This is a genomic window from Serratia proteamaculans (assembly GCF_004684015.1).
In the GTDB taxonomy this organism is placed as follows: Bacteria; Pseudomonadota; Gammaproteobacteria; order Enterobacterales; family Enterobacteriaceae; genus Serratia; species Serratia proteamaculans_F.
In genome coordinates this window covers 56,646-114,316 of sequence record NZ_SRIA01000016.1, presented here as the reverse complement: position 1 = coordinate 114,316, position 57,671 = coordinate 56,646, and the positions used below count along the sequence as shown (strand labels likewise).

The 57,671-nt window shown below is 55.4% G+C and carries 53 protein-coding genes (2 of these 53 cut by a window edge); 34 read left to right on the top strand and 19 right to left on the bottom strand.

The features are described from left to right. The 3 genes in view from E5C26_RS11580 to E5C26_RS11570 are tightly spaced (at most 21 nt apart) and all read right to left on the bottom strand, a layout consistent with a single transcriptional unit that may run on beyond the window. Positions 1-658, bottom strand: the 5' portion of a protein-coding gene (locus E5C26_RS11580; protein WP_135316428.1) for a UxaA family hydrolase. It extends 515 nt beyond the left edge of the window; only the first 658 of its 1,173 coding nucleotides appear in the window; the start codon lies at positions 656-658; the stop codon falls past the left edge of the window. An 11-nt stretch (positions 659-669) separates the two neighbouring features. Further along, positions 670-1,011: a UxaA family hydrolase gene (locus tag E5C26_RS11575; RefSeq protein ID WP_206194262.1), complete on the bottom strand. Its 342-nt coding sequence runs from the start codon at positions 1,009-1,011 to the stop codon at positions 670-672. A 21-nt stretch (positions 1,012-1,032) separates the two neighbouring features. Further along, on the bottom strand, positions 1,033-1,989 hold the full coding sequence (locus tag E5C26_RS11570) for a 2-keto-3-deoxygluconate permease (protein WP_135316427.1): 957 nt from the start codon (positions 1,987-1,989) through the stop codon (positions 1,033-1,035). 693 nt (positions 1,990-2,682) lie between these two features. On the opposite strand from E5C26_RS11570, the gene E5C26_RS11565 reads away from it, so the two are divergent. Continuing rightward, entirely contained in the window at positions 2,683-5,970 is a 3,288-nt protein-coding gene (locus E5C26_RS11565) for a hybrid sensor histidine kinase/response regulator (protein ID WP_135316426.1), read from the top strand. 115 nt (positions 5,971-6,085) lie between these two features. Here E5C26_RS11565 and E5C26_RS11560 read toward each other — a convergent pair whose 3' ends face one another. Both E5C26_RS11560 and E5C26_RS11555 read right to left on the bottom strand, forming a co-directional pair. Then, positions 6,086-6,745, bottom strand: a complete 660-nt coding sequence (locus E5C26_RS11560; RefSeq protein ID WP_135316425.1) for a response regulator transcription factor — start codon at positions 6,743-6,745, stop codon at positions 6,086-6,088. Positions 6,746-7,070: 325 nt separating this feature from the next. Continuing rightward, positions 7,071-7,769, bottom strand: a complete 699-nt coding sequence (locus E5C26_RS11555; protein WP_135316424.1) for a fimbria/pilus chaperone family protein — start codon at positions 7,767-7,769, stop codon at positions 7,071-7,073. A 455-nt stretch (positions 7,770-8,224) separates the two neighbouring features. On the opposite strand from E5C26_RS11555, the gene E5C26_RS11550 reads away from it, so the two are divergent. The 12 genes from E5C26_RS11550 to E5C26_RS11495 all read left to right on the top strand — a co-directional run bounded on the left by E5C26_RS11550 (position 8,225) and on the right by E5C26_RS11495 (position 20,311). Continuing rightward, the gene (locus E5C26_RS11550) at positions 8,225-8,860 is read left to right on the top strand and encodes a response regulator transcription factor (protein ID WP_135316423.1); all 636 of its coding nucleotides are present in this window, start codon (positions 8,225-8,227) and stop codon (positions 8,858-8,860) included. Positions 8,861-8,928: 68 nt separating this feature from the next. After that, entirely contained in the window at positions 8,929-10,242 is a 1,314-nt protein-coding gene (locus E5C26_RS11545) for a TolC family outer membrane protein (RefSeq protein ID WP_135316422.1), read from the top strand. Between the two features lie 38 nt (positions 10,243-10,280). Then, on the top strand, positions 10,281-11,540 hold the full coding sequence (locus E5C26_RS11540; protein ID WP_135316421.1) for an HlyD family secretion protein: 1,260 nt from the start codon (positions 10,281-10,283) through the stop codon (positions 11,538-11,540). A gap of 33 nt (positions 11,541-11,573) precedes the next feature. Continuing rightward, a complete protein-coding gene (locus tag E5C26_RS11535) occupies positions 11,574-13,709 on the top strand; it encodes a peptidase domain-containing ABC transporter (protein WP_135316420.1) in 2,136 nt (711 codons plus the stop codon). Positions 13,710-13,806: 97 nt separating this feature from the next. Next, positions 13,807-14,124, top strand: coding sequence for a hypothetical protein (locus E5C26_RS11530; protein WP_135316419.1), 318 nt, complete (start codon positions 13,807-13,809; stop codon positions 14,122-14,124). Between the two features lie 59 nt (positions 14,125-14,183). After that, positions 14,184-14,399 (top strand): hypothetical protein, encoded by a 216-nt coding sequence (locus E5C26_RS11525; RefSeq protein ID WP_135316418.1) that lies wholly within the window; start codon positions 14,184-14,186, stop codon positions 14,397-14,399. A gap of 16 nt (positions 14,400-14,415) precedes the next feature. After that, entirely contained in the window at positions 14,416-14,679 is a 264-nt protein-coding gene (locus E5C26_RS11520) for a hypothetical protein (RefSeq protein ID WP_135316417.1), read from the top strand. 209 nt (positions 14,680-14,888) lie between these two features. Beyond that, positions 14,889-15,413, top strand: a complete 525-nt coding sequence (locus tag E5C26_RS11515; protein ID WP_135316416.1) for a fimbrial protein — start codon at positions 14,889-14,891, stop codon at positions 15,411-15,413. An 87-nt stretch (positions 15,414-15,500) separates the two neighbouring features. Next, positions 15,501-16,238, top strand: coding sequence for a fimbrial biogenesis chaperone (locus E5C26_RS11510; protein WP_135316415.1), 738 nt, complete (start codon positions 15,501-15,503; stop codon positions 16,236-16,238). A gap of 39 nt (positions 16,239-16,277) precedes the next feature. Continuing rightward, on the top strand, positions 16,278-18,809 hold the full coding sequence (locus tag E5C26_RS11505; RefSeq protein WP_135316414.1) for a fimbria/pilus outer membrane usher protein: 2,532 nt from the start codon (positions 16,278-16,280) through the stop codon (positions 18,807-18,809). Positions 18,810-18,835: 26 nt separating this feature from the next. Next, positions 18,836-19,864, top strand: coding sequence for a fimbrial protein (locus E5C26_RS11500; protein ID WP_167796643.1), 1,029 nt, complete (start codon positions 18,836-18,838; stop codon positions 19,862-19,864). Positions 19,865-19,984: 120 nt separating this feature from the next. Next, complete coding sequence (locus E5C26_RS11495) at positions 19,985-20,311, top strand: colicin V synthesis protein (protein ID WP_135316412.1); 327 nt, start codon at positions 19,985-19,987, stop codon at positions 20,309-20,311. Positions 20,312-20,693: 382 nt separating this feature from the next. Here E5C26_RS11495 and E5C26_RS11490 read toward each other — a convergent pair whose 3' ends face one another. Both E5C26_RS11490 and E5C26_RS11485 read right to left on the bottom strand, forming a co-directional pair. Beyond that, the gene (locus tag E5C26_RS11490) at positions 20,694-21,071 is read right to left on the bottom strand and encodes an NUDIX hydrolase (RefSeq protein WP_135316411.1); all 378 of its coding nucleotides are present in this window, start codon (positions 21,069-21,071) and stop codon (positions 20,694-20,696) included. Beyond that, the gene (locus E5C26_RS11485; RefSeq protein WP_135316410.1) at positions 21,068-21,664 is read right to left on the bottom strand and encodes an NUDIX domain-containing protein; all 597 of its coding nucleotides are present in this window, start codon (positions 21,662-21,664) and stop codon (positions 21,068-21,070) included. The genes E5C26_RS11490 and E5C26_RS11485 overlap by 4 nt, the downstream gene beginning before the upstream one ends. A gap of 100 nt (positions 21,665-21,764) precedes the next feature. Between E5C26_RS11485 and E5C26_RS11480 the strand changes: the two genes are divergently transcribed. The 9 genes from E5C26_RS11480 to add all read left to right on the top strand — a co-directional run bounded on the left by E5C26_RS11480 (position 21,765) and on the right by add (position 28,970). Further along, positions 21,765-22,520 carry a DeoR/GlpR family DNA-binding transcription regulator gene (locus tag E5C26_RS11480; RefSeq protein WP_135316409.1) on the top strand — a complete coding sequence of 252 codons (756 nt, stop codon included), beginning with the start codon at positions 21,765-21,767 and terminating at the stop codon, positions 22,518-22,520. Between the two features lie 385 nt (positions 22,521-22,905). Then, entirely contained in the window at positions 22,906-23,886 is a 981-nt protein-coding gene (locus tag E5C26_RS11475; RefSeq protein WP_135316408.1) for a 6-phosphofructokinase, read from the top strand. Positions 23,887-23,896: 10 nt separating this feature from the next. Then, positions 23,897-24,211 carry a PTS sugar transporter subunit IIB gene (locus tag E5C26_RS11470; RefSeq protein ID WP_135316407.1) on the top strand — a complete coding sequence of 105 codons (315 nt, stop codon included), beginning with the start codon at positions 23,897-23,899 and terminating at the stop codon, positions 24,209-24,211. Further along, a complete protein-coding gene (locus tag E5C26_RS11465; RefSeq protein WP_135316406.1) occupies positions 24,204-25,571 on the top strand; it encodes a PTS sugar transporter subunit IIC in 1,368 nt (455 codons plus the stop codon). The genes E5C26_RS11470 and E5C26_RS11465 overlap by 8 nt, the downstream gene beginning before the upstream one ends. Next, positions 25,558-26,400, top strand: coding sequence for a class II fructose-bisphosphate aldolase (locus E5C26_RS11460; RefSeq protein ID WP_135316405.1), 843 nt, complete (start codon positions 25,558-25,560; stop codon positions 26,398-26,400). Before E5C26_RS11465 ends, E5C26_RS11460 begins: the two co-directional genes overlap by 14 nt. A gap of 73 nt (positions 26,401-26,473) precedes the next feature. Beyond that, the gene (locus E5C26_RS11455) at positions 26,474-26,743 is read left to right on the top strand and encodes a hypothetical protein (RefSeq protein ID WP_135316404.1); all 270 of its coding nucleotides are present in this window, start codon (positions 26,474-26,476) and stop codon (positions 26,741-26,743) included. A gap of 9 nt (positions 26,744-26,752) precedes the next feature. Continuing rightward, positions 26,753-27,190, top strand: coding sequence for a PTS sugar transporter subunit IIA (locus E5C26_RS11450; RefSeq protein WP_135316403.1), 438 nt, complete (start codon positions 26,753-26,755; stop codon positions 27,188-27,190). Next, positions 27,187-27,783, top strand: a complete 597-nt coding sequence (locus tag E5C26_RS11445; protein WP_135316402.1) for an AAA family ATPase — start codon at positions 27,187-27,189, stop codon at positions 27,781-27,783. Before E5C26_RS11450 ends, E5C26_RS11445 begins: the two co-directional genes overlap by 4 nt. Before the next feature lie 188 nt (positions 27,784-27,971). Beyond that, positions 27,972-28,970 (top strand): adenosine deaminase, encoded by a 999-nt coding sequence (gene add, locus E5C26_RS11440; protein ID WP_135316401.1) that lies wholly within the window; start codon positions 27,972-27,974, stop codon positions 28,968-28,970. A gap of 153 nt (positions 28,971-29,123) precedes the next feature. Here add and E5C26_RS11435 read toward each other — a convergent pair whose 3' ends face one another. The 8 genes from E5C26_RS11435 to E5C26_RS11400 all read right to left on the bottom strand — a co-directional run bounded on the left by E5C26_RS11435 (position 29,124) and on the right by E5C26_RS11400 (position 39,045). Beyond that, positions 29,124-29,378 carry a colicin E3-like toxin immunity protein gene (locus E5C26_RS11435; protein ID WP_135316400.1) on the bottom strand — a complete coding sequence of 85 codons (255 nt, stop codon included), beginning with the start codon at positions 29,376-29,378 and terminating at the stop codon, positions 29,124-29,126. A gap of 8 nt (positions 29,379-29,386) precedes the next feature. Further along, the gene (locus E5C26_RS11430; RefSeq protein ID WP_135316399.1) at positions 29,387-31,930 is read right to left on the bottom strand and encodes a colicin-like bacteriocin tRNase domain-containing protein; all 2,544 of its coding nucleotides are present in this window, start codon (positions 31,928-31,930) and stop codon (positions 29,387-29,389) included. Positions 31,931-32,260: 330 nt separating this feature from the next. Next, positions 32,261-33,259, bottom strand: a complete 999-nt coding sequence (locus E5C26_RS11425) for a bile acid:sodium symporter family protein (RefSeq protein ID WP_135316398.1) — start codon at positions 33,257-33,259, stop codon at positions 32,261-32,263. 66 nt (positions 33,260-33,325) lie between these two features. Beyond that, positions 33,326-34,366: an oxidoreductase gene (locus tag E5C26_RS11420; protein WP_135316397.1), complete on the bottom strand. Its 1,041-nt coding sequence runs from the start codon at positions 34,364-34,366 to the stop codon at positions 33,326-33,328. Between the two features lie 81 nt (positions 34,367-34,447). Next, entirely contained in the window at positions 34,448-35,365 is a 918-nt protein-coding gene (araC, locus tag E5C26_RS11415; RefSeq protein ID WP_135316396.1) for an arabinose operon transcriptional regulator AraC, read from the bottom strand. Between the two features lie 98 nt (positions 35,366-35,463). Next, positions 35,464-36,447, bottom strand: a complete 984-nt coding sequence (gene araH, locus E5C26_RS11410; RefSeq protein WP_135316395.1) for an L-arabinose ABC transporter permease AraH — start codon at positions 36,445-36,447, stop codon at positions 35,464-35,466. Positions 36,448-36,464: 17 nt separating this feature from the next. Next, positions 36,465-38,000 (bottom strand): L-arabinose ABC transporter ATP-binding protein AraG, encoded by a 1,536-nt coding sequence (araG, locus tag E5C26_RS11405; RefSeq protein ID WP_135316394.1) that lies wholly within the window; start codon positions 37,998-38,000, stop codon positions 36,465-36,467. A 61-nt stretch (positions 38,001-38,061) separates the two neighbouring features. Then, positions 38,062-39,045, bottom strand: coding sequence for an arabinose ABC transporter substrate-binding protein (locus tag E5C26_RS11400; RefSeq protein ID WP_135316393.1), 984 nt, complete (start codon positions 39,043-39,045; stop codon positions 38,062-38,064). Between the two features lie 361 nt (positions 39,046-39,406). Between E5C26_RS11400 and E5C26_RS11395 the strand changes: the two genes are divergently transcribed. The 6 genes from E5C26_RS11395 to rsxC all read left to right on the top strand — a co-directional run bounded on the left by E5C26_RS11395 (position 39,407) and on the right by rsxC (position 46,746). Next, on the top strand, positions 39,407-41,092 hold the full coding sequence (locus E5C26_RS11395) for a ribulokinase (protein WP_135316392.1): 1,686 nt from the start codon (positions 39,407-39,409) through the stop codon (positions 41,090-41,092). 31 nt (positions 41,093-41,123) lie between these two features. After that, the gene (gene araA / locus E5C26_RS11390) at positions 41,124-42,629 is read left to right on the top strand and encodes an L-arabinose isomerase (protein ID WP_135316391.1); all 1,506 of its coding nucleotides are present in this window, start codon (positions 41,124-41,126) and stop codon (positions 42,627-42,629) included. Positions 42,630-42,788: 159 nt separating this feature from the next. After that, positions 42,789-43,229, top strand: coding sequence for a DUF2569 domain-containing protein (locus E5C26_RS11385; protein WP_135316390.1), 441 nt, complete (start codon positions 42,789-42,791; stop codon positions 43,227-43,229). Between the two features lie 145 nt (positions 43,230-43,374). Further along, on the top strand, positions 43,375-43,956 hold the full coding sequence (gene rsxA, locus E5C26_RS11380) for an electron transport complex subunit RsxA (RefSeq protein ID WP_085116624.1): 582 nt from the start codon (positions 43,375-43,377) through the stop codon (positions 43,954-43,956). Beyond that, complete coding sequence (gene rsxB / locus E5C26_RS11375; protein WP_012144971.1) at positions 43,956-44,528, top strand: electron transport complex subunit RsxB; 573 nt, start codon at positions 43,956-43,958, stop codon at positions 44,526-44,528. The genes rsxA and rsxB overlap by 1 nt, the downstream gene beginning before the upstream one ends. After that, positions 44,521-46,746: an electron transport complex subunit RsxC gene (gene rsxC, locus E5C26_RS11370; RefSeq protein WP_135316389.1), complete on the top strand. Its 2,226-nt coding sequence runs from the start codon at positions 44,521-44,523 to the stop codon at positions 46,744-46,746. The genes rsxB and rsxC overlap by 8 nt, the downstream gene beginning before the upstream one ends. A 35-nt stretch (positions 46,747-46,781) precedes the next feature. On the opposite strand, the gene E5C26_RS11365 is transcribed toward rsxC, so the two are convergent. Then, the gene (locus E5C26_RS11365) at positions 46,782-47,675 is read right to left on the bottom strand and encodes a helix-turn-helix domain-containing protein (protein WP_135316388.1); all 894 of its coding nucleotides are present in this window, start codon (positions 47,673-47,675) and stop codon (positions 46,782-46,784) included. Between the two features lie 380 nt (positions 47,676-48,055). Between E5C26_RS11365 and rsxD the strand changes: the two genes are divergently transcribed. The 5 genes from rsxD (at position 48,056) to dtpA (ending at position 53,236) form a co-directional block, all read left to right on the top strand. Beyond that, positions 48,056-49,141, top strand: coding sequence for an electron transport complex subunit RsxD (gene rsxD, locus E5C26_RS11360; protein ID WP_135316387.1), 1,086 nt, complete (start codon positions 48,056-48,058; stop codon positions 49,139-49,141). A gap of 9 nt (positions 49,142-49,150) precedes the next feature. Further along, on the top strand, positions 49,151-49,780 hold the full coding sequence (gene rsxG / locus E5C26_RS11355) for an electron transport complex subunit RsxG (protein ID WP_135316386.1): 630 nt from the start codon (positions 49,151-49,153) through the stop codon (positions 49,778-49,780). Next, positions 49,777-50,475: an electron transport complex subunit E gene (locus tag E5C26_RS11350; RefSeq protein WP_135316385.1), complete on the top strand. Its 699-nt coding sequence runs from the start codon at positions 49,777-49,779 to the stop codon at positions 50,473-50,475. The genes rsxG and E5C26_RS11350 overlap by 4 nt, the downstream gene beginning before the upstream one ends. Next, the gene (gene nth, locus E5C26_RS11345; protein WP_135316384.1) at positions 50,475-51,116 is read left to right on the top strand and encodes an endonuclease III; all 642 of its coding nucleotides are present in this window, start codon (positions 50,475-50,477) and stop codon (positions 51,114-51,116) included. Before E5C26_RS11350 ends, nth begins: the two co-directional genes overlap by 1 nt. Positions 51,117-51,715: 599 nt before the next feature. Beyond that, positions 51,716-53,236, top strand: coding sequence for a dipeptide/tripeptide permease DtpA (dtpA, locus tag E5C26_RS11340; RefSeq protein ID WP_135316383.1), 1,521 nt, complete (start codon positions 51,716-51,718; stop codon positions 53,234-53,236). A 195-nt stretch (positions 53,237-53,431) separates the two neighbouring features. Here dtpA and E5C26_RS11335 read toward each other — a convergent pair whose 3' ends face one another. Beyond that, complete coding sequence (locus E5C26_RS11335; RefSeq protein WP_135316382.1) at positions 53,432-55,522, bottom strand: prolyl oligopeptidase family serine peptidase; 2,091 nt, start codon at positions 55,520-55,522, stop codon at positions 53,432-53,434. A gap of 164 nt (positions 55,523-55,686) precedes the next feature. Next, entirely contained in the window at positions 55,687-56,250 is a 564-nt protein-coding gene (locus E5C26_RS11330; RefSeq protein WP_135316381.1) for a helix-turn-helix domain-containing protein, read from the bottom strand. 113 nt (positions 56,251-56,363) lie between these two features. Here E5C26_RS11330 and E5C26_RS11325 point away from each other — a divergent pair, with 113 nt between their 5' ends. Continuing rightward, on the top strand, positions 56,364-57,557 hold the full coding sequence (locus E5C26_RS11325) for a benzoate/H(+) symporter BenE family transporter (protein ID WP_135316380.1): 1,194 nt from the start codon (positions 56,364-56,366) through the stop codon (positions 57,555-57,557). On the opposite strand, the gene E5C26_RS11320 is transcribed toward E5C26_RS11325, so the two are convergent. Further along, positions 57,541-57,671, bottom strand: partial view of a DUF2000 domain-containing protein gene (locus tag E5C26_RS11320; protein WP_135316379.1) — the final stretch only. The gene runs 304 nt beyond the window's last position; only the last 131 of its 435 coding nucleotides appear in the window; its start codon lies beyond the right edge, outside the window; its stop codon occupies positions 57,541-57,543. The genes E5C26_RS11325 and E5C26_RS11320 overlap by 17 nt on opposite strands.

Genomic DNA, 57,671 nt, shown 5'->3' with positions numbered 1-57,671 from the left:
CCATGGCATCGACGATTTTATAAATTCGCTGCCCCACTTCCGGTGTCCGGCCGCGGCGGGCAAGAATATGTTCTGCTCCCATAAACTCAGTGGTTTCACCAAACAACACCGTGCCGCAGGCATCCACAATACGGTCCGACATCTGGCCGATCACCATGTTGGACGACAGGCCGGAGGTGGTGTCGGACGAACCGCATTTGATGCCCATCACCAGATCTTCCAGACCCGCCTCGCTGCGCTGCTGAGCGGAAATGGCAATCGCCATTTTCTGCACCAGGTCGATACCCTGCTGGATAGCCCGGCTGGTGCCCCCCAATTCCTGCATCACGATTTTTTCTACCGGGCGACCGGTAGAAGCAATCTGCGCGACGATTTCATCGGCGTTGGAACCTTCACAACCCAGGCTAATCACCAGTGCTGCACCGACGTTGGGGTGAGAGCCCAAACGGCCCAGGGTTTCGGTCACCAGGTTCAGATCCGGCATCAATTGGCAACAGCCGCAATGGTGCAGTAACGCTTTGGACATCTGAGTGTTATAAACAATGGCCTGGGCAATTTCGGTTACGCAGACGGTGGCCGGAATAATAGCCACGATATTGCGTGAGCCTACCTGACCATTTTCCCGGCGATAGCCAAACCATTTAAATTCGTTATTCATTATAATATCTCCTAATAACGGGAAGCGCGGGTGTGAATAACCTGGCCACCGTGATTAATATCACCACGACCATACTGGCTTTCTAAATTATGGGTATGCACGTAGTCACCTATAACCACTTTCTTCGTGGCCACACCCAAACTCTCCCCATATTTAAGCACTTCATCACCGACATTTAATTCACCAACGGCGATCTTGTGACCGAATGGAATATCAGCACCAGCGGTAATCTGTTGGGTATTGCCTGATTTATCTTTTACAGTAATAACATCGCCGTTATGGACATCTTCCAATACGGTGGCAACGCTATCACAAGGCATAATTTTTAATGCCAAAACCTTTGACTGTGACATTTTTAACCTCGTTTGCAATAATTACTGAAATTGTTTGGCCGTCTGGCGCGCCGAGCGTTTAGCCAGCAACGAGACCACCAGGGGACATAAAATGGCGGTGACTATCACCGCGGATGAAATTTGTGCCGCCGCTACCGCCGCCAGATGAGTAAAACCGGGGGCCACCTGGGCCACTACCGCAGGAAAGGCTACTGACAGCCCCGCCGTCGTCCCTATTGCAGCGCCAATCGCCGGTTTGGTATCACGGAAGAACCACCGATAACCGAGGAAGCCCAGTCCACCGGTAACCACCAGCGTAATCAGCCCCAAAACGATGCCTTGCATGCCCGCCGCCACCAACTGATGAAAGTTAAGGTTCATCCCCAGTGACCAGGCGAAGAACGGCACCAGGAAGTTTTGCGCTTTGGTCAGCATCTCTTTCCAGTCCTCGTCCAGGTTGCCAAGCACGAAACCGACAATCATCGGGAAGATAACGGCGAACAAGGCGCTATAGGGCACGCTGATCAAGCCGGAAGCCCCCAGCGCAATTAACGTAAAGAACGGGCTGCAACCAAGCAGTACCGGAGCTAACGCTCCCACGTCGGTGTTATCCCCGAATTCACCGGCCAGGCCGCCGAACAGCCCGCCGTTGATCGCCGTCATGGCCGGAATTAACGCCAGGGGGGAAATTCCCAGCAGGCCTTTAACGCCGTAGAAGTGCGCCACAATCAAGCCAATGACGATACCGGACACCACTTTAGCCACAAAAAGCACCGCCCCTTTCTCCAGCGGCCGCCCCACCTTGCGCACATTGATGCCAGCGGCAGCGCACAGCAAATACAAGGCGATCAGCGGGGAAGATCCGAACACGAACAGTTGCTCGGTAAACCCGCCAATCCGTAGTGCATGCGGAAAGAAAGTGTTCAGCAGCGCCGCCAGCAATAATGGGATCACCATCATGCCGCCGGGAAAACGCTGCATGGTCTTCATAATTTTCATTGGAACCTCGTAGTGTCAGCCTGCTGATTCAAGAGTTATAGAGGCTGGTGATACGGCGCGATGCGTTTTGCTTGCCTCATGGAATTCCATGGTATACCAAGTTATACCAACAACCTTGATCTACATCATGGTTAGGCTGCAAAAGGCTCAAAGAGGGATGACGGCAGGCATCAGGGGGTAAAGAGGAAACGGCGAGACACAGAAAATCAGCACAAAAAAAACCGCCAATAGCGGCGGTAAGTGGAAGGAAAACGGGCAATATCAAAAAAACCGGACTGAGCTTTACGACAGATAAATAATATATTGCACCATACTGGTAACGGTGATCATCCCCAGCATGACTGCGGCAATAACGATAAACATGTCTAATTTTTTCATTGTATTAATCGCTTTATCATCCTGACTGATCATTTCACACTGAAAATATGGCTTCCGGGTGGCTAAGGACAACGATAACCATCGCCCAGAATAAACTGCAGAAAACAAAAATAAGTTTAAACACATTAAATCTCAGTATTTTTGTTATTAACCTTTCTTTATAATCATTCCACATTACATCCTCCTTGGCGGTAACGGCACCGTCCCTTATTGCTCTGGAGGTAGACTATCACTGATTTTATTCTATAATATATAGTATTTCTCTTTTTTGCAGTGTAAGATTATTCTTACTCGCAGTCGTATTTAAGGTATGCAATGAAACCCAATAGTATGGAAAACTCTTACAATTATTATAAAAGAGTATTACTCCTGAGTGCGACACTATTATCCATCAGTTTGATATTTGCTACCACATTGGGCAGCTACAACCATTTTGAATCATTTATTGCCAAACAGGCCAACCGGCTGCAGACCGAACGTGACTATGTAGAGATCAGAACCGACCAATTCACCACCCGACTCAAAATGTTCGCCAATCTGCATGAAGAAACCGAAGCCATGCATTTTCACGATCGCAGCCAATACAGCCAGTTCTTAGCCGAACTGCGCCGCCATAACGGCGTGTTGCTCGGTTCATCGCTGACGGCTAACCTGCCCTATATCTTTTTGCAGGCACCTGCGGCCAATGGCCACCTCGAGGCAATGTACCCTGACACCCTGAGCCTGCTGCAAGATTTTACCCCGGCGGTGGCCATCCGTACCCGCGAGTTAGGCAGAACGCTCGATAATTTCATTTATACCCGCGACGGCCAGTTTTTGGCATTTCTATCCCGGGATGACAATGAAATCAGACACGTACTGCAATCCTACCCGATCGCCGAGATTATCCAGTCGCAGATCCAACCCACCGAAGCGGCACTGGAAAAATATGATCTCGGCTACTTAAAAAAACACCGCGTCTTTTGGGTCGCACCGCACCGCGAAGCCCTGACCGGCAAATTGGCCACCTACTATGCGGTGCCCATATTTACCGATGGCAAAATCAACGAAGTGATTGTAGTGCGGGTGACCTCAGCCAACTTTAACTATTTCTTCACCGCCGCCGACCGGCCGAAAGGGTTTTTCGTTGCCTCAAAAGATCGCAAAATTATCTTCGGTATGGATGACGGCAGTTTCAAGAATGCAGAACTGGACTGGATTAACCATTTCAAGGCGGCGGACAATTTCCAGCTGCCCGGCCGTGGCGAAGTCAAACTGGGCCGCAACGGTGGCGTGTTTTATCTCTCGCAGCTGGTAAATAACGCCGAATGGCTGGCGGTCTATACCTTCGACTGGCGGATCGTCGCCAAAGCGCTCTACCCGAACTGTATCCCCCTGTTCCTGCTTACGCTGTTTATCATCAGCCTGATTTGGTGGTCGATCACCTTCTTCGATAAAAAAGTGCTGATCCCCTTTTACCGCAAATCCACCGCGCTGTATGAAAGCGAAGTCTTCAACCGTACCGTGGTTTCCACCGCACCGGTCGGCCTGTCGGTCATCGGTCTGCAGGACCGACGCATTATATTCGAGAATGACATTGCCGCCGAACTCCTGGATCAGGCACAGATTGACCACCTGAAATTTTATCAGGAAGTGCTGGAGGAACATGCTGGCCCCCTTTCTCAGCATGAGCCTGTCACCTTCGAAAAGGCGATCGCACGTCAACCGGGCACCCCGCCTCTGGAGCTTGACCTGACGGTGGCGCAAACCCGCTATCTCAACCACGATGTTCTGTTGTTCTCATTGCTGGACATCAGTAAGCGCAAAGAAACCGAACGGCTGCTGATTGACGCCAAAACCGCGGCCAATCAGGCCAACAACGCTAAAACCATGTTTGTGGCTAACGTCAGCCACGAAATTCGTACCCCATTGCACGGCGCGCTGGGCAATCTGGAACTCCTGGGGCTGGAGGTCACCGATGCCCCGGCCAGGGCACGCATCAGCACCATCAATCGTTCGTTAAACTCCCTGCTAAACATCGTTAACAAAATTCTGGATTTGACGCGTATCGAAGCCGAAGAACTCCATGTGCATCACCAGCCGTTCGACCTGATTGAAACCCTCGAGCAATGTGCGCAAACCTACGCTCCGTTGATCGCCAAAAAAGGCGTGCGCTTTTACTTTATTCTCGAGTTCGTGCCGGAAACACTGATGTACGGCGACAGCCAGCGCATCAGCCAGATAGTGATCAATCTGCTGAGTAACGCCTATAAGTTCACCGAGCGTGGTGTGATCATTGTGCGTATTAAACGGCCGGATGAAGGCCAGATTTGCATCGAAGTGGCCGACTCAGGCTGCGGCATTCCGCCAGCACTGCAAAAAGATATTTATCAGCCATTTGTACAAAATCTGGCCGGAGACAGCCTGTATACCGAAGGAACCGGCCTGGGACTGTCGTTGTGCAAACATCTGACCGAGTTGTTGGGCGGCAGCATTGAACTGGAAAGCGAGATGGAGGTAGGCTCCATTTTCTCTGTCCATATTCCACTGCAAAATACCGATACCCCGGTGCCCAGACTGGCGATGTTCACCCAACTGCAAGACCAGGCCATTACTCTGTATTGCGATAACCTCGACTGGCAAAAGACCCTCTGTCTGTTGATGGAGCGTTATGGCATGCATATCCAGACGATTGATTCCCTGTCTGCTCTGGAAAACGGCGACAAGCCACGGGTTCTGGTTTGCGCGACCAGTTTCCCAGGATTCACATTGCCGTCCGACATCGTTGACGGTTGCCGACAGGTAGTCAATATCTCCCCTGACGGCCCGCTGTCGCTACAGCGAGAAGGTCGCCTGGTCAGCGTAGGCGCTTTCTCGGTGTTTGAAATTCTCAACGCCCTGGCCTCTTGCTTTGGCATCACGCCGGACATCAGCCCGGTACACGAACAGGAAATGCTGAGCGATTATCAGGCGCTGGCGATCCTGGTCGCCGAGGACGACCCGGTTAACCGTATGCTCATTCGCCAACAACTTTCTGTGCTTGGGCTGAACAACACCCGCTACGTGGATAACGGCCAGGAGGCCTATGCCCTGTGCCGACATCAGGCATTTGACCTGCTGATTACCGATCTTCATATGCCATTGATGGGCGGTGAAGAGTTGCTGGCCCGGCTGCGTGCCGACGGCCAGAAGATGCCGGTGGTGGTCACCACCGCGACCCTGATCAAACAGGGTGATTTTGACGCCGTGTTACATAAACCCGTGGGGCTGGAACAATTGAAAAGCGCCCTGACCTCACTGCTGAGTAACCTGTCACTGCCCACTGAGCCGCAGCAAAAAACGCTGTCCATTACTGATGAGATGATCCGCGCCGAGTTTCTCAAAAGCTGGGATGAAGACCGACAACAGATTGCGCAGGCCATCATCACCAGAGACCTCACCGCGCTGCGCGATACGCTACACCGGCTGAAAGGCGCATTACTGATCCTCAACCTGAATGCTCAGGCAGAGCAATGCCAGCGACTGCATCATGATTGTCATGCGCTCAGCAGTGCGCAAATGCAAAAAATCTGGCTACCGCTGGATGCGGAGATCGAGCGTCGGGCCGCACCGTGGCGCGGTTAACGCGTCACCTTTGCTCAATGAAATAGTGTTGATTTTGTCATGGCCGCCTGACCGCGTTATTACACCGCGGTCGGGGACCATGAAGGAAATGCTTATTTGTTGCGCGGTATGTTGTCTAGCGGTTATTGAGGTCCAGATAAACCTCGGTTAATTCGCTGTCGCTTCTGACTCCCAGCTTATCCATGGCTTTTTTCTTCTGGGTGCTGATAGTTTTCAAACTGCGACGGGTATATTGCGCAATCTCGGTCACGGTCATGCCACGAATAAACAGCCGTACCACTTCCATTTCACGTGGCGAAAGCTTCTGCATCCCTGACTTGCTGCTCGAAGGGGCTTCCAGCATATACCTGATCAGTTCTTGCGAGGTTTTATGGTCTACGCACTGTTCGCCGTTCATCACCCGGCGAATGATATCCGGTAGCCGGGCCAGGTCCTGGCTGGACTTGCTGATAAAGGCCTTGACGCCGATCTGCAATACTTCACGCACAATCACCACACTGTCATAAGAACTGAGCAGAATGACGTTAATCTCGGGGTGGTAACGGCGTATTTTTTCCAACAATGCCATGCCGTCCGGTTCCGGATCCTTGTGAAATGAATAGTCGCAAATCAAGACTTCGCAGGGGGTACTTTTCAACATTTTCAGTAACCCCTCGACGGTGCCGGTCACCCCGACCACCTGCAAATCCGACTCCGCTTCCAGCAGCTTGGCAACACCCAATTGCACGACGGTATGATCGTCGGCAATAATCACCCGCACATCAGTGTTAAGCATAATTATTCACCAGTAGTGTGGCCGTTATCCGAGATTCCGCAGAAAAATCGGCCAATTGTTTCAATATCGCGTCCGCAATAGGTAATAATAATCCGATCTCTGATAAACATAGCGGGTATTTGGCTATTTTACTGAGTATTCAGTGGGTTCTGTACCTTATTCCCCATCACGAGCTTTTCTGCATCCGGGTCATCTCGGTATCAGACTGTACGTGCCAGCTCAGATTGCCGCTGTCGCGGCCTATTTGCAAACAGCATCGGAATTTTCATAATATTGCGATTCGCGTGCTCTCCTGTACCTGATACCTCAACCGCGGCTGCGTATTTTATTTGCCAACGTCAGCGGTATAGCTACCCACCACGTCACCGTAAATGTCGGCCGGGTAAAAGGTTATCTTGCTGAGATCCGCCAGCGCGGCTTGATGGCTTGCCTGTAACGACAACTGCTCCCCCGGCAGTACATAGTCACGTGGCAGCAACAACTTTTGTTTATCCGGCAAAACGACGACGGCTTGCGCCAGGCACACCACATAAGGGCTGAGGTTGTTCACCACCAGTTGGTGATTAATCACCCGCCACTGCAACAGCGTCCAGGGATCTCGCTTTTTCGCCAGTCCCTTCGGATTGATAATCACCGGTAAGCTTTGACGTTCCCCCTCCTCGAAAGTGTTACCAACCACGGCCCTGATTGGCAGCCCGGCAAAATAAACACGTTGCAGGCGCTGAACGCGAAAGTCGCGATCACCGGTCAAAACAAAACGCACCTGTTTGGTTGCATTAGCCTCAACACGTGCCAGTGGTGGCATAATAGTCAGTAAATTGGCTTTATCTTCGTCAATATGCCCTATCTTGGTTAACAACATGACAGGTGCAGGGTCAACGTTTTTAATATTAATGGTGGCCTCGCCGTCGTCGGCATTCACAATCAACACCGAAACCTCGGGCCGCAGGCCGGCAATACAAACCGGGCCCAGGCTCAACAGCCCCACCAACATTAATCCGTTGGCAACAGGGTGATACTTCATGGTTAATTCCCTTTATCAGAAAAATACGCCTGGGTTCTGGAGGTAACGACTTTAATTATCCGAGAAACGCCCATGGGAATATCCGCGCAGGCAGCGAAAGCCGCCCATCGACGGAACAGCCTTGACGGGAATCAATCCAGGAAGGTAACGCTAAAAAAGAAAATATAACCGATTCCTTTTCCTGTAGTTATAAGACGACAGGGTTAATTAAGATAGGACGATTCTTATTCAATGAATTTTACTAAAAAATCAAGTACCAAACCAAATGCAGGTGAAATGTTACTTATTTTTATTAGTTCCAATTAGGATGTATCCTAATTGTAATGAACGTGTGTCTTATTTTATTCCCCACCCTGCGCCCTTATTATCTACGCCATCAACCACGGCCCTTCTTCATTAAATGAATCCGGCCGCTGCGATGAGATACCGGCTTGGCTGTTCAAGGGATATGAATAATGGAAAAAACGCTGGCGATTGCCGACCGTCACCCGCTGATAGTGCATGCGCTGACACAACTGCTGCAACAGCAACCCGGCATACGGGTGGTACACAGCAGCCGTTGCGCTCAACAACTGGCACAACAGCTCACTGCCGAGCCGGTCGATATGGTGATTGCCGACGAGCAATTCTTGCTGCAGGAAAAACTCAGCGGCCCTGGCCACTTATTGCTGCGCCGCTATTTGCAGCAGGGCAAGTTGGTGGTGCTGACGGATGGCACTCCGCAGCATGCATTTGGCAAATTGCTGGAGCTGGGCGCGCGGGTGTTGGTCAGCAAACAGGACTCGCCGGAGGTAAACCTGCAGGCCTTGCACCACGCACTGGCTCATCCGGGCGAGAGCTATTTCTCGCCGTCGGTACATGCGACGCTGGAACAGGCAACGCTAAATAAAATAAATGGCCATGAGTTAACCGGCAAAGAGCTGGAGGTGATCCGATTATTGGCCTCGGGTATTTCTTTGGTACAAATTGCCAAAATGAAAAATCGCTCGGTAAGCACGGTAGCCACCCACAAATATAATGCGATGCGAAAATTGGACATTCATTCTAATGCCGAACTGATCCGCTATGCGGTAGACAGCCATATTTCATAGCGCCGTACAGAATTAATGTATTGGGCGGTTTATTTCCGCGCCAGGGATACAGTAACAGGATGTTAATAATGAAAAAGCTCCACACGTTTATTTGCGCACTGCTGGTGTGCCAACCGGCTGCGGCCGCCACCCTGCTGGAGGCCATTAATGCCGCCGGCGAATGGAATAGCGAATATCAGGCCCAAAAGAATGCGCGCCTGGCAGGACAGGAAAAATGGGACCAGGGATTGGCCGGGTTATTGCCGTCAGTGCAACTTGAGGGGAACTATACCCAACAGGATCAGCCCAAGGCCGCCTATGCTGCCAAAGTCACTCGCCATAACTACAGCGTCAATCTGAATCAGCCCTTGTTTGATGTCAGCAAATACGCCGATTTTATGCGCGGCCAGGCACTGGCAAAAATGGCCGATGTCGAGTTCGCCCGCGCTCAGCAAAAGCTGATCGGTGATGTTTCCTCCGCCTATTTTGAGGTGCTGTATCAACGCGAAGTGCTGCAGGCGACCCGTGCCGCATTGCAGGTTTACGGTCGTCAACTGGCGCAGGCAAAAGCGGCACTGGATCTTGGCGAAGGACTGCGTATGGATGTGGACGAAGCACAGGCCAACTACGATCGCGCCGCCTCTGACCAAATCACCGCCACCAATGCACTGGACGTGGCCGGCGTCAGTTTTCAGCGCCTGACCGGGCTGAATGCCGACCGCATCGACGCCATTAGCGAAAGCTGCGCTACCCGCGCCCCCACCAACGATTTGAAGACGCTGTTGACGCGCAGCGACGTCGACAATCTGGATATCCGCCGGGCGATATTCCAACTGGCGCAAACCCAGGCCGATGTCACCGCCGCGTATGGCAGCCAACTGCCGGTGGTTAACCTGCAGGCCGGCTATGGCGGTAACTGGAGCCGTGGCGAAAATGAAAATGGCTGGGACGAGATATTCGGCACCACCTCCAAAACCCGCAACTCCACCGTCGGCGTGGTGGTCTCGGTACCGCTATTTAGCGGCGGTGGGCAGATGTCTCGCGCCCGTGAGGCGGTTTACAACCGCATGCAGGCGAAAGACCTGTTGAACGACGCCCGGCGCAAAGCGCAGCAGGACACTCGCTCGGCCTGGCTGGACATCACCAATGGCATCGCACTGCTGAAGGCCCTGCACCAGGCGGTGACATCGGCCGACAGCAAGGTGAAATCGACCGAGTACGGTCGCGAGATGGGGCTGCGCAGCGGTATCGATGAATTGAACGCCCGCCAGCGATATTACGATGCAGTGCGTGAACTGGCCGACGCACGTTACAACCTGTTGAAAAACCGCATCAAGCTGTTGGCGGTTTCCGGGCAGCTCGGTTTTTCTTCGATTAACACCCTGACCTGCCGCGCGGTTTAAACCGACGGTTAAACCCCATAACACAGTAATGGATTGCTATGAGTGAGTCTCTGTTTCGTCAGGAAGTGATGGACGCGGAAAAAAACAAAATGGCCGGCAGCGTGGCGGTGTATTGCCCGCCCTGGCGTTGGCTGATGATTAGCGCCGTGGTGCTGATTACCTTCGCGGTACTGATGTTTCTGTGCTTTGGCAGCTACACCAAACGCGAGACGGCCATGGGTGCGCTGCAACCGCGTGATGGCGTGGTCGGCGTGACCCCCACCGTCGCGGGAGTGATAACCGAGGTGCAGGTTACGGAAGGAGCATGGGTTAAGGCCAACGCTCCGCTGATCACCATCTCCTCAGAGGTGACCACCGCCATGGGGCAAACCCGTGAACGGGTCGCGGAACAGTTACTGCTGCAGCGCAGCAAGCTGGAGGCCGATCTGACCGGGCTGACCCTGCTGGAACAGGAAACCGTGCAAGGCTTGCAACAGCGGCGGCAGATGCTGCAACAGCAATTGAGCTTCGCCTCGGCAATGCGCAGCAGCCGGTTACGGCAGGCCGAACTGGCCAACCGCCAGCTCGGCAAGGTGCAGCAAATGCAAGAACGCGGCTATGCCACTCGTCAGCAGGTATCCGAACAGGAAAACCTGGTGCTGGACGCGCAAGCCCGGTTGCAGGACGTCGAACGCCAGCGTATCGAACTGCGCCAGCAAATTGAACAAACGCAACAGCAACTGCGCGAAGCACCGCTCAACAGCAAAAATCAGCGCAATGATCTGGAGCGCAAACGTGCCGATATCGAACAGGCCATGGCGGAAAACGAATCACGCCGCCGGGTGATATTGCGGGCACCACGCGACAGCCTGGTCGGTCCGCTGCTGGTCAAGCCGGGCCAAGTAGTCAGCCCTGGGCAGTCGGTGCTGTCCCTGTTGCCACAGCACAGTCCATTGCAGGCAGTGATGATGGTCAGCAGCCGGGCGATTGGCTTTATTCAGCCAGGTCAACGGGTGGTACTACGCTATACCGCCTACCCGTACCAGAAGTTCGGCCAGCAATACGGACAGGTGCGCGATGTTTCCCGCACCTCACTCAGCCCGCAGGAAGTGGCGCTGCTGACCGGCAAGCCCAACGTGCAGGAGCAGTTTTTCCGGGTCACGGTGACGCTGGATAACCAGCAGATCATGGCTTACGGCAAGCCCGAAGCCCTGCGCTCCGGCAGCGCACTGGAAGCCGACTTCCTGATCGACAAGCGCCGCTTGATCGAATGGGTGCTGGAACCGCTGTATGCCCTCGGGCGTCGCGCAGCAAGTTAATCACCGCGGGTCATCCGCGCAAAGGGAACAACGATGTCTTTTTTACAGGGATTACATTTCGGCTGGCGACGTCGTCTGCCGGTGATTCAACAGTCGCAAGCCGCTGAATGCGGGCTGGCCTGTGTGAACATGGTTGCCAACTACTACGGCTACCACATTGACATGATCACCATGCGCCAGCGTTTCAGCTCATCGCTGAAAGGGGCCACCCTGGCCGACGTGATGCTGGTGGCGCATCGGATGGGGCTGGTTGGGCGTGCTCTGCGGCTGGATATCGAAGAGTTGGGGCAGTTGCGCCGCCCCTGCATTCTGCACTGGTCGCTGAACCACTTTGTGGTGCTCAAGCGCGTCACCCGCAAAGGGATCGTGATCCACGATCCGGCCCGTGGGTTGTGTGAAGTGCCGATGGATGAAGTTTCGCGCTGTTTTACCGGCGTCGCGCTGGAACTGCTGCCCAGCGCCAACTTTAAAAAGCGCGAAGAGAAGCAAAGCATCTCGATGATGAAACTGATCGGCAGCGTGCAAGGCGCCCTGCCGACCTTTTTCCAGATCCTGGCGTTGTCGATAGCGCTGGAACTGTTTGGCGTGCTGTCGCCGTTCTATATGCAGTGGGTGATGGATCAGGTGTTGGTCTCCGCCGACTGGGATCTGCTCAGTATGCTCGGCTGCGGTTTCATCATGGTGGTGCTGATGCAAAACATCATCAGCGCCCTGCGTTCCTGGGTAATGGCCTGGTTCTCCAGCCTGCTGGGGGTGCAATGGACTGTCAACGTCTGCGCCCATCTGTTGCGCCTGCCGATGGCCTATTTCGAGTCGCGCCATATTGGCGACGTCTTGTCGCGTTTTGGCTCGATTGAAACCATCCAGAGCACGCTGACCAACCGTTTTATCAGTACGGTGCTGGACGGCATCATGGCCGTGGTCACGCTAAGCATGCTGTTTATCTATAACGGCACCCTGGCCTGGCTGACCATCGGCTTGTTTGTGGCTTATGTGGTGGTGCGCCTGGTGTCTTACCGCCCTTTCCGGCAGGCCAACGAGGACCACATTATCACTGCCGCGCGGGCACAGAGCATCCTGCTGGAGTCGGTGCGCGGTGTGCAGGCGTTGAAGATTAACAATAAGCAGGAACTGCGCGTGACCGCTTATGCCAACGCGTTGGTGGACACCACCAACAAAGGCATCGTCATCCAAAAGCTGTCGATCGGCTTTAGCACCCTGCAGGGCGTTATCTCCGGCGTAGGCCGTGTGGTGTTGATTTGGCTGGCGGCACGCCAGGTACTGGAGGGCAACTTTTCTGCCGGGATGCTGGTCGCCTTTATCTCCTTCTCCGATCAGTTTATCGGCCGCGCCTCGGGCCTGATTGATGCGGTGATCGACTTTCGCATGCTGCGCCTGCACGGCGAGCGTCTGGCGGATATCGTGCTGACCGAAGATGAAAAACACGTGGACCGCGGCCTGTTGTCAACCTCGGGCGACAGCAATGATGCCCCTGCGGTATTGAGCGTCGATGGTTTGAGTTTCCGTTATGCCGAAACCGAACCCTGGGTGTTGGAAGAGGCTTCATTCAGTGTGAGCGCCGGTGAGTCGGTGGCGGTGGTTGGCCCATCCGGCCAGGGAAAAACTACGCTGGTGAAACTGCTGCTGGGGTTGTTGGAGCCGGAAATCGGACGGGTCGCACTCGACGGTATCGACATTCGCCAGGGCGGCTTGCATCGCTACCGCGAACGTATCGGTTGCGTGATGCAAGACGACATCCTGTTTGCCGGCTCGCTAAACGACAACATCAGTTTCTTCGACCCGGCGGCCGATCTGGCGGCGGTGGAGCGTGCAGCACGGCTGGCGCAGATCCATGACGACATTATGGCGATGCCGATGGGCTATCAGAGTCTGGTGGGTGATATGGGTTCTTCCCTCTCCGGTGGCCAGGCGCAACGGGTGTTGTTGGCGCGGGCACTGTACCGCAACCCGTCGATTTTGATCCTCGACGAAGCCTCGAGCCATCTGGACGTAGAGCGTGAGCGATTAATTAACGAAGCAGTTAAAGCCATGGCCATTACGCGGATCATTATTGCCCACCGGCCGGAAACCATCGCCAGTGCCGACCGTATTTTGGTGGTCAACAACGGCAAGATTGCCCCCTGGCAGGCACCGTTGTTGATTGAATAGCACCGCAAAACAGAATTTTATTTTTGCCTGCAAAGGTAATAACGCCTAACGCGGATGGGCGTGGTACATCCGCAAATTAAAAAATGGAGTAATACAAATGCGCGAATTAAGCATCATGGAAATCGAACACGTATCTGGCGCAGGTTTCTTTGACCGTATCGGCGCGGCCTTCCTGGGTGCATTGGCCTTTACAGGCATCGGGGCAGCAAAAGGTGGGGTATCCGGCGGCAGCACCGGCGGCATCCTGGGAGTGGGTGTCATCGGCGCCGCATTTACAGCTATCTACGGCGGCCTACATGGCATGCTCCAGGGGGCAGTCTACGGCTTCGTTAACGGCTGGGATAAAACTCTGAGCGTTTTCAACGGCATTACCGAACAATGGGGCGATCAAACTGTCCCTACGCCAAAAGTCTGATAATCAGTGCGTTTTTTGCCGGGTGGCCTTTGCCGCCCGGCATCTTCGGGAGTGGAAAAATGAAAGAACTGACACCACAGCAAATTGCCTGCGTCAGCGGCGGCGCCAGTGCCAGCGAACAGGCAAACAAGCTGTTCAAAGATCTTTTCGGTTGGTTGTCCAGTGACGCTAACCCCCTCAACGGCCTGGCGCTGGGTAAAAGCATCGGTCATGCCATCGGCGGCTTCGTTATGTCGTTCGCCCAATTAATCTCCAACGCCTTTAAGGCTAAATGATCCTTCAGGAGGTCATATGCGTCAATTAACCCCTCAAGAATTGCAACAAACCAGCGGTGGGCTGTCCAGCTCGGATATCATGAACTTCCTGCGCGGGTTGTTCGGCTCTAAAGATACCCCGTCCACCCCATGGGCACCGCCAGTCACCCCACCCTCTACCGGTTCCGGTATGGGGGGCGTGATCGGTGCCCTGGCCGTCGGCGCGGTCGTTGCCGTGACGACCGCCGCAGTCGCTTTCGGCGCTGGGCTGGGTAAATGGCTGGACTCCGCGACAAAATAAATAAGAGTCGGCCTATATAGCACGCTGAATAATGCTATTTAATTTTCATCATGGGTTATTTAATAAATAACCCATTAAAATAACAATATTACGAGTTATTTCCCCACACCAACACAGTAGAATTTAATTATCGATTAATCGAATGGGGAAGTTACGCCATCATTATATCGATAGGGATTTTTAAATTATATTTATGGAGAGTTTTAATTATGAAAAATAATATTCTGGCTGGTTTGATTGCCGTAGCTGTTGCTTCCCCACTGCTGGCTAACGCCTCTGACGGTACCATCACTTTCGCCGGTTCAGTGACTGCCAACACCTGTACCATCAAGGTGAATGACGGTACGGCGACCAACACCGTGACTCTGCCAACCGTGGCTTCCAGCCAACTGACCGCCAAGGGCAACACCGCGGGCCAGACTGAAGTCCGAATCGGCCTGAGCGCCTGTAGCGATACTGTGAAAACGGCCCGCGCCTTCTTTGAGTCAGGCCCGAACGTTTCTGCCGACCATAACCTGACCAACAAAGGCACCGCAAGCAACGTGGAAGTCCAGCTGTTGACCCCGACCAGTACCGTTATTGCTATCGGTGATACCGCACAGCGTGCAGCTGCTGCGACTACCCTGACCAGCGGTGCAGCCGTGATGACCTACAAGGCGCAATACTACGCCACCGCAGCAGCCACTGCCGGTTCGGTTGACACTTCTGTCACCTATTCCATCGATTACCTTTAATACCTGAATCGTTATCAGCCGGGGGCCCGTCAAGGGCTCCTTTTTTCCCGGAGATGACCGGTTTATCCGCGTTACGGAACCGCATAGATGATCAACAAACACTTACCGCTACAGTTCAGCGCCCTATTGCTGGCCCTGCCGCTGTTCACCCCAGCATCGCACGCTAACGTGGTGATTGCCGGCACCCGGGTGATTTACCCGGCAGACCAGCGTGAAGTCACCCTGCGTCTGGATAACCGCGGCGAATTGCCGGCCCTGGTACAAGTGTGGGTGGATGATGGCAATAAGGACACGCCGATCGGCCAACTCAAAGTCCCTTTTGTCATCACACCGGTAATTTCACGCATTGAAGCGCGCAACGGCCAGACCCTGCGCCTGAGCTACACCGGCGATGCAAAACTGCCCACCGACAAAGAGTCGGTGTATTGGCTGAACCTGCTGGATATTCCCCCGCAGTCAACCAAAAAAGCAGATGCCAATCTGCTGCAAATGGCCCTGCGCACCCGCATCAAGATTTTCTACCGCCCTGTCGCACTCAATGCTGACGGCGCTGCAACGGCGATAGATACGCTGCGCTGGACGCCAACCCAGGACGGCTTGAAGGCGGAAAATAATAGCGCTTATTTCGTCAATATTGCCTCAGTCACCTACAACAATGGTGGCCGCAAGTTCAGCAGCATTGATGGCGGCATGGTAGCACCGGGCCAGACGCAGTTATTTAAATTCAATGCGACGGGCGGCAATATTCCGCACGGCGTTCAAATCAATTACACCGCTATTAATGATTTCGGCGGTGAAACGAAGCAACAAGCCAAGGTTAATTAATCGGCGTCAGCGCTTCCCGGCAGGGAGTTTTGGGAAACTATGAAAATAAAATCTATTACGCGGCGCTGGCATTTTTCTGCCATCACCACAGCCTGCTGCTGCCTGTTTTCCGGCATTGCTTTGCCGGCGATAGCAAATAGCGATACCGAACGCCACGGCATGGCACTGGCCGCAACCTTTAACCCCGACTTTCTCAACGACGTTCTGGGCAGCAATGTGGATCTGAGCCGCTATGAGCGTGGCAACCCGCTACTGCCGGGTGCCTACCGGGTAGACGTCTACCTCAATGGGCAGGTGATCGCCCGTGAGACCGTAACGGTGAAACAAGTTAACGGTACGCCGGCAGTGTGCCTGAATAACACGCTGCTGAGCCAACTGGCGTTTAACACCAGCGCTCCGGGCGTTAACACCCAGACGTTGCAACAACTGAAAGACCCCGCTGACTGCATCACCATGGACGCACTGACCGATCGCGGTAGCCTGCGTCTTAACACCAATGACCTGAGGTTGGATATCGCGCTACCGCAGGAAATGATTACACGCCATGCACGCGGTTACGTCGATCCTGCGCTGTGGGACGACGGTGAACCTGCCATGCTGCTGGGTTATAACGCCAACTACTACCAGTCTGAACGCGCTGGGCAAACGCAGAAAACCGGCTATGTCGGCCTGAATGGCGGCCTGAATCTGGCCGGCTGGATGTTCCGCCATACCGGCAACCTCAACTGGGATGACCAACAGGGTTCTCGTTACAAATCCACCCGCAATTATCTGCAGCACGATATCACGCCATGGCGCGCCCGTTTGACGCTGGGTGACAGCTTCACCTCCGGCGAATTGTTCGACAGTTTTGCCTTCCGCGGTGTGCAAGTCGCCACCGACGATCGCATGCTGCCGGACTCACTGCGCGCCTATGCACCAACGGTGCGCGGCGTGGCGCAGACCAACGCCCACGTCACCATCAAACAAAACGGCGTGCTGCTGTATGACACCACGGTGCCGCCCGGCCCGTTCGTGATAAACGATCTCTACCCGACCGGCTACGGCGGTGACCTTGACGTTCAGGTGGAAGAGGCTGACGGCCGCACCAGCAGTTTCAAAGTGGCCTACTCTTCCGTTGCCCAACTGCTGCGTCCGGGGATGTCACGCTACAACCTGGTGGCCGGTACTATCCAAAATCAGAACCTTAGCTATACGCCAAAGGTGATGCAGGCCACGCTGCAGCATGGTCTGAGCAACCTGCTGACCGGTTATGGCGGCGTGCTGGGCAGCGACCATTATGGATCTGCACTGCTCGGTGCAGCCTTCAACACCCCGGTCGGCGCACTGGCGCTGGACGTGACCGGTGCCAAAGCCTCGGCCGATGGCCGCAGCAGCCAGGGCACCAGTTGGCGTGCGACCTATAACAAAATGTTCAGCGCCACCGACAGTAACCTGTCGCTCGCCGCCTATCGTTTTTCCTCTTCCGGTTATCTGGATCTGAACAATGCCCTGATGTTTACCGATGAAGCACGCGAAGGCCGCGACAACAACGACCTGTGGCGGCCACGCAACCGTTACTCGTTAACCTTGAATCAGGGCTTGGCAGAGGGCTGGGGGCAACTCTTTTTCTCCGGCTATAGCCAGAACTACTGGCAACGCAACACCAGTGACCGCCAATACCAGTTTGGCTACAGCAACTACTTCAAACGCCTGTCTTATACGCTGAGCGCAGGCCGCGCCCGCAATACCGACGGCAATGAAGAAACCCAGTATCTGTTGAGCATGACCCTGCCATTGGGCAGCGGCGCTCACTCGCCAAACCTCAACCTCAGCCTGGGTCATGACGGTAATGGCTTTAACAACCAAACCAACCTCAACGGCCTGCTCGGCGAAGACAACCAGTACAGCTACAACCTGGGTGCCGCCTACGATCGTCAAAACCGCACCAGCGCCAACCTGTCAGGCGGTTACCGTTCGCCCTACAGCAACCTGAGCGGCAGCTACAGCCAGGGCAGTGATTATCACTCTGCCTCGGCCGGATTGAGCGGCGCACTGATAGCACACGGCGGTGGTATCACCTTGAGCCCGTACAACAGTAACACCCTGGCGGTTATCCATGCCCCGGATGCGGGAGGGGCACGGGTGCTCGGTTATTCGGGCATTCGTCTGGACGATCGTGGTTACGCCATCGTGCCTTACCTGAATACCTATCAGGTCAATGATATTGGTATTGATACCAAGGGCCTGCCTGCGGACGTCGAGCTGCAAACCACCAGCCAGCAGGTGGTACCGCGTGACGGCGCCATAGTACAGCTGAACTATCCGACCGTGAGCGGCCGGGCGGTGTTGATCTATCTGGCCACTCAGAACCTGCCCTTCGGTGCCGAGGTGCTGGATGAGCAGGGACGCTTTGTCGGTACCGTCGGCCAGGGCGGCATGATTTACGCCCGCCTGCCCACTGAACGCTCGCGTTTGACCATCAAACGCCAGGGAGGCGACTGCCGCTTTAACGTCAGTTTGCCGCAACAAAAACCGGCCGGTGCCCTTGCCTTCGAGCGCATTACCGCCCGATGCGAGGCGTCACAATGACCGTGCCGACACAAGGATCCTCAGTTATGAATATCTTCAGGCTAACCGCCAACACCATGATCGCCTGCGGCGCACTGTGGCTGGCAACGTCTCCGGCGCAGGCGGCGTTGAAATGCGCCAATGGCGATGGTTCGGCGACGCTGGTCGATTTGGCCTCTGCAGTTAAGGTCACGCCGAGCACCCCGCTCGGGACTACGCTGTTCAGCCAAACCTTTACCGGCATCAAGGCCAGATGCAGCCTGACCACCGCGACCGGCTCCGGTGAGACCGCCTATTTCGTGCGCCCTAACCTGAGCGCCGCACTGGGCGGCGGCTTGACGCTGTTCGTCACTTATAATGGCAAGCGTGATTCGGCCGCCGCCAATATCTCCACCGGCATTATCGTTACCGATCGCTCAGCTTTCCTGGGGTTGGTGCCTTCATTCTGGCAAGAGGTGTCGCTGGCCCCGATCACCATCGAGATCGTCAAAACTGCCGCCACCGGCACCGCCGCACCGGGTTCGGTCAGCGCCAACCTGACCATCGGCAGCGTCGGCTCCACGCTGCAAACCAGCGATAAAGCCCTCTATTACCTGCGTGGTGCCAACACCATCGGCTATGTCGCGGAAACCTGCAAAGTCCCCACCCCGGCGTCGTTTGAAGTGCCATTGGGCAATGTGGCTACCAGCACCAGTAGCGGTTTCGGCTCCGGCGTTGGCAGCACCTCAACGGCCAAAGACTTCGCCATCGCCCTGAGCTGCGATACCGCCGTTTCCGGCGCGTTTAAAGTCATGATGCAACTGGACGGTACCCCGGCGACCGGCCTGGCTACCCAGGGCGTATTGGCCTTGAAAGACGCCGGAGGCAAAGGTGTGGCCGGCGGTGTGGGCGTACAGGTTCTTAACCGCACCACCAGCAGCCCGGTAACTTTCGCCACGCCGTGGCTGGTGGGGAACTTCCCAATGAGCAGCAGCCTGATTAACGTGCCCTTCTCTGCCCGCTATTACCAGACGGCGGCCAGTGTCACCCCCGGCACGGCGAACAGTTCGATGACCTACACCCTTTCATACCAATAGACTTGGCCCACCGGATGGCGGGCGAGGAAGGTTATTGGTTGGCCGATTGGGCGAGCCAATATCTCAGCAGTGTCGGTCTCTTCGGGGGCCAACACATTTTCACTAAAAAGGAGTTTTACTATGCGTGAATTAGCTATCTATGAAGTTGAGCAGGTATCCGGCGGTTACGGCAACGGCATCTTCGCCGACCTGGCTGAAGCAGTGACCAGTTCAGTGATCGGTGCTATTGGGGCCGGTTGGGTTGGCGCTTATATCGGCGGTACCCAAGGTGGCACCGGCGGTGGTTGGGGCTTCGGTGCGCTGGGCCAGCTCGTCGGTATGCTCGGTGCCGGAGCCATCGGCATGATCGGCGGTGCCGTGGGCGCGCCTATTCTTGGTATAAACACTACCCTGAGTATAGCGATGTCCGCATTTAGCAATTACCTCAACGGCACCTTCAAGCCGTAAGCTGAAATAAGCTGCTGGGCGGCGAATGTTCATGCCTTGCGCCGCCCACGCACTCCTATTTTCCATCAGGAAAAATCCTATTTAATAACTGGATGTATCCTATCTATTTAATTGTTTCAACCGGTTACCATTCAATCTCTGTTTAGCGCCACTACCGCGAAAATGAGAAAAAGTCCCTATGGCCAGAAAATCTTCGGGTGATTGCATCATTCTGCTGATGATGTTTTTTTTGTCTTTAATTATGTTTATTGTTTATACCCTGAGCGAACCTCATATCATTGAGTTGAGCACATTGCTTAATTAGTCCCAGAGTCTTACCGCACTGCGTGAATACCCGCCAACTTTCAGGGGCGTTAGTTGCACGGTTTCGCGCAGTGCCCTGTTAATCAGCGACTAGCGCTACCTGAGGGATCGCCTCCAACTGGTGATAAACCTTCAACCCCCACTCATTCGCCAGCAACACATCTTTATCTGCACCGGCAGAGACCCCCTCAATACGATAAACCGCCTGGCACTGGGCAATGAGCCGGTGGGCCACCGGATACAGATACTCCTGACAAATAGTGTCACCAGGCTGGGTTGAACCGGCCGCCGCCGCCAGCGGTAATGCCAGCCATTCGCCAATCACCGGCACATGACCGCGCCGGTACACCTCAAGTGCCGCCTGCTCCAGCCGCTGCAAGTTAGCGGCAATACGCTGCGGGTCGCCATCGGTGCCGCTCCGATAAGGGCCGGCAATCAAAATCAGTTGGGCCTTCATAATGCCTTCTCCAGGGTGTGATTAAGGGCGACAAACTGCAACAGCATGATGGTCTTGGCATCAACGATGGTCCCTTGCGCTATGGCGCTCAGCGCCTGCGCCAACGGCAGTTCAATCACTTCAAGATCTTCGCCCTCCGCTTCCACGCCCCCTCCATCACTGACTCGCGCAGCCGTATGGTATTCACCGACAAAAAAATGCAGTTTCTCGGTGACCGAGCCGGGGCTCATATAAGCTTCGAATACCTTTTGCACGTTTTGCACGATATAGCCGGTTTCCTCCTCCGCTTCGGCACGAATCCGCTCCTCCGGCGAGGCGTTGTCAAGCAACCCAGCGGCAGCCTCAATCAACATGCCGTCGTGGCCGTTGACGAACACCGGGAAGCGGAATTGACGCGTCAGCACCACCGTCTGCGCCTGCCGGTTAAACAGCAAAATGGTCGCACCATCGCCACGATCGTAGGTCTCACGACTTTGCCGCTGCCAGACGCCATCGCGCCGTAAAAAGTCGAAGGTGGTTTTTTTCAGCAGATACCAGTCATCGGATAGCACGCGGGTTTCGATAATTCGAACCCGATCTTTAGTGGCGAACATGGTGGCCAACTCCACAGTCAGGGAAGGAAATTGATACTATCGTGCAATTTCGTGTATGATCAAGATATTTCGTGCAGAGAAAATTCAACGGGAAAACGCCATGCTCACCAGCCAACGTAAAAAAATCATTCTGGAAAAATTAGCCCAGGACGGACAGGTTCTGGCCAAACAGCTCAGCGAAATGTTTGGTTTGTCCGAAGACACATTGCGGCGTGACTTACGCGAATTGGACAGTGAGGGATTACTGCAACGAGTACACGGTGGCGCGCTACCGGTCTCCCCGGCCATTGCCACCTTTGCCGAAAGAAATGGCCAGGAATCCGCCGCCAAACGCGCGATTGCCAAAGCGGCGGCGGCGATGATCGCCCCCGGCCAGGTGGTGATCATCGATGGCGGCACCACCTCCGCAGAATTGGTGAAACAGCTCCCCGCCACCCTGGAGGCCACCATCGTCACCCACAGCCCCAGCGTAGCGGTCGGGCTGGTTGATCACCCCAAAGTGGAAGTGATCCTGATTGGCGGACGGTTGTATAAGCACTCGATTGTCAGCGTGGGTGCGGCAGCCGTTGAGGCGATGTCGCACATTCGTGCCGACATCTACTTTATGGGTGTTACCGGCGTGCACCCGACCGCCGGTCTGAGTACCGGCGATTTGGAAGAGGCCTATATCAAACGCGCACTGGCGGCCCGTGCAGCCGAAACCGTGGTGTTAGCCTCTGCCGCCAAGCTGAATGCCGCATCGCAATTTGCCATTGGCGATATCACCCTGGCCCAAAGCATTATTGTCGAACGTTCAACCGACACCACACTGATTACCCCGCTGGAACAAGCCGGGGTGACGGTTATCAAGGCTTGAGTGAAACCCTCAGTTAAATAACTTAATAAATACGGGGTTATTAACCCTGATCGCGTATTTATTACTGTTCATCTCCGCGCATCGGATAAAAATGCGAGAGCAATCACACTTCATTAAACTTATTTTTTCCCGAAGAGTCATTTCCCCCTTGGCAAATACTTCTATAGCGATTCAGAGGTAACATGATGATTATTAATAAATAGTATTTAAAACCCCGTGATACCCCCTAAATAAAAACGAGATCTATCTCTCAAAAACATTACCACCCAGCAGCATGTCAAGGTTATTCGCGAAAATATTTGTGATTGTTTTGTGATATCGCCTGCAAATTTTAGCGATACCAAAAATGACAATGAGCTCCACGGAACAGTTTGGGAGCAGGCATATGAAAATCGGCGTAGTAATAAGCGGTGGCGACGTTACCGGCATCAATAACTTTATTTTCCAGGTCGCCAGGCTGGCGCAAGCCGATATCGTTCTGTTTAATGGCGGAATACCCGGACTATTGACTAACCAGCATCAGCCTATCAGTCAGCGTGACCTGGTTGATTATTCAATTTCATCAATGCCGATAATGTCTTCCGGCCGCACGGCCAAAAAACTGGTGGCCAGTGAATATGAAACCATCAGCAAACAACTAAAGGCTTTGCACATTGATGTGCTTATTATGGCTGGCGGTGACGGCTCGCTACAGTTTTTAAATACCCTCAGCGAATTTGGCGTTAACTGTTTTGGTGTGGGAATGACCATCGACAATGATGTGTTTGGCAGCCATTACAGCATTGGCTTTTCCACCGCCTGCGAACAAGTGATCAAAGAGGTTTCCAAATTGCGCAACACCGGGCGCGCTCTGCCCGGACGCGTGTTTATGATTGAGCTGCTGGGCGGCTACTGCGGTGAGCTGACGCTACAATCGGCAATCAAATCCAATGCGGATTTTGCCCTGATCCCGGAATGCCAATATGTCTTAAGTCAACTGGCGGAGAAAATAACCCAGCGGCTGACACAACAAAACAGCGTCATTATTTTATGTTCAGAGGGATATACCAAAGAATATTCGCCGGGATTTCAAGGTGCCATCGACACCATGATAAAACAACTGGAACCCAGGATTGGTGTACGCATTCGTAAAACCATTATCGGTTATGGCCTGCGTAATGGCGACCCTACCTGCGAAGAGATTTATCAGGGAACCATTATGGCCAGCGAAGTGGTTCGCTGTATTCACTCCGGCATGAAAAACAAGGCAATCATTATTAATGCCGGCAACCAACCCATCCCCATTGATTTAATCAGCATGCAAAAACGTTTGGTAGATACCGAAGGACACCATTACAAACTCGCCAGGCAATTAAATATAATCTGAGGAGATACCCATGCTTAAAATACTGTGCGTATGTGGCTGTGGCCTCGGCTCCAGCTTTGCTATCGAAATGAGCGCAAGAGCGGTGCTGAAAAAATTAGAGATTGAGGCCGATATTGACCACACCACCATCTCTGAGGCCAGTGCCTTTAAATCGGACATTATTCTCACCCAAAAAACCTTCGCCGACATTTTAAATGCCGACGCCAGCGAAGAAGAAAAGAAACGGGTCATTATTCTTCATCGGCTCACCGATAAAGTGGAAATTGAGCAAAAGATTGTGGCCTTTTTAAAAGAGCGCGATATGAAGGAAGCTCACCATGAATAGCCTGGTTAACTTTATCGTCAAGGACCTGCTCGGTCAGGCTTCGATCCTGATCGCTTTTATCGCCATGCTCGGGCTGATACTGCAGAAAAAATCCACCGGTAAAGTGGCCGAAGGCACCTTTAAAACCCTGCTGGGCTTTCTGATCATGATGGCGGGCATCAACATTATTGTCGGCGCCCTGACCTATCTGAACAGTATCTTCACTCACGGCTTCGGCATGACCGGTTACATCACCGATGTCGCCGCCATTGCCGGTCTGGCCAACCGCGAACTCGGCTCGGAAGTGGCGATGACGCTGATGGTGATTTTCGCGGTGAATATCATCATCGCGCGTATCACTCCATTCAAATACATCTTCCTGACCGGGCAGGCATTGCTGTGGATGGCCACCATCGGGGCGGTGATCGGCTATAAAGCGGGGTTAACCGGCCTGCCGCTGATCCTGACCGGCGGCATATTTGGCGGCGTAATGGCGGTGTTAATGCCGGCGTTAGCCCAGCCGGTGGTGCGTAAAATCACCGGTTCGGATGACGTAGCTTTGGGGCATTTCTGCACCATCGGTTATCTGGTACAGGCTGCCGTCGCCAAGGTGGTCGGCAAAGGCTCGCGCTCAACCGAAGATCTGGAGCTGCCCGACAACTTCAAGTTCCTCCAGGACACCTACCTGTCGATGGCGGTGGTGATGATCCCGATGTACCTGATCCCCGCACTGGCAGCCGGCCCACAGTACATCGCCCAGTATGCCGGTGGCATGAATTACCTGATGTACTCCTTTATGCAGGCCATCCAGTTTGTCGCCGGGGTCTTTATCCTCTACAGCGGCGTGCGTCTGTTGCTCAATGAGCTGGTCCCGGCCTTTCGTGGTATCGCCATGCGCATCGTGCCGGATGCCAAACCGGCACTGGACTGCCCGGTGTTGTTCCCCTACGCCCCTAACGCGGTGATCGTTGGCTTCCTGGCCACCACCCTGGGTTCCATCATCGGCATGATTGTTTTCCCGATGTTCGGACTGGCGATGATCCTGCCCGGCCTGTTGACCAACTTCTTTGCCGGTGGCACGGCGGGTATCTTCGGCAACGCACTTGGCGGCCGACGCGGTGCCATGATCGGCGGCGTGGTCCACGGTCTGTTTATCACCTTCCTGCCCGCCATTCTGGTACCGATGCTGGAAAGCTACGGTTTTGTTGGCGTGACCTTCAGCGACTCCGACGTCATCAGTAGCGGCCTGGTGATGGGGCATGCCTTCCAGGGCAACTGGCTGTTCATCGCTCTGTTCATCATCTTCGTCACGCTGATTGCGTGGTTTGTTAACGGTAAATCAACCAAGCACCATGAGGAAAAAGTCCATGAAACTCTATAACTTCAACGAGCTATTGTCGGTGGCTAAAGCCCGTGATTTCAAGGCAATAGGTTCATTCAACCTCCACTGTCTGGAGATGCTGCCGGCCTTTTTCAAAGCGGCCAAGGACACCCACAGCCCGCTGATGATCCAGATTTCGACCGGCACCGCCGAGTATCTGGGCTACAAACTGCTGGTTGATTCGGTACGCTCACTGGCAGAGAGCGAAGATGTCCCCACCTGCCTGCATCTGGATCACTGCTCGGATATCGCCTCCATCGTGACCGCGATCGATGCCGGTTTCAGTTCGGTGATGTACGACGGTTCGCACCTGGAAATGGACGAGAACATCGCCAATACCCGCAAGGTGATCGACATTGCACGCCAGCGCAATGTTTCGGTTGAGGCCGAATTGGGCGCTATCGGCGGCTCGGAGGACGGCAAGGCGGTGGCGGAAGAAGACATCACCTTTACCACGGTGGAAGACGCCAAACGCTTTGTCGATGAAACTGGGGTCGACATGTTGGCCGTTTCGGTCGGTACCGTGCACGGCATGTATACCGGCAAGGCACATATCCAGCATCAGCGGCTGGCGGAAATCACCGCGGCCACCCGTACCCCACTGGTGCTGCACGGCGGCACCGGGGTCAGCGATGAGGACATGCGACGAGCAGTGGCAGGCGGCATTGAAAAGGTCAATGTCGGTACCGAAATGAACGTGCAATGGGTCGGCCGCTGCATGCAGACATTTGAAAAGGGCAAGGTGAATGACAGCGTGCGCAAATTCCTGATCCCGGCCAATAATGCCGTCACTCAGGTATTAACGGAAAAAATCGGCCTGTTTAGATAAAGACGACTCTAATTTCATTTTAATATAACCCACAACCCTGGTGCCCTGGCACCCGTCAGGGCTGGAGACAATCATGCTTAACTTCATCAAACGTCTGCGCGAAAAACAATCGGCACCCGACGGGCACAATGATGCTGAAGCCAATGATATATCAGCCGAAATAACTTTATTGGAGCAGCAATTGGCCACCACGCCGGCAAATGGCGAAATTCATAAAACATTAATGCTGGCCTATAATCGGGCATTAAAGATTTATGCCAAAAATAAAAATCACCATCAGGATATCGATAGGGTTTTTATCAAGATGGACGAGCTGCGCAATATTATCAGGAAGTCTCTTTGAGGGAACATAATGACCATTAAACAACTGTTGATCGAGGCCGGCGCAATACAGGTCGGCGTACAGGAAACGGACTGGCAAAAGGTAATTGAGTTGGCGGCAAGGCCTTTGGTCGATAACGGCTATATTCACCCTTCCTATCACCAGGCGGTGATCAACAATACGCTGGCCAATGGCGCTTATTATGTGTTTGACGAGGGGATTGCCATCCCCCATGCCCGGCCCGAGTGTGGCGTGATCAAAAATTGTTTCAGCATGGTGTTGCTGGATCAGGCCATCGCCTTTCAAGGCAGTGAAAAGGCCGATATCGTCATCCTGTTCGGCGCGACGGACAGCAACCGGCATATTGAAGAAGGCATCCGGGCAATTGTCGAGTTGCTGGACAACAAACAGCGGCTCGATAAACTGCGCGCCGCCAAACTGTGGCAAGAGGTGGTAGCAATCTTATGACTGCGCTAACTGACAACGGCGGTAAAACCGTTATTTTGGTCAATGGCATTCCGGCTTCTGGCAAGAGCACCCTCGCCCGTGCGCTGGCGCAGCACTTTGGCCTGCCTTATTTGAGCCTCGACGGCATCAAGGAACCCTTTATGGCGCGGCTGGACAACGTGGATCGCGAGTTTAACCGTCGGCTAGGTTACGCCGCCTATCAGGCCATTTGGTCCATGGTGGCACAGGCGCCGCAGCGCTGTATCTATGTGATTGACGCCTGGTACGGTTTTCAGCCCAGAGAGCTGTTGCGTCAATATCTGCGCGAGGCGGGTGTGACGCAAGCTCTGGAGGTGTGGAACCAGATTTCCGCAGAACTGGCGACAGAGCGCTATGCTGCCCGCCTCGGCCAACGCTCTGCCGGCCACCCCGGCGCAGAATATTTGCCGGAGTTGCGGGCGCTGGCCGAGCGTGCCATGCCGATGGCTATCGGCCCGGTGATCCGCGTTGATCAAGCGCTACCGCTGGAGATCGACAGGCTGGTAGATTGGCTGATACAACATGGCGTGGGTGCCAAGGCCGATGGAAATGTCGTCAAACTGAAGGTAGGTTGAGGTGTTCAGGGCGCCTTGGCCAACCAGGACGCGGGAGTATTTTTCTCCCGCCTATCGCTTAAAAATGCGGCATCGGTCGCAATTAATGTGATTACAGTCACTTTTTTATGCAACAACATGGCAATTTTCATCATTTTGTTTTTATACTGATCTGCACTTTACCTACAACAAAATAACGAGTGCACATCATGATTGACTCCCGCCTTCCGCTGACCGACATCCACCGTCACCTCGACGGCAACATCCGTGCGCAAACCATCCTCGACCTGGGCCGTCAGTTTAACCTTGCCCTGCCGGCCGACGAACTGGAAGCCCTGCGTCCACACGTGCAAATTACCCATGCCGAACCGGATCTGGTCAGCTTTTTGCAAAAGCTCGACTGGGGTGTGGCGGTGCTGGGCGATTTGGAAGCCTGCCGCCGGGTCGCTTACGAAAACGTTGAGGATGCCGCCAACGCCGGTCTGCACTATGCCGAACTGCGTTTCTCGCCGTATTACATGGCGATGAAGCACCAGTTGCCGGTAGCGGGAGTGGTAGAATCAGTGATTGATGGCATTCGTTCCGGTTCTCGCGATTTGGGCATTGATGTGCGCCTGATCGGCATCATGAGCCGTACCTTCGGCGAGGCCGCCTGTTTGCAAGAACTTGAAGGCCTGCTGGCCCACCGTGATGGTATTACCGCGCTGGACCTGGCCGGTGACGAACTCGGCTTCCCAGGCGGCCTGTTCCTCAACCATTTTAATCGCGCCCGTGACGCCGGTTTGCGCATTACCGTACATGCCGGTGAAGCTGCCGGCCCGGAAAGCATCTGGCAGGCGATCCGCGAGCTGGGTGCCGAGCGCATCGGTCACGGGGTGAAAGCCGTTGAAGATCCTGCATTGATGGACTTCCTGGCGGAACACGGCATTGGCGTTGAGTCCTGCCTGACCTCCAACATTCAGACCAGCACCGTGCCGTCACTGGCGCAGCATCCGCTGGCGAAGTTCCTGCGCCACGGCGTCACGGCGTCGATCAACACCGACGATCCGGCGGTTCAGGGCATCGAAATTGAGCACGAATACCGGGTAGCGGCACCACAGGCCGGGCTGACAGAGGCGGAGATCCGCACCGCTCAGGAAAACGGCCTGAAAATGGCGTTCCTCAGCGAGCAGGAAAAGCAGGCGCTGCGCGATAAAGTTCGCGGCTGATTGAACAATGAGTTAATAAACGCATAGGGCCAGTCAGTCATACCTGATTGGCCTTTTTTACTTTCGTCCCATGTGTTACTGAAAATCCTCAGACATGGAAATGCCCAACAATCTAGCGACTATTGGGCATTGCACATCAATTACGGAAAACTATTACCACTTATCTCGGTAATCAAAGGAAATTTGATACCAATATTTCTCAGCTTCGATTTTGTTTTTAAAATGGGGTTGTATAAACGGTACCCATTCATTCAAGACATCAAACCCCCCATTGTTTATGTTATCTTTTAATGGCAAACCCAAATGCTCAATGATAGAACCATCATCACCAAGGTCTTTGGAGTACTCTTCACCAATGAAATTTTCCGTTTGGTTATCAAACCATTCAAGATGTAATTTTAAGCCCATAATAAACCTCACAAATATTTTTTGATGTTACGGCCTTTTGGATCGGGCCCTTTAAGTTGCTTACCTGTTTTGGGATCAAAAGAACCAATGTGCTGTCCGTCGCTGGCACGATAACCTTCGAGTTCACCATGTTGCGAATCCCATTCATAGATAGTGTTACCTTTATCTCCAACCCACCTTGCACGTTTCCCCCCGCCATTTTGTTTCGGGGTTTTCTTTGGTGCGGGCCTTAACTCACCCAATCCCTTAATCTCATCAGTTTTCGGGGACGGGTGGTAGTCATGTCCATATTCTTTAACTCCTTGCCGAGGTTTGACAAACACGGGTTTGTCATCCTTTCCGGCCTTCTTGCGTGGTTTGTTGAACATGACATAAATTGGGTCAAGGCCACTTTCTACCGGCGGTACAAGAATATAGTCATGGATATTCTGAACATCGCCCGACGGTAATGCCGTCAATGTTCCCTTCCCCGACACATCGACTTTTCCTCCAGTGGATAGCTTGCCCGCAGGGGCATCTGCCGGCGTGACGGTAATTCGATAACCGGAAACACCCTTATCATTCACTGGTGTCCAGGTCAGTGAAATCGCACCATCATCGCTAATAAAGTGTAATTCCCGTTTACCCGCATCCCATGTCAGCGGTCGCAGGGACACCGCACCTTTCAGGTTGCGTTCGTCCGGACGAACGATGTCGATGTGAACTTTCTCATCGCCCTCTGTACCCGTATGGCGGGATGCAAGGCGGAACGGCAACTGGGCAGAATTATAGCTCTCGAGTGCTTTTCTTGCATCGTCGCCAGTTAGCCCCAACCTGTCGATCCCCAGCGACGACATGACCGTCAATGCCGATACATTCAGCTTTTCGGAAAAAACAAAGGAAATCTGAGCGAATTCGGCAGCCGTTGCTTGTCCATTCGAATACAACTTATCAGGTGTCGTTTTACCTAATGTTTCCGTAGCACTGGCAAAGGCATTGCGGATGCCATTCTCCAAAGTTTCCGTGGCAGCCACCGAATTATAATTACTGAGCGCAAACCCGTTTTCCCGCCAGAAATACGCCGGTGGGTCCAGGAATAATGGGCTGGGTTTGCTGCCCATACTCGGGGGGGATTTGGGGAGGTCACCATTGCCAACAGAAAGAGCGAACTCCTTTTTTGCCTGGTTGCGCCAGAAAGCCGCCTGCGCTTGCGGGGACAAAGTGGCAATATCCGGGTCAGTGGGTTCTCTGGCCCTGATCTTTTGCACATTTTCTTTGCCAATACGCTCGAACTCTGCAATTTCTACCCGTTTGGCGGTTTCCGCCTGACGTTGTGAAGCCAGACGACCACTCTGCTCTTCCGTGCTGACATTGGTTCGGGTCAGTTCCCTATGGTACTGATCTGCAAGGGCCGCCTGACGACGAGTTCTGGCATTAGACTCCTGAATAGATTGGCGTTTGGCCGTCGCCTGTCCGAGTGCAATCTGCGCCTGCGTTTCTTCAATCTGGCGTTGAATAATCACCAGGTCTTCCGGTAACAAATAGCCGAATATTTTGGATTTTGTGTCGCGAGCCGTTTGCGTTGCCTCTCGGCGCTGCCGAGCATCCTGATAAGCCTGAAGCGCTTTACGCTCAACCTCTCGGGCATTAACCTCATTCACTGGCATGACTTCCACCACAGCGACATAAACTGGTGGGAGGTTGCTAGCAGGAGGAAACACCACAATCCCATCATGCGTATTGCCGCCAGGAGCCGATGCCGGCAACTGTTTGGCAGGAGCATCTTTGACCTCACTAAGCCCATCCGCAGGTTTTGGAGCCGTTGGTGGCGCTGGTGCATTGACACGGATATGGATGTCAGGCAAGCCCGGAACGATCCCGGCGGTAAATACATCAGGCCGTTTTGTGGGTTTGGCCTGAACCACCGGAACACTCATCGGCATTGACGGTGAACGTATGACAGCCACTTTCTGCTGACCTTCGTCGACAACATCAGAAAGACGAGCATCAACCACTGTAGCAGGTTGCGTGGGGAGTTGCCCCAGAGGCGTTTTAGTCACCAAATCCGCTGGCAATGTGGTCGTAATGTGCCGAACCATTGACATATCGTCGGGGGCAATTTTTGTTGGTGTAATACCTTCTACCACCACTCCCCATAGGCTGCCCCGCCACAGCGTGCCTACTGTTGGTACACCCAACGTTTTTACTTTGGCTAGTGCTTCTGTGATAACTGATTGCACGGTTTTGGATTTAAGAAGGCTAAATCCCCACAGGCCATCGACTAGAGAAATGTTGGTCGGTGCACCTAGAGCAATCGATGCCTGCGCTTCAGGGAACAGGCTCAGGTTGACCTCACCACTCCCGGTTGGGTGGTCTCTGTCGCCGCCATTATTACCACCGCCAGTGTTGCCACCAGTATTCTTACCCCCCCAAGGATCGTTCTCCGAGCTCCAACCGGAGTGATCCGATGCATCAACTCCACCACTCTTGTTTCCGTTGCCGCCGAGCCCTGTTGGGCCACCGTTTACTCCGCCGCCAGGGCCGCGGCTGTCTTTACCATCTCCACCACTCATAGTGTTTCTCCTTTGTGAAATAAAATAACTGTATGTGCAACCAGTAATTTAAAGAGAGGTTAAAAGATGATCAAGCCATCCGCACAATCACTTGTTGTGTGGCGGCGCAAACAAAACGAGGGGACCTATTAGAAATAACATTAAGGGAGTTGAGGTTAACGATGGGCGCACAGAGGCACCCATTCAGACAGCTGAAAAACCAGCGTAAGGGCTAAACCGGTAGGGGACGAACAAGTTCGCCGCGATTTAACTTATTGATTATGCTATTGGGCGCAGCATGCAGCGCCCCTACCATGAAACAACGGATCATTTCTTCAACGAATCCATTTTTTACTTCGCCGCCAGCACTTCTGCCCGCTGTTTGGCGGTTTTGCGCGCATAGCGCTGGGCCAGCACGGCACACACCATTAGCTGCACCTGATGGAAAATCATCAGCGGCAGCACCATTGCACCCACCGCCGCCGCCGGGAACAACACGTTCGCCATCGGGATCCCGTTCGCCAGGCTCTTTTTCGAACCGCAGAACACAATAGTGATCTCATCCGCAGTATTGAATCCCAGCCAGCGTGCGGCATAGGTGTTGATAATCAGCACCATCGTCAGCAGCACCAACGACATCACCAGGATGGTCAGCAGCGACCAGCCGTCAATCTTGTGCCAAATGCCTTCCACCACCGCGGCGCTAAAGGCGGTATATACCACCAGCAGAATCGATGACCGGTCAGTGAGATTAATCAGCTTGCGGTGGCGATCGACCCATTTGCCGATCAAAGGCCGTGCCAGATGGCCCACCACAAACGGCACCATCAGTTTCAAAATGATCGAACCGATGGCGTGTAATACGTCAGTATCACCGCCCTGGGTGTGCATCAGTGCGCCCACCAACAATGGCGAGAGGAAAACGCCGAGAATGCTGGATGCCGAAGCGCTGCAGACCGCCGCCGCCACGTTACCACCCGCCGCCGAAGTGAAAGCAATGGCCGACTGCACCGTGGCCGGCAGCGCACACAGGTAAAGAAAGCCCATATAGACCGTCGGCGTCATCAGCCCCGGCACCATCAGATTCATCGCCAGCCCCAGCAACGGGAACAGCGCAAAGGTGCTGAGGAACACCACCAGATGCAGCTTCCAGTGGCCCATACCGGCGATAATCGCCTCACGCGACAGCTTGGCGCCATGCATAAAAAACAGCAGCGCGATGGCGGCGGTGGTCAGGCGATCAAAGAAGGTTTTCCATATCCCTTCGCAGGGGAAAACCGAGGCGACTATCACCACCAGAATCAAAACCAGCAAAAATTTATCAATGCGCAGACGTTGCAACCAGGACATGGAACCGGATCCTTCGAGGAATGTGGCGGGTTCGGTCAGCCGAACCCGGATAACAAAGCGCGGCGATTAGGCTACCGGCAGCGCTCTTTGCTGTTTTGCAGACTCCAGGCCCAGCTCGATCAGTTCCATCACCTGGATGGCATCGGCAGCCGGTACCGGGTTTTCACCCTCACCGTTAATCGCATCGCGCACAGCCGCGTAATAGGCCGGGTAGTTGCCCGGAATACTCAGCAGCGGTTTTTCCGCCAGCACGCCATCACGTGACAACGTCACTACACCGTCGCGCATGTCATAACCCCAGTCTGCCTGCGGCAGGCGCTCACCGGCTTTTAGCCGGTCTTCCTGCGGATCCAGGCCAAATTTGATAAAGCTGCCCTGGGTGCCATGCACGATATAACGCGCGGTTTCCGCCGCCGCCAGCACAGTGCCGTGCAGCACCACCCGGTGTTGGCCGTAGTTGAGCACCGCGTGGAAATAGTCCACCGACTGCGCGCCCGGACGCAGTTCGGCCAGATCGACAAACAGCGTTTCCGGCTTGCCAAACAGTTGCAGCGCCTGATCGATCAGGTGTGGCCCCAAATCGTACCAGATACCGCTACCTGCACCGCCCAGCTCACGCCAGCGCTGACGCACTTCTGGTCGGAAGCGATCGAAATGAGATTCGAAATAAACCACCTCGCCGAGCGCGCCTTCTTTCAGCAGCGTCTTAAGCGTCAGAAAATCACTGTCCCAGCGACGGTTATGGAACACCGACAACAGCTTGCCGCTCTGCTCCGCCTGCTGTTTTAATTCCTGAGCCTGTGACAACGTCACGGTAAACGGCTTATCCACCACCACATGTTTACCGGCGGCCATGGCCTGCTGCGCCAGCGGGAAGTGGGTATCGTTGGGGGTAGGAATGACGATCAGATCAATAGAGGGGTCGTTGAACAGCGCCTGCGGATCGCTGACTACCGTCATCGACGGCCAGTCTGCGTGCACTTTACCGGCATCGCTGCTGGAAACGGCAGCCAGCTCAACGCCGGGCGTGCCAACGATCAGTGGCGCATGAAAGGTTTTGCTGGCATAGCCGTAACCAACCAGCCCAACCCGAATTTTTTCTGCCATGGTGTTTCCTCTTACTGGCTCGCAATAGACCCATCAGATTTGACACCATGATGCAGGCAGGAACAAGAAGTAAATTTAATGTTAATTCGTGCCCATAGCGAAAGGCTGTTCACGCTGATTTCTGGCCGGATAGTTTATCTCCAGGCTGCGGCGGCGGAAATCGCTCGGGCTAACGCCCACCCGCTTGCGAAATACCCGGGAAAAGTACAGCTGATCGTCATAGCCCACCACCCGACCTATGGTGGCGATTGACTCTTGCGTAGTCTGCAACAGCAGCTTGGCGCGGATCACTCGCTGATCTTCGCGCCAGCGCAGAATATTGATGCCCACCTGCTCGCGGAACAGATGCGCCAACCGCGATGGCGACAGGCAGACATGCCGCGCCACCTCGTCAATCCGCAACTCTCCCGCCAGGTTGCCGGTGATAAACTGGCAGGCTTCAATCACCCGTGGATCCATGATTTTCTGCGGGCTGAGCGGATCTTCCTCCATCGCGCGCAACAGCAGACGCTCCAGCAGGTTCATCCCCAGCTCTTCGGCAAAGCGGCGACCGGAGCGCTGAGTCTGTTCAATATTGGCGAACAACCGATCAAACTCCAGCAGCAGGTTATTGTTCGGTAAGGTCAGCCGCCCCACTTCATGGGTTTTGCTGTGCCATTCCAGCCAGTCGGCCCAGTAGGCGCGTGGGCGAAAATACACCCAGCGGTGATACCAGCAGTCGCTGTCCGGTGAACGGCCATAGTAATGTGCCGCCTTGGGCGGAAACAGCAACAGGTCGCCGGGGTTACAGTAAAGGGTATCTTCGCCGTCAAACACCTTGCCCTGGCCCTTGATGGTCAGGTTGAGAATGTAGCCTTTCATGCCGCCGGGGCGGTCGATAAAGAAATCCAGCGGACCGTCCGCCATAATGGGCGTCAACCCCGCCACCAGATAGGCGTTAAAGGTGTAACCCGGTAACAGCGGGTTGGGCTGAGGTTCCTGTGCCATGCGATGATACATCTGTCCTCCCGGAACGGCTTTGGTAACAATACTCTAGCTTAGCGGCCCGGCGGATAACTGCCCGGGCCGATAACAGAACTGTGAACAGGGTTGGCAATTTAAACGCTGCGCTTGGCCTGCTGCTTGTAACGGTCGAAAATCACCGCCGCCAGCAGGATCACGCCGCGCACCACATACTGCGAGAACGGCGAGATATTCAGCAGGTTCATGGCGTTCTCCACCGTGCCGAGGATCAGAATACCGGCGATCACGTAGGAAATTTTGCCGATGCCGCCTTTCAGTGACACCCCGCCCAGCACGCAGGCGGAGATCACGATCAGCTCATAGCCAATTGAGGTCATCGGCTGGCCGCTGGTCATACGCGAAGCCAAAATAATCCCGGCAGCCGCAGACACCAGCCCGGACAGCATAAAGATCACGATTTTTGTGCGCACGACCGGCACCCCAGCCAGCCGCGCGGCTTCTTCATTACCGCCAATCGCCAGCGTATTACGGCCAAAGGTGGTCTTGTTGAGTAGGAAGCCAAACAGGATCAGACAGGCGACAGTGATCCAGATCGGCGCCGGCAGCCCCAGCCAGTTGGCGTAACCCAGCGTAAAGAAGCGTTCGTCCTCAATGCCCACCGCTTTACCGTCGGAGATAATGTAGGCCAGCCCGCGGAAAATCTGCATGGTGGCCAGGGTGGTGATCAGCGCGTTGATTTTCAGCCGGGCGATAACAAAACCGTTAATCAACCCGGAGACCATGCCCAGTAACAGACCGGCAGCCACGCCAATCCACAGGCTTTCGGTCATGTTGATCACCACCGCGGTGGTGACCCCGGCGCAGGCAATCACCGAAGCGACCGACAGGTCAAAGTCACCGGAGGCCAGGCAGAACAGCATGCCGCAGGCCACCATGCCAGACATTGAAATCGCCAGCCCCAGCCCTTTCATATTGATAAAGGAGCCAAAGTTGGGCACAAACAGCGCGCAGGCTAAAAACAGCACCGCGAACACCACCAGCATGCCGTAGCTGTCCCAAATTCGCGCCAGCCCCCGGCCGCTGCGATTTTTCACAGAATGGGTCGTTATGGTCGACATCTCTTTCTCCTTCACTATCAGGCCACCGCCGCAGCGGCATCAGGGGCTATATCAGGGGTGCGCAGCATCGCCAGGCTGAGGGCTTTTTCCTCGCTGGCCTCGTCATGCAGTAATTCGCCGGACACTGCGCCTTCCCGCATCACCAGAATGCGGTCCGCCAGCCCCAGCACTTCGGGCAGGTCACTGGAGGCGAACAGCACCGCAATGCCGCGCTGCGCCAGTTGGTAGATGACGTGGTAAATTTCATGCTTGGCGCCGACGTCGATGCCGCGTGTGGGTTCATCGAGCAGAATCACTTTCATCTCTTCCGACAGCCAGCGGCCCAGAATGGCCTTCTGCTGGTTGCCGCCGGACAAATTCATAATTAACTGCTCGGCACTCGGCGTTTTGATATTCAATGCACGAATATGATGCTCGGCATTACTGGCCTCCCATCCTTTGTTGATCAGGCAACCGGCACGAAGACTGTTACGCCGTGCGCTGATGTTGATGTTGTCACGCACCGAGTGTACCGGGATGATGCCGTCCGCCTTGCGATCCTCCGGGCACAGCATGATCCCGGCGCGGATAGCATCAATCGGCGACCGAATGGCCAGCGTCTGCCCATCCAATCGCAACTGACCGGCGCTGACCCGGGTGGCACCAAAGATGCCCTTCATCAGTTCACTGCGCCCGGCCCCCACCAGGCCGAACAGCCCGACGATTTCCCCGGCCCGCACCTTAAGATCGATCGCCGTTTTGACGCCCGGCGCTTTCAGCCCCTTGAGCTCCAGTCGCACCGGCCCCAGCTCACGTGGCTGGTAGCCATAGACGTCGCCCAGATCGCGCCCGACCATCGCCTGCACCAACTGTGCGTTATCCACCTGCTGCATATCGTCAAAGGTGCGCACATAGCGACCATCTTTAAACACGGTAATGGCGTCGCTGAGGGCAAAGATTTCTTCCATACGGTGCGAGACGTACAGGATCACCCGCCCTTCGGCGCGTAGTTCCCGGATCACCCGGAACAGTTGTTCAATCTCTCTGGCCGACAGTGAACTGGTGGGTTCGTCAAAGGCGATCACCTTGGCGTTGCGCGCCAACGCCTTGGCGATTTCCACCATTTGCCACTGGCCGATCGACAGGTATTTCAGCGGCGTATCCGGATCAATATCCAGGCCGAGGTGTTCCAGCTGCAAGCGGGATTCGTAGCGCAGCAGTTTTCTGTCCACCAGCCCACGTTTGGTCGGCAACTGGCCGAGATAAATGTTCTCCGCCACCGTCATTTCCGGCACCAGATGCAGTTCCTGATAAATAATCGCTACCCCGGCATCTAACGCATCGGTGGTGTTGGCGAACTGCACCGGCCGCCCTTGCAGCTGAATTTCCCCCTGGGTCGGCGCGTAATTGCCACTGAGTATTTTCAACAGCGTGGATTTCCCGGCGCCATTTTCCCCCATCAGCGCGTGGATCTGCCCGGCCTGACAGCTAAAACTGATGTCATCCAGCGCCTTCACGCCCGGGAAGGTTTTACCTATGCCTTTAAACGCCAAATACGGCAGTGCGGCGGTCATAGTGCACTCCTCCAGCAGTTAAAAAATGCCGCCCGACAACGTGCTGTGGGCGGCTCGCTTATTACATCAGGCCTTTTTTCTGCAGTTCGGTTTTAAAGTTGTCGCGGGTGATCAGCACCACGTCGGTCACTTCGGTGAACTTTTGCGGCTCTACGCCCTTTTCGACCCAGTCATGCAGCATCTGGATACTCTTGTAACCGTGGATATCCGGGCTTGGCAGCAGTGAACCGTAGAAACCGGTGGCCTGTGCCTTGGAAAGCTCGCTGACGGCATCCACCCCGTTGATACCGATGCCGATCACGTTCGGCGCTTTGAAGCCCTGGCCTTCGGTGGCGCGCACGCCGCCCAGCACGGTGTTGTCGTTCATGCCGACAATCAGCCAGTTTTTCACTTCAGGATGCTGCACCAGCATTGAGTTGGCGGCGTCAAACGCCCCTGGGATATCGTTGGATTTGGTCGGCACCCGATAAATTTGTTTGTCCGGGAAGCCGGCCGCCTTCAGCGCGTCAATCGACCCGCCAGTGCGACGACGGGCGGTGTCCAGCTCATCGGCGGTGATCGCCATCACTGCGGTGTCGGCTAATTTCCAACCGCGCTTGTTCTGCTCTTTCCACAATTCCTGACCCTGTCGCTCACCGATTTTGGTGGCGGCCATCATCACTAACGGCACGCTGTCCATAGGTTTGCCCTTGGCGGTGACAAACTGGTCATCCACCGCAATCACTTTCAGGTTGTAACTGCGCGCCTTGGCGACAATCGCCGAGCCGAGTTTCGGATCTGGCGTGCAGATAACAAAGCCCTTGGCCCCGCTGGCCGCCAGGCTGTCGATGGCATTGAGGGTTTTCTCTCCGTCCGGCACGGCGATTTTTATCACTTCAAAACCGAGATCCTTACCGGCCTTGTCGGCAAACTTCCATTCGGTCTGGAACCAGGGTTCCTCCGGCTGCTTGACCAAAAAGCCCAGCTTCATGGTCTCGGCGATAGCTGAATGTGACATAACAGCCGCCAGACTCAGTGTCACCAGCGCCTTAGTGAATTTATGCATGATGCTCTCCGCTATTTTGTTCTCTGTGGCGAAGAAAGCCGCTCGCCGTGAAAACGTTATCATTAGGGTGTTTGCTGTCGGCACATCGCTTATATCGCGACATTCACCCACAACATGAGTAAGACGGCTTAAGTTTTAGCGGGTATTTGTTACTGAAATGTAGAGCGCTATCACATCCGTGGAATACAGCAGATATGTGCATATATTTAGCAAATTCCGCCAAGCGATAACTTATGACAGCCGTCACAAAACCACTGCGGGAAGCAGAAAAGTGCATACTTCCAGCTAACGGCTCCTCACCTGCACCGCGCTTCGGCTCCTATGGTTGTCACAGCGTATTAACACATCAGGAGTCAACATCATGACGGCAGGTGCTATTGCCCTGGGACTGGACTTCGGCAGTGACTCGGTGCGGGTATTGGCGGTCGATTGCCATAAGGGTACTGAGCTGGATACCGAAGTGGTCTATTACCCCCGCTGGCAACGCGGCGAATTCTGCAATGCGGCGGAGAACCGTTTTCGCCACCATCCGCTCGACTATATCGAAGCCATGGAACAGGCGATTGTCACGCTGGTGCAGCGCCTGTCGCCGCAACAGCGGCTACAGGTGATTGGCATTGGCGTTGACTCCACCGGCTCCACACCGGCGCCGATCGACGAGCAAGGCCAGGTGCTGGCGCTGCGCCCGGAGTTTGCCGATAACCCCAACGCCATGTTTGTGCTGTGGAAGGATCACACCGCCATTGAAGAGGCAGACGCCATCAACCGGCTGTGCCGCAGCGGCGAGTTTCCCGATTATTCCCGCTATATCGGCGGTGTTTACTCCTCTGAGTGGTTCTGGGCCAAGATCCTGCATGTCACACGCCAGGACGCCGAGGTACGCCAAGCCGCCGCCTCCTGGGTTGAACTGTGCGACTGGGTACCGGCGCTGTTGTCCGCGACCACCGCGCCACATCAGTTAAAACGTGGGCGCTGTAGCGTCGGCCACAAAACCCTGTGGCATCCGGACTGGGGTGGCCTGCCGCCGAAGGCGTTCTTTGCCGCACTCGACCCACTGTTGGTGGAACACCTGCCCTGGCCGCTGTTTGAAGATTGCCATACCGCCGACCTGCCAGTAGGCACCCTGAGCGCCGAATGGGCGGCACGCCTCGGGCTACCCACCACGGTGGTGTTGTCCGGTGGGGCCTTCGACTGCCATATGGGGGCCGTCGGTGCCGGTGCCCAACCTTATACTTTGGTGAAGGTGATCGGCACCTCCACCTGCGACATTCTGATCGCCGATCGTCAGCGAGTGGACGGCCGCGCCATCGAGGGAATTTGCGGTCAGGTCGACGGCAGCGTAGTGCCGGGGATGATTGGTATGGAGGCCGGGCAGTCGGCCTTTGGCGATATGTACGCCTGGTTCAGCCGCCTGCTGAGTTGGCCGTTGCATACAGCGGCAAAAAACCAGCCTGAACTGCAACCACAGCTACAAAAAATTGAAGCCGGTCTGCTGGCGGCACTGACCGATGCCTGGGTGGCAAACCCGTCACTGGATCATTTGCCGGTGGTGCTGGACTGGTTTAACGGCCGACGCACCCCTTACGCCAACCAGCGGCTGAAAGGCGTCATCGCCGATCTGAACCTCGGCACCGATGCACCGACGCTGTTCGGCGGTTTTATCGCCGCCACCGCCTTTGGCGCCCGCGCCATTATGGAGTGCTTTGAACAGCAGGATATTCCGGTCGAGAACGTGCTGGCCCTGGGCGGCATTGCGCGTAAGTCACAGACCATCATGCAGGTCTGTGCCGACGTGATGAACCGACCACTGCAAATTGTGGCTTCCGATCAGTGCTGCGCGTTGGGTGCAGCCATCTTCGCCGCTGTCGCCGCCAGCCGTTTCACCAGCGTGCCCGAAGCCCAGCGCCAGATGGCCTGCGGCATCGAACGAACCCTGCAGCCCGATCCGCAGCGCGTCGCTCGCTACCAACAACTTTATCAACGCTATCAACAATGGTGCCAGGCCGCCGAGCCGCGCTACGCCCCGACCTCCGGTTCAGCAAATTAAGCCCATACCCAATACAGAGGAGTCTTTTTTAATGAATGCATTCAAGCAGCGCGAAGTTTGGTTCGCCATCGGCAGCCAACATCTGTACGGTCCGCAAACCCTGCAACAGGTCAAGGCGCACGCCGAACAGGTAGTGGAAAGCCTTAACCGCGAAGCCGGCTTACCGGTAAAGCTGGTGCTGAAACCGCTGGTCACCACGCCGGATGAAATCACTGCTCTGTGCCGTGACGCCAACTATCAGCCGCAGTGCATTGGCATCCTGGCCTGGTTGCACACCTTCTCACCGGCCAAAATGTGGATCGCCGGGTTGTCCGTGCTGCATAAGCCGCTGTTGCAGTTCCATACCCAGTTCAACGCCCAGGTGCCCTGGGACAGCATGGATATGGACTTTATGAACCTCAACCAAACCGCCCACGGCGGCCGTGAGTTCGGCTTTATCGGCGCCCGTATGCGCCAGCAGCACAGCGTGATTGCCGGTCACTGGCAGGATCCCGAAGCACACCGGCGCATTGGCCAGTGGATGCGTGTCGCCAGCGCCAAACAGGCCGGGCAGCAGCTGAAAGTGGCCCGTTTTGGCGACAACATGCGTGAGGTGGCGGTAACCGAGGGCGACAAGGTCGGCGCACAGATCCAGTTTGGTTACTCGGTCAATGCCTATGGTATTGGCGATTTGGTCAGCGGCATTAACGAAGTCAGCCGTGGCGATGTCGATACGCTGATTGAAGAGTATGAGGCCAGTTATGTGCTGAGCGAGGCGGCCAAACTCAACGGCGCAAAACGCGAAAACCTGACTGACGCGGCACGTATCGAGCTGGGCATGAAACGCTTCCTCGAACAGGGCAACTTCCAGGCCTTCACCACCAACTTTGAAGACTTGCACGGCATGAAACAGCTGCCGGGGCTGGCGGTACAACGCCTGATGCAACAGGGCTACGGCTTTGGCGGCGAAGGCGACTGGAAAACCGCCGCGCTGCTGCGCATCCTGAAAGTAATGGCCGATGGGTTGCACGGCGGAACCTCGTTTATGGAGGATTACACCTATCATTTCCAACCGGGTAACGATCTGGTGGTCGGCTCGCATATGCTGGAGGTCTGCCCGTCGATCGCCAAAGAAGCCAAACCGCTGCTGGATATCCAGCCGCTCGGTATCGGTGGCAAGGCCGATCCGGCACGGTTGATTTTCTCGACTCCGGCCGGCCCGGCGGTCAACGCCAGCCTGATCGACATGGGCGATCGCTTCCGCCTGCTGGTCAATCAGGTGGACACCGTGGAACAACCGCACCCGCTGCCCAAGCTGCCGGTGGCACGCGCCATCTGGCGGGCCCAACCCACGCTGGCGACCGCCGCCGAAGCCTGGATCCTGGCGGGCGGCGCCCACCACACGGTGTTCTCCCAGGCGCTGGATGCCGATATGCTGCGGTTGTATGCCGAAATGCATAACATCGAGTTCTTACTGATTGACCAGGATACCACCCTGCCGTCGTTCAAAAACGAACTGCGCTGGAACGAAGCCTACTATCAACTTAACCGCCGTTAATCGCCCGGCTACCGGTGGCAAAATCGCCTGCCGGTAGCCAAACGTGCTGCACCGCCGCCCTGCTCCCGACCATCCGTTTGATATTGATGACGAAGCCCGCATTACCCGTTAAGCTATGTGGCTGTCACATTGAAACCTGTCTTACCCAGGAAGCCGTATATGTCCCAAGCTGAATACACCCGTATTGGCGGTTGGTTGCTGGCCCCGATGGCCTATCTGATTGTCACCCTGCTTAGCGCCAGTCTGATGCTGCTCCTGTATGGCATGGCAATTTTCGTCCCCGAATCGCGCGAATACCTGCTCACCAACGCCCAGGCGTTTAGTATGCAGTGGTATTTCTCGGTGCTGACCACCTTGGCAATGTGGTGCTTTACCCTGTGGCTGCTGTGGCTGTTCTGCCACCGTTCGCGGCGCTTCCCCAAATTGTTCCTGCTGTGGCTGCTGATTACCGTGCTACTGGCGGTGAAAGCCTTTGCCTTTGCGCCAGTGCCGGATGAACTGGCAGTGCGCAGTCTCGGCTGGCCACTGCTGATGGCGGCATTGCTGGTGCCTTATATGAAAAAATCTCAACGGGTCAAAGGCACCTTCACAGAACACTAACCGCCCCTGTGGCACGTTTTGTGCGGAGAATTGTGTAAATTTTCGCCAAAAATGGGCAAAAAGGGCAATAACCCTGCTTTCCCTATGTTGTGATCAGGCCGCCAATTCCCGATAATAGGCGGCTTTTATTTTTTTAGGCGTCGCAATGACCGAATACCTGCTCCTGTTTGTCGGCACCGTACTGGTGAATAACTTCGTCCTGGTGAAGTTCCTTGGCCTGTGCCCGTTCCTCGGCGTTTCCAAAAAGCTGGAAAGTGCCATTGGTATGGGAATGGCCACCACTTTCGTGATGACGATGGCCTCCGTCAGCGCCTGGGTGATCAATACCTTTATTCTGGTTCCGTTGGATCTGGTGTATCTGCGCACCCTGTCATTTATTCTGGTGATCGCCGTGGTGGTGCAATTCACCGAGATGGTGGTGCGTAAAACCAGCCCGGCGCTGTATCGCCTGCTGGGCATATTCCTGCCGCTGATCACCACCAACTGTGCGGTCCTCGGCGTCGCGCTGCTTAACGTCAACCTTGGCTACAATTTCCTGCAGTCTGCGGTATATGGCTTTAGCGCCGCCGCGGGCTTCTCGCTGGTGATGGTGCTGTTCGCCGCCATCCGTGAACGTCTGGCGGTTGCCGACGTGCCTGCACCCTTCCGCGGTTCTTCCATCGCGTTGATCACCGCCGGGCTGATGTCGCTGGCCTTTATGGGCTTTACCGGGCTGGTGAAATTCTAATGACCGCGTTATGGATTGCGATTGCTGCATTAAGCGCCCTTGGCCTGCTGTTCGGTCTGGTGCTGGGCTATGCCGCGCGCCGCTTTGAAGTAGAAGAAGATCCGGTGGCCGAACAGGTCGATGAGATCTTGCCACAGAGCCAGTGCGGCCAGTGCGGCTACCCCGGCTGTCGTCCTTATGCCGAAGCGGTCGCCAACGGTGAGATGATTAACAAATGCGCGCCGGGTGGCGAGCAGGTGATGCTGAAACTGGCCGAACTGCTCAATGTCGAACCGCAGCCATTGGGCAGCGAAGCCGCCGCCGAACCGGTACGCCAGGTCGCCTACATTGACGAAGCCAACTGTATTGGCTGTACCAAATGCATTCAGGCCTGCCCGGTGGACGCCATCGTCGGCGCTACCCGCGCCATGCACACCGTGATTACCGATCTTTGTACCGGCTGCGACCTGTGCGTTGCACCGTGCCCTACCGACTGTATTGAAATGAGACCGGTCGCCACCACTACCGCCAACTGGAAGTGGGACATGAAGACGATACCGGTGCAAGTGATCCACGTGGAGCAACATGCTTAACCTGTTCGCCGCCTTCAAAAAAGACCGGATTTGGGATTTCGACGGCGGGATCCATCCGCCGGAAATGAAGACCCAGTCCAGCGGTGTACCGCTGCGTACCGCCCCACTGCCGGATAAGTTCATTATCCCACTGCAACAGCATCTGGGGCCGGAAGGCGAACTGTGCGTCAAGGTCGGCGACTCCGTGCTGAAAGGCCAACCGCTGACCGTCGGTCGCGGTCGTACCGTACCGGTGCACGCACCGACCTCCGGCACCATCAGCGCCATCACACCGCATATCACCGCTCACCCTTCCGGGTTGGCAGAACTGTGCGTGATTATTCAGCCGGACGGCGAAGACCGCTGGTGCGAGCGTGCGCCGGTGGCCGATTACCGTCAACTGACCACCAGTGAGTTGATCCAACGTATTCATCAGGCCGGCATCGCCGGGCTGGGCGGCGCCGGTTTCCCGACCGCCAGCAAGCTGCAGGGCGGCATGAACGGGGTGGAAACCCTGATCCTCAACGCCGCAGAGTGCGAGCCTTATATCACTGCCGATGACCGTTTGATGCAGGAACATGCCGACCAGGTGATTGAAGGCACTCAGATTCTGCGCCACCTGCTGCAACCCAAAGTCACGCTGATTGGCATCGAGGACAATAAACCCGAAGCGATCGCCGCGTTGAAACTGGCACTGCGCGACCAGCCAGGCATTGCCCTGCGGGTGATCCCAACCAAATACCCCTCCGGCGGTGCCAAACAGCTCACCAAGATTTTGACCGGGCGCGAAGTGCCGCACGGCAAGCACTCCTCCGCTATTGGGGTGCTGATGCAGAACGTCGGTACTGCCTTTGCCATTAAACGTGCGATTGTCGACGGCGAACCGCTGATTGAACGCGTGGTGACTCTGACCGGCGAGGCACTAAGCCAGCCGGGCAACCTGTGGGCGCGCATAGGGACACCGGTACAGCACCTGTTGAAATTTGCCGGTTTCCAGCCGCAGGCTCAGCAAATGGTGGTGATGGGCGGCCCGCTGATGGGCTTTACCCTGCCCGCGCTCCATGTCCCCATCGTCAAGATCAGCAACTGTATTTTGGCCCCCTCGGTCAGCGAAATGGCACCGCAAGAGCCGGAGCAGTCCTGTATTCGCTGCGGCCTGTGTGTTGACGCCTGCCCGGCCGGCCTGTTACCGCAGCAGCTTTACTGGTTCAGCCGCGGTGAAGAACACGAGAAAGCCCGCAATCATAATCTGTTCGACTGCATTGAATGTGGTGCCTGCGCCTTTGTCTGCCCGAGCAATATCCCGCTGGTGCAGTACTACCGTCAGGAGAAGGCCGAGATCAAAGCCATCGATCTGGAAGCGGCACGCACGGCTGAAGCCAAGGCACGTTACGAAGCCAAACTGGCGCGTCTGGAACGTGAAAAACTGGCGCGCGAAGAGCGCCATAAGAAAGCGGCAGTCAAACTGACCGATGGCGACCAGGATGCGGTTCAGGCAGCTCTGGCGCGAGTGCGCAGTAAAAATGCGGTACCGGCGACCGGCACCATCAGCGGTGATGCACCGGACAACAGCGAGATGATCGCTGCGCGCGAGGCCCGTAAAGCGCAGGCTCGTGAACGCCGTGCCCAGCAGGAAACCGCTGTAGCACCGGTAACGGCATCGGCTAACGAAGATGAAGATCCGCGCAAAGCAGCAGTGGCCGCCGCACTGGCGCGAGTCAAAGCCAAGAAAGCGGCGCAGCAGACCACGCCGGATGAACCCCCTGCCGAATCACCAGCAGTGGTGACAGAAGAGGATCCGCGCAAGGCCGCAGTTGCCGCCGCACTGGCACGAGTCAAAGCCAAGAAAGCGGCGCAGCAGACCACAGCGGTGGAAACACCGGTCGAGCCGCCAGCGGCGGTGACGGAAGAAGATCCGCGCAAGGCCGCGGTTGCCGCCGCCATTGCCCGCGCCAAAGCCAAGAAAGCGGCACAGCAGGCCGCAGCGGTGGAAACGCCGGTCGAGCCGTCAGTGACGGTGACCGAAGAAGACCCGCGCAAGGCCGCGGTCGCAGCCGCCATTGCCCGCGCCAAAGCCAAGAAAGCCGCGCAGCAAGCCGCAGCGGTGGAAACACCGGTCGAGCCGCCAGCGGCGGTGACGGAAGAAGATCCACGCAAGGCCGCGGTCGCAGCCGCCATTGCCCGCGCCAAAGCCAAGAAAGCCGCGCAGCAGGCAACGGTGGAGACAAATAAAGAGTAACGGATAAAAGCGCCTTGCAGAACGCAAGGCGCCTTTTAATCGATAGAAATCAGATAGGTATAATCAACGTCAATCTGACGCATCTTCGAGTCCTGATTCCATTCCTTGGTTTGAATAATCTCCATCTCCACACTGCCCTTCACCTCATGGCGCAACCCTGGCATTACGTGGGTAATCAGATAAGCAAAGAATTTGGAGCATTCCATGGCGCTCCCCTGATGGTTGATAGAGATATATTCACGCCCGGCAATAGGAATATGGTCGATCTGGTAGCCTGACAGAATATCCTTTTTGTTTTCAGGCTCTACCGCCATGATATGGGTAGCCGAGCACTCGCCTTCCCCCCGATTACGGACGGAATGGATGCTGTACACCCGGCGGCACTCCACGCTTAATCCGCGGAAAAAATCGGTGAAAATTTCATCCTTCATCGCCATACAGGACGAATGTTCTATGCCGTTCTCTCCTGCGAAATCCAGCTGGCGCGAGTATCCCACAAGCTGCATATCCGGCAACGTCAGACGCTTCACTTCTGGGTAGAAATCAGCCGCAAAGTTGGCATCAAAACTAAAACGTGGCATCAGGTTCTTCACGTCCCAGCGTTCCATCGAACGGTAACGATTGGGCGTGGTTTCAAAACGCTGTTTGAACATGCGGGTAAAGGTTTGTTGGGAGTCGAAGCCCAGTTCATCTGATATATCGATAATAGAGCGATGGGTAATACGTAAAGCCACTGCGGCACGAGTCAGAATGCGTGAACGAATATAGGTGGCAAGCTGTATACCGGTAATGCGTTTGAACTTGCGCTGCAGGTGCCATTTGGAATAGCCGGAAATGCGCGCGACTTCGTCCAGGTTAGGCCGTTTCTCCAGATGTATCTCAACCCACTCAATTAGCTCTTCAATAAAAAATACATCTTCATTTGTCATTAATTTACATTCACTAACTTAATAATACTCGGGATAATAACCCACATAGATTATGTAAAAGTTGTTATTTTGTGCGAAAAAACGAACCAAAAACACCATGCTAATCCAGAGGTTATCGCCTGTCATCGGCCATTAAGACCGGCAGTTTCGTTCTTGCACTACCAACCTAACCCGAATATATAACCAAGAAAAATCCGATCGCGCCATAGGTCTGAGAAATTTCGGCGTACATGCCGTGCTAAAAGGCTAATAGCCCTACAATTAAGACGTATTACCCTCAGGGTGATTCAGGTAGAATACAGCGCTATAATTTTTCCTGCGTCTGCGCTGAGCGGCGCGTTGAACCTGCCGATGTCCGGCAAAGATAGGTGTAGTTCTCTATGAAGTTCAGGCCGGTACAACCCACAGCCGCCAAAGGCTTGCACATCGCCAGTTCCCCCTTCACCCATAACCAGCAAAGCACCAGCCGTATCATGCTGTGGGTAATGTTGGCCTGTATTCCCGGTATCGCTGCGCAGGTATGGTTTTTTGGCTATGGCACGCTGGTCCAGACCGCACTGGCGATGATCGTCGCCCTGCTGGCGGAAGGCATCATCCTTTCCCTGCGCAAATTGCCGGTGCGCACCCGGCTGGCGGATAACTCCGCCCTGCTGACGGCCCTGTTGCTGGGCATCAGTCTGCCACCGCTGGCCCCCTGGTGGATGATCGTCATCGGTACCTTCTTTGCCATTGTGATTGCCAAACAGCTGTATGGCGGCCTCGGACAGAACCCGTTCAATCCGGCCATGGTCGGTTATGTGGTGCTGCTGATCGCCTTCCCGGTACAGATGACCAGTTGGTTACCGCCAGATGAACTGCGGGCTACCGCGCTGTCGTTCCAGGATACCCTGCTGGCTATTTTCAGTGGTCACACGACGCAGGGTGCCACTATCCACGAACTGCAAATGGGTATCGACGGCATCAGCCAGGCCACCCCACTGGATGGGTTCAAAACCGGCCTGCGCAGCGGTCATAGCGTTGAACAGGTGCTGCAACAGCCGCTGTTTGGTGGCGCGTTGGCCGGCATCGGCTGGCAATGGGTTAATCTCGGCTTCCTGGCCGGTGGCCTGTTTATGCTGGCCCGCCGTCTGATCCACTGGCAGATCCCGTTCAGCATGCTGGCGGCTATTGCCCTGTGCTCCGGTTTGGCCTGGTGGCTTGACCCGGCGCAGCAGGCCTCGCCGCTGATCCATCTGTTCTCCGGTGCCAGCATGCTGGGCGCATTCTTTATCGCCACCGACCCGGTCAGTGCGTCTACCACGCCGAAAGGCCGCCTGATTTACGGCGCCTTGGTCGGTGTTCTGGTGTGGCTTATCCGCGTTTACGGCGGTTATCCGGATGGCGTCGCCTTCGCGGTGTTGCTGGCCAACATTACCGTTCCGCTGATCGATCACTACACGCAGCCCCGCGTGTACGGCCATCGCTAAGGAGCCATGATGCTAAATTCAATGAGAAAGCATGGCACCACGCTTGCCGTGTTTGCCGCAGTGACCACCGGCCTGACTGCGGTGGTGCATAGCCTGACGCAGAAAACCATTGCCCACCAGGCGGCGCTGCAACAAAAGTCGCTGCTGGATCAAGTGGTGCCGCCGGAACACTACGACAACAACATGCAGACCGAGTGTTACCTGGTCAGCAATCCGGCGTTGGGCAACGATGCTCCGCATCGCCTGTATCTGGCGCGCAAAAATGGTCAGCCGACGGCGGCCGCGCTGGAAACCACCGCGCCGGACGGCTATTCCGGTGCCATTCAACTGCTGGTCGGTGCTGATTTCAGCGGTAACGTGCTGGGCACCCGTGTGGTGGCACATCATGAAACCCCTGGCCTGGGCGATAAAATTGAACTGCGTATTTCGAACTGGATCCTGTTCTTCAGCGGTAAAAAAATTGATGGCCCGGACGACAAACGCTGGGCGGTGAAGAAAGACGGCGGTAAGTTCGATCAATTCACCGGCGCCACCATCACACCGCGTGCAGTGGTCAATGCCGTTCGACGCACGGCGTTGTATATGGAAACGCTGCCGCCTAAACTTGATAGCTTACCTGCCTGTGGAGCCAGCGAATGAGTGAAGCCAAAGATCTGATTGTCCAGGGGCTGTGGAAGAACAACTCCGCGCTGGTGCAATTGCTGGGGATGTGTCCGCTGTTAGCCGTGACCTCTACTGTCACCAACGCCCTCGGGCTGGGGCTGGCGACCACGCTGGTACTGATACTGACCAACACCTCGATATCCGCAGTGCGCCGCTGGGTACCGAATGAAGTGCGTATCCCGATTTACGTAATGATCATCGCTGCCGCGGTGAGCATTGTGCAAATGCTGATCAATGCCTATGCCTTCGGCCTTTACCAGTCGCTGGGCATCTTTATCCCATTGATCGTCACCAACTGCATCGTGGTCGGCCGCGCCGAAGCGGTAGCCTCTAAAAAACCGGTCGGTCTGTCCGCACTGGACGGGCTGGCGATTGGCCTGGGCGCTACCGGCGTGATGGTGACGCTGGGTGCGATGCGTGAGCTGCTGGGTAACGGTACCCTGTTTGACGGGGCCGATATGCTGCTGGGCAGTTGGGCCAAGGTACTGCGGATTGAGGTGGTTCACTTCGACAGCCCGTTCCTGCTGGCGATGCTGCCACCGGGGGCCTTCATTGGCCTGGGCCTGTTGTTGGCGGTAAAATACCTGATTGACGAAAGGATGAAGGCGCGGACGGCCAAGGCATTACTGGCCGAACCGGCGCAGGGACAAGGACAGGCAGAGAAAGCATAATGAATAAGCAAAAACGGCTGGAAATTCTTACCCGACTACGCGACAACGATCCACACCCAACCACCGAGTTGGTGTACACCACGCCGTTTGAGCTGCTGATTGCCGTGCTGCTGTCCGCGCAGGCGACCGACGTCAGCGTCAACAAGGCCACCGCCAAGCTTTATCCGGTGGCCAATACGCCGGCCGCCATGCTGGCTCTGGGCGTCGACGGGGTTAAGGGCTATATCAAGACCATCGGCCTGTTTAACAGCAAGGCCGAAAACGTGATCAAAACCTGCCGCATGCTGCTGGAATTGCACGGCGGCGAGGTACCGGAAGATCGTGCGGCGCTGGAGGCTCTGCCGGGCGTCGGCCGCAAAACCGCCAACGTGGTACTCAATACCGCCTTTGGCTGGCCGACCATTGCCGTCGATACCCATATCTTCCGCGTCTGTAACCGTACTAATTTCGCGCCAGGCAAAAATGTCGATCTGGTTGAGGAGAAGCTGCTCAAGGTGGTGCCGGCCGAGTTCAAGGTTGATTGCCACCACTGGTTGATCCTGCACGGGCGCTATACCTGCATCGCACGTAAACCCCGCTGCGGCTCCTGCATGATTGAAGACCTCTGCGAGTTTAAAGAGAAAGTGTATCCCGACGCCTGATCTCGAGGGGCGCACTCATCGCCCCTTTCAGCTCCCGCCACTGACCTGGTTTTTATCGGAAATGTGATATCAAGCAGCAGTAACCCTGGTGTTTCCACGGATTTAAGTGAAAAACTCACTTCCCGCTTATTTTCAAGCGAAAAATTAGTCAAAAATTGCGGCAAGTCTCACGTTTTGACGATCACATTGTCGTCACAACCGCCAGAGCCGTTTTCCCAAATTTCTAAAATTTTACAAAAACCGCCATATGCACAACATTCCAATGGATTATTCACCACACCTATTGATATGAACCATCAAAAGACAATGCAGCAGAATATATCACTGTTTAAATTCCGTATAGCTTTTAATCAAAACAAAAGCTCGGCAAAGCAAACAAAGTCGAAAGTTAATGCTGCATAACATTTGCAACATGGTCGTTTCACTTCGCGAGCGTTATATGTAACAGGATATGACAAACGCCTTGCCTCGTTGACAAAGATAGTGAACATTAACCGCCGTCATCCCATCCTATAACAACGCAGAAGGATGCAGTCCTGCATCACCTTTTGCAATTTCCCGTCTTTCTGAGTCGGGGCAGTGAAAAATCAGAGGTACCAGTGTCAACTGCAAACAACAACAGCGAACATCCTGAAAGCGTGAGTCTCAACGCCTTCAAACAGCCTAAAGCGTTTTACCTGATCTTCTCCATCGAACTCTGGGAACGTTTTGGTTATTACGGCCTGCAAGGCATCATGGCGGTTTATCTGGTCAAGATGCTGGGTCTGAGTGAAGCCGACTCGATCACCCTGTTCTCCTCCTTCAGTGCGCTGGTGTATGGCTTCGTTGCCATCGGCGGCTGGCTTGGGGACAAAGTGCTGGGTTCCAAGCGTGTGATCGTGCTGGGTGCACTGGTGCTGGCCGTCGGCTATGCCATGGTGGCCTACTCCGGCCATGAGATTTTCTGGGTGTACCTGGGTATGGCGACCATCGCCGTAGGTAGCGGCCTGTTCAAAGCCAACCCATCCTCTCTGCTGTCAACCTGCTACGAGAAAGACGATCCGCGTTTGGACGGTGCATTCACCATGTACTATATGTCCGTCAATATCGGTTCTTTCCTGTCGATGTTGGCCACCCCGTGGCTGGCAGTGAAATATGGCTGGAGCGTCGCGTTCTCACTGAGCGTGGTAGGTATGCTGATCACCCTGGTTAACTTTATGGTGTGTCACAAGTGGGTGAAGAACCACGGTTCCAAGCCTGACTTCAAACCCCTGCACATGCAGAAACTGCTGATGGTGCTGGTTGGCGTGGTTGCGCTGGTCGCCATTTCAAGCTGGCTGCTGCACAACCAGGTGGTTGCTCGCTGGGCGCTGGCGCTGATCTCCATCGGTATCGTGATCGTATTCGCTAAAGAAGCCTTTGCCCTACACGGTGCGGCACGCCGCAAGATGATTGTTGCCTTCCTGCTGATGCTGGAAGCGGTAGTGTTCTTCGTGCTGTACGCCCAGATGCCAACCTCGTTGAACTTCTTCGCTATCCATAACGTTGAGCACAATATCCTGGGTCTGGCGTTCGAACCTGAGCAGTATCAGGCACTGAACCCATTCTGGATCATGCTGGCCAGCCCGATTCTGGCAGCTCTGTATAACAAGATGGGTGACCGTCTGCCGATGCCGCACAAGTTTGCCTTCGGTATGATCCTGTGCTCCGGTGCGTTCCTGGTGTTGCCGTGGGGTGCCAGCTTCGCCAATGAACAGGGTATCGTTTCGGTTAACTGGTTGATCCTGAGCTATGCGCTGCAGAGTATCGGCGAACTGATGATTTCCGGCCTGGGCCTGGCCATGGTCGCTCAACTGGTGCCGCAACGCCTGATGGGCTTTATCATGGGCTCCTGGTTCCTGACCACTGCCGCTGCCGCGCTGATTGCCGGTAAGGTCGCTGGCCTGACGGCCGTGCCTGCCAACATCAACGATGCGCACGCTTCTCTGGCTATCTACAGCCATGTGTTTATGCAAATCGGTATCGCCACCGCTGTCATCGCCATTCTGATGATGCTGACCGCGCCGAAGCTGTATCGCATGACGCTGGACACCGCAGAAGATACCGAGAAGAAAGCTCAGGCGGCCGCTGCTACCAACTGATCGCTGACAAAGATTTCAGACTGATGACAAAGAGCTTTGTTGTTTAGTGGTAGGGGCGCTGCATGCTGCGCCCTATAGCATAATCAATGGGTTAAATCGGGTCGAACATGTTCGACCCCTACCGGTTCAGCCCTTGTGCGGGTTTGTCAGCAACCTAAAGCCGGGGCATTAATTTGCCCCGGCTTTTTTATGTCATCAGGCTGTTGGTTTAGCGTTCAGATTAACCCACATAAATTCACTGACCAGTGCGCCGTGGAATGCGGCCTGTTTCTTGTCCGCCGCGGCGCTGTGCCCGCCTTCGGTATTTTCATAGAAGTAGGCCTGGGAGTAGCCCATCTGCTGCATGCGTGCCGCCATTTTACGGGCGTGCGACGGGTTGACCCGATCGTCACTGGTGGCGGTGTAGAACAACACCGGCGGATACTTCACCCCCGCTTTAATATTGTGATACGGCGAGAAGGTTTTGATGTAGGCCCACTCTTCCGCTTTGGCGGGGTCGCCATATTCGGCAATCCAGGAAGCACCGGCAGAAAGTTGGGTATAACGCTGCATATCCAGCAACGGCACCTCACAGACGATGCAACCGAAAAGCTGCGGGTATAACGTCAGCATATTGCCCACCAGCAAGCCGCCGTTACTGCCGCCGCGCGCCCCGAGATGTTGTGACGACGTCACTTTTCGCGCAATCAAATCTTCAGCCACTGCGGCAAAGTCCTCATAGGCGCGATGCCGGTTTTGCTTTAACGCCGCCTGGTGCCAGGCCGGGCCATACTCGCCGCCGCCACGAATGTTCGCCACCACATACACCCCACCGCGTTCCAGCCAGGCCGGTGCTTTTGCCCCCATGTAACCCGGCAATAGCGACACTTCGAACCCGCCATAGCCATACAGCAAGGTTGGGTTACTGCCGTCCAGCTTGATGCCCTTGGCTGAAATTTGGAAATACGGCACCCGCGTGCCGTCTTTAGACTTGGTGAAATGCTGGCTGACCTGATAGCCGCTGGCGTCAAAGTCCTGTGGCCCCTGCTTGAGCAGTTCCTCCTCACCGCCGTCGAGGTTGCCCAGATACAGCGAAGTCGGTTGCAGGAATCCGCTGATCGTCAGGAAATAATCGTTGGTTTCGTCATCGACGCCGCCGGCGGAAATGGTGCTGATGGCCCCCGGTTTGCCCAGTGGCTTGCGCTGCCAGGTTTTACCCTGCGGTGTCAGTACTTCCAGTCGATTGACCACGTTGTCCATGATGCTGAGGATCAGGTGGTCACGCGTGCCGCTATAGCCGCTCAGCGCCACCTGTGCCGTTGGGGTGAATAACACCGTCAACTCACGCTTGCCCGCCAGGTAATCGTCGAAATGGGCCGCCAGCAGTGAGCCTGAAGGATAACGCGTTCCGCCCACTTCCCAGTCGCTGCTCGGTTTAATCAATATCCACTCGCGGTGCGTGTTGAACTCGGCATCGGCGGGAATGTCGATTTTGACCTGTTGATCTTGCTCATTGAGCAGATAGGTTTCACGGCGGTAGAAGTCCAGACTGCGGCCCACGTAGTTCCGTTCAAACCCCGGTGTCTGGTCGTGGTAAGCAAACACCGTCATATCCTGCGGTTGCGCCTCATACAGCGTCTGAGCGGCACTCAGCGGTGTACCGCGCCGCCAGCGTTTGGCAATGCGTGCATAGCCGGACTGAGTCATCGAGCCTGCACCGAAATCAGTGGCGATAAACAGCGTGTCCTTATCAATCCACGAGGCCTGGCTTTTCGCTACCGGCAGCACAAAGCCGTCTTTGACAAACTCTTTGCTGACCAGATCAAACTCACGGATTTCGGTGGCATCACCGCCGTCCGGCGACAGTTCCAGCAGGCAGTAACGGTATTCCGGTGCCAGCGACTGCGAGCCGTGGAATACCCAGTCTTTGCCCTCCGCCTTGCCCAGAGCGTCAATATCCAGCACCGTTTCCCAAACCGGCTTGGCCTTGCGGTATTCCTGCAAGGTAGTGCGTCGCCATAAGCCACGTGGATTGGTTTGATCCTGCCAGAAGTTGTAATAGTAATCGCCGCGTTTGGCGACCCACGGAATTTGGCTCTCTTTATTGAGAATATCCAGCACCTGTTTTTCCACCCGCTGGAAGGCTTCGCCCTGGGCAAAACGCGCGGTGGTGCGCTGATTTTCCTGTTTGATCCACGCCTGTGCGGCCTTGCCCTGCAGCTCTTCCAGCCATAAAAATTCATCGGTGGCGCTGGTGCCGCCTTCTGCCGCCATCGCCAGGCGGATACTGTTAGGTAATGAAGTCATCGCGAATACGGCTCCTGCGGTTTGTGCGCTGAGTTTAAGAAACTGGCGGCGGTTACTGTGGTTGATGGGCAAAATCAAACTCCCTTTGACAGTTAATACGAATCATTTTCAATAAAGTAGGCGTTTGGCGAGGCCGAGTCAAAGCCTGCGCCCACACCGTTGAGTCAAAATTTAGGATAGTGGATCAGATCGTGAATGCGCACCGTCTGTTGACTGGTATTACGGTAAGCGTGGGGCCGGTCAGCCTGAAAACGCATCGCCTCACCGCAGCTCAGGTGGTGCCAGTGGCCGTCAACCGCCAGTTCAAGCTCACCGCTGATGACAATCACGTGCTCAATCACTCCGGGCTCATGGGCCGAAGACTCGCTGAGCGCCCCCGGCGCCAGATCGATAACGAACATATCAAAACCCAGTTGCCGGTCGAACGGAAACAGCGGCACCACCCGCATGTCGGCGTTGCCTTGATTGAACACCGGAGCATCGCCATAGCGATGTAACGTGGCTTGCTGTTGCAGTGGCGAGATTTCCAGAAAGGCAGAAAAAGCCACGTTAAAACCAGTAGCGATTTTCCACAAGGTTGCCACCGTCGGGCTGGATTCCCCCCGTTCGATCTGCCCCAGCATCGCTTTGCTGACGCCGGTATTTTCAGCCGCCTGCGCCAGGCTCCAGCCGCGCTGGCTGCGTAGTGAACGAAGCGTTTGTGCCAGATGGCCAGACAGTTGCTGCATGTTTTTCTCCCCTGATGTAGCGGCTGATTATAGCCACTTGTGCGCTATAACGCACGGTGCTATGCTCGCCGCTTATCGTGCGTTATAACGCACAACCTTTGTCGGAGTGTGCCATGCGCCCTGCCATCTCTCTGCGTCATCTGTCTCTGCCTGCCGTTATGGCCGGGTTTGTTGCGGTATTGGTCGGCTATACCAGTTCGGCTGCCATTATCTTCCAGGCGGCTGCCGCTGCCGGCGCTACCCCCTTGCAGATCGGCGGCTGGCTGAGCATGTTGGGGCTGGGAATGGGCATTACCTCGCTCGGGCTTTCGCTGTATTACCGCACGCCGGTTCTGACCGCCTGGTCGACCCCCGGCGCAGCGCTGCTGGTCACCAGCCTGCCCGGCACGCCGATTAACGAAGCGATTGGCGTGTTTATCTTTGCCTCCGGGCTGATCTTGCTGTGCGGCGTGACCGGGCTGTTCGCCCGACTGATGGATTATATTCCGCAGGCTATTTCGGCGGCGATGTTGGCGGGGATCCTGTTGCGCTTTGGGCTGGATGCATTTGCCTCACTACAGGTCAATTTTGTACTCAGCGCCGGGATGGGGCTGGTGTATCTGGTGACGCGGCGTTATCTGACGCGTTATGCGATTGTACTGACGCTGCTGGCCGGGCTGGCAATTGCGGCGCTGCAAGGCAACATTCATCTTTCACAACAGCCGCTGGCGTTCGCCATGCCGGAATTTATTATGCCGCATTTTAGCGGGGCGACACTGCTGGGGATTGGCGTGCCGTTCTTTGTGGTCACCATGGCGTCACAAAACGCCCCCGGTATTGCCACGCTAAAGGCGGCCGGCTACCACGTCCCTACCTCACCGTTAATTAGCTGGACGGCGTTGACCGCACTGCTGCTGGCCCCCTTCGGTGGGTTTTCGGTGTGTATTGCCGCCATTACTGCCGCCATTTGTATGGGGCCGGACGTGCATCCCAATCCACAGCACCGCTACATGGCAGCCGTCGCCGCCGGGGTGTTTTATCTGTTGGCCGGCCTGTTTGGCGGCGTTATCGGTATGTTGTTCAGCGCCTTGCCCGTGGCCCTGATCCACACCATTGCCGGGCTGGCCCTGTTGGGCACCATCGCCGGCAGTTTGCAACGCGCATTGCAGGATGAAAAGCAACGCGACGCCGCACTGATCGCCTTTTTGATCACCGCGTCCGGCGTGACGCTGCTCGGCGTCGGCTCTGCATTTTGGGGGATTATTGGCGGCGCAATTGCCCATATCATCCTGTCGTTACCGCCGCGGCCAGCTAAGTCAACAGATTGAGTTTAGCCGTCAACTTACGCACGGTTTTCTTCTCACCGGCCAACGCGATACCCAATAAACGCCATTCGGAACTTGGTCGGTTGGCGACGCTGGCGCGGAATTGGGCATAATTGG

Coding starts and splice junctions, on each gene's coding strand:
- E5C26_RS11575 (WP_206194262.1), bottom strand. CDS start 1,011: ATGTCACAGTCAAAGGTTTTGGCATTAAAAATTATGCCTTGTGATAGC.
- E5C26_RS11570 (WP_135316427.1), bottom strand. CDS start 1,989: ATGAAAATTATGAAGACCATGCAGCGTTTTCCCGGCGGCATGATGGTG.
- E5C26_RS11565 (WP_135316426.1), top strand. CDS start 2,683: ATGAAACCCAATAGTATGGAAAACTCTTACAATTATTATAAAAGAGTA.
- E5C26_RS11560 (WP_135316425.1), bottom strand. CDS start 6,745: ATGCTTAACACTGATGTGCGGGTGATTATTGCCGACGATCATACCGTC.
- E5C26_RS11555 (WP_135316424.1), bottom strand. CDS start 7,769: ATGAAGTATCACCCTGTTGCCAACGGATTAATGTTGGTGGGGCTGTTG.
- E5C26_RS11550 (WP_135316423.1), top strand. CDS start 8,225: ATGGAAAAAACGCTGGCGATTGCCGACCGTCACCCGCTGATAGTGCAT.
- E5C26_RS11545 (WP_135316422.1), top strand. CDS start 8,929: ATGAAAAAGCTCCACACGTTTATTTGCGCACTGCTGGTGTGCCAACCG.
- E5C26_RS11540 (WP_135316421.1), top strand. CDS start 10,281: ATGAGTGAGTCTCTGTTTCGTCAGGAAGTGATGGACGCGGAAAAAAAC.
- E5C26_RS11535 (WP_135316420.1), top strand. CDS start 11,574: ATGTCTTTTTTACAGGGATTACATTTCGGCTGGCGACGTCGTCTGCCG.
- E5C26_RS11530 (WP_135316419.1), top strand. CDS start 13,807: ATGCGCGAATTAAGCATCATGGAAATCGAACACGTATCTGGCGCAGGT.
- E5C26_RS11525 (WP_135316418.1), top strand. CDS start 14,184: ATGAAAGAACTGACACCACAGCAAATTGCCTGCGTCAGCGGCGGCGCC.
- E5C26_RS11520 (WP_135316417.1), top strand. CDS start 14,416: ATGCGTCAATTAACCCCTCAAGAATTGCAACAAACCAGCGGTGGGCTG.
- E5C26_RS11515 (WP_135316416.1), top strand. CDS start 14,889: ATGAAAAATAATATTCTGGCTGGTTTGATTGCCGTAGCTGTTGCTTCC.
- E5C26_RS11510 (WP_135316415.1), top strand. CDS start 15,501: ATGATCAACAAACACTTACCGCTACAGTTCAGCGCCCTATTGCTGGCC.
- E5C26_RS11505 (WP_135316414.1), top strand. CDS start 16,278: ATGAAAATAAAATCTATTACGCGGCGCTGGCATTTTTCTGCCATCACC.
- E5C26_RS11500 (WP_167796643.1), top strand. CDS start 18,836: ATGAATATCTTCAGGCTAACCGCCAACACCATGATCGCCTGCGGCGCA.
- E5C26_RS11495 (WP_135316412.1), top strand. CDS start 19,985: ATGCGTGAATTAGCTATCTATGAAGTTGAGCAGGTATCCGGCGGTTAC.
- E5C26_RS11490 (WP_135316411.1), bottom strand. CDS start 21,071: ATGAAGGCCCAACTGATTTTGATTGCCGGCCCTTATCGGAGCGGCACC.
- E5C26_RS11485 (WP_135316410.1), bottom strand. CDS start 21,664: ATGTTCGCCACTAAAGATCGGGTTCGAATTATCGAAACCCGCGTGCTA.
- E5C26_RS11480 (WP_135316409.1), top strand. CDS start 21,765: ATGCTCACCAGCCAACGTAAAAAAATCATTCTGGAAAAATTAGCCCAG.
- E5C26_RS11475 (WP_135316408.1), top strand. CDS start 22,906: ATGAAAATCGGCGTAGTAATAAGCGGTGGCGACGTTACCGGCATCAAT.
- E5C26_RS11470 (WP_135316407.1), top strand. CDS start 23,897: ATGCTTAAAATACTGTGCGTATGTGGCTGTGGCCTCGGCTCCAGCTTT.
- E5C26_RS11465 (WP_135316406.1), top strand. CDS start 24,204: ATGAATAGCCTGGTTAACTTTATCGTCAAGGACCTGCTCGGTCAGGCT.
- E5C26_RS11460 (WP_135316405.1), top strand. CDS start 25,558: ATGAAACTCTATAACTTCAACGAGCTATTGTCGGTGGCTAAAGCCCGT.
- E5C26_RS11455 (WP_135316404.1), top strand. CDS start 26,474: ATGCTTAACTTCATCAAACGTCTGCGCGAAAAACAATCGGCACCCGAC.
- E5C26_RS11450 (WP_135316403.1), top strand. CDS start 26,753: ATGACCATTAAACAACTGTTGATCGAGGCCGGCGCAATACAGGTCGGC.
- E5C26_RS11445 (WP_135316402.1), top strand. CDS start 27,187: ATGACTGCGCTAACTGACAACGGCGGTAAAACCGTTATTTTGGTCAAT.
- add (WP_135316401.1), top strand. CDS start 27,972: ATGATTGACTCCCGCCTTCCGCTGACCGACATCCACCGTCACCTCGAC.
- E5C26_RS11435 (WP_135316400.1), bottom strand. CDS start 29,378: ATGGGCTTAAAATTACATCTTGAATGGTTTGATAACCAAACGGAAAAT.
- E5C26_RS11430 (WP_135316399.1), bottom strand. CDS start 31,930: ATGAGTGGTGGAGATGGTAAAGACAGCCGCGGCCCTGGCGGCGGAGTA.
- E5C26_RS11425 (WP_135316398.1), bottom strand. CDS start 33,259: ATGTCCTGGTTGCAACGTCTGCGCATTGATAAATTTTTGCTGGTTTTG.
- E5C26_RS11420 (WP_135316397.1), bottom strand. CDS start 34,366: ATGGCAGAAAAAATTCGGGTTGGGCTGGTTGGTTACGGCTATGCCAGC.
- araC (WP_135316396.1), bottom strand. CDS start 35,365: ATGTATCATCGCATGGCACAGGAACCTCAGCCCAACCCGCTGTTACCG.
- araH (WP_135316395.1), bottom strand. CDS start 36,447: ATGTCGACCATAACGACCCATTCTGTGAAAAATCGCAGCGGCCGGGGG.
- araG (WP_135316394.1), bottom strand. CDS start 38,000: ATGACCGCCGCACTGCCGTATTTGGCGTTTAAAGGCATAGGTAAAACC.
- E5C26_RS11400 (WP_135316393.1), bottom strand. CDS start 39,045: ATGCATAAATTCACTAAGGCGCTGGTGACACTGAGTCTGGCGGCTGTT.
- E5C26_RS11395 (WP_135316392.1), top strand. CDS start 39,407: ATGACGGCAGGTGCTATTGCCCTGGGACTGGACTTCGGCAGTGACTCG.
- araA (WP_135316391.1), top strand. CDS start 41,124: ATGAATGCATTCAAGCAGCGCGAAGTTTGGTTCGCCATCGGCAGCCAA.
- E5C26_RS11385 (WP_135316390.1), top strand. CDS start 42,789: ATGTCCCAAGCTGAATACACCCGTATTGGCGGTTGGTTGCTGGCCCCG.
- rsxA (WP_085116624.1), top strand. CDS start 43,375: ATGACCGAATACCTGCTCCTGTTTGTCGGCACCGTACTGGTGAATAAC.
- rsxB (WP_012144971.1), top strand. CDS start 43,956: ATGACCGCGTTATGGATTGCGATTGCTGCATTAAGCGCCCTTGGCCTG.
- rsxC (WP_135316389.1), top strand. CDS start 44,521: ATGCTTAACCTGTTCGCCGCCTTCAAAAAAGACCGGATTTGGGATTTC.
- E5C26_RS11365 (WP_135316388.1), bottom strand. CDS start 47,675: ATGACAAATGAAGATGTATTTTTTATTGAAGAGCTAATTGAGTGGGTT.
- rsxD (WP_135316387.1), top strand. CDS start 48,056: ATGAAGTTCAGGCCGGTACAACCCACAGCCGCCAAAGGCTTGCACATC.
- rsxG (WP_135316386.1), top strand. CDS start 49,151: ATGCTAAATTCAATGAGAAAGCATGGCACCACGCTTGCCGTGTTTGCC.
- E5C26_RS11350 (WP_135316385.1), top strand. CDS start 49,777: ATGAGTGAAGCCAAAGATCTGATTGTCCAGGGGCTGTGGAAGAACAAC.
- nth (WP_135316384.1), top strand. CDS start 50,475: ATGAATAAGCAAAAACGGCTGGAAATTCTTACCCGACTACGCGACAAC.
- E5C26_RS11335 (WP_135316382.1), bottom strand. CDS start 55,522: ATGACTTCATTACCTAACAGTATCCGCCTGGCGATGGCGGCAGAAGGC.
- E5C26_RS11330 (WP_135316381.1), bottom strand. CDS start 56,250: ATGCAGCAACTGTCTGGCCATCTGGCACAAACGCTTCGTTCACTACGC.
- E5C26_RS11325 (WP_135316380.1), top strand. CDS start 56,364: ATGCGCCCTGCCATCTCTCTGCGTCATCTGTCTCTGCCTGCCGTTATG.